52 protein-coding genes (1 of these 52 running past the window's edge) are annotated in these 57,671 nt (G+C 41.7%); 19 read left to right on the forward strand and 33 right to left on the reverse strand.

What is annotated here, in order from left to right:
• Positions 1 to 174 precede the first annotated feature (174 nt).
• The 4 genes from WA1_RS30540 to WA1_RS30555 form a co-directional block, all read right to left on the reverse strand.
• The gene (locus WA1_RS30540; protein ID WP_017740511.1) at positions 175 to 2,415 is read right to left on the reverse strand and encodes a PhoX family protein; all 2,241 of its coding nucleotides are present in this window, start codon (positions 2,413 to 2,415) and stop codon (positions 175 to 177) included.
• 336 nt (positions 2,416 to 2,751) lie between these two features.
• Positions 2,752 to 3,420 (reverse strand): phosphate signaling complex protein PhoU, encoded by a 669-nt coding sequence (gene phoU / locus WA1_RS30545; protein WP_017740510.1) that lies wholly within the window; start codon positions 3,418 to 3,420, stop codon positions 2,752 to 2,754.
• A gap of 353 nt (positions 3,421 to 3,773) precedes the next feature.
• Positions 3,774 to 5,090 (reverse strand): sensor histidine kinase, encoded by a 1,317-nt coding sequence (locus tag WA1_RS30550; RefSeq protein WP_017740509.1) that lies wholly within the window; start codon positions 5,088 to 5,090, stop codon positions 3,774 to 3,776.
• Positions 5,091 to 5,350: 260 nt separating this feature from the next.
• Positions 5,351 to 6,103 (reverse strand): response regulator transcription factor, encoded by a 753-nt coding sequence (locus tag WA1_RS30555; RefSeq protein ID WP_017740508.1) that lies wholly within the window; start codon positions 6,101 to 6,103, stop codon positions 5,351 to 5,353.
• Between the two features lie 604 nt (positions 6,104 to 6,707).
• Here WA1_RS30555 and WA1_RS30560 point away from each other — a divergent pair.
• Both WA1_RS30560 and WA1_RS30565 read left to right on the forward strand, forming a co-directional pair.
• Positions 6,708 to 7,682 (forward strand): coiled-coil domain-containing protein, encoded by a 975-nt coding sequence (locus tag WA1_RS30560; protein WP_017740507.1) that lies wholly within the window; start codon positions 6,708 to 6,710, stop codon positions 7,680 to 7,682.
• Positions 7,683 to 7,774: 92 nt separating this feature from the next.
• A complete protein-coding gene (locus WA1_RS30565; protein ID WP_017740506.1) occupies positions 7,775 to 8,869 on the forward strand; it encodes a coiled-coil domain-containing protein in 1,095 nt (364 codons plus the stop codon).
• A gap of 785 nt (positions 8,870 to 9,654) precedes the next feature.
• Here the strand turns inward: WA1_RS30565 and hisA are convergent.
• From hisA to WA1_RS30585, 3 genes are all read right to left on the reverse strand, one after another.
• On the reverse strand, positions 9,655 to 10,428 hold the full coding sequence (hisA, locus tag WA1_RS30575) for a 1-(5-phosphoribosyl)-5-[(5-phosphoribosylamino)methylideneamino]imidazole-4-carboxamide isomerase (protein ID WP_017740504.1): 774 nt from the start codon (positions 10,426 to 10,428) through the stop codon (positions 9,655 to 9,657).
• Positions 10,429 to 10,505: 77 nt separating this feature from the next.
• On the reverse strand, positions 10,506 to 10,796 hold the full coding sequence (locus tag WA1_RS30580) for a DUF3593 domain-containing protein (RefSeq protein ID WP_017740503.1): 291 nt from the start codon (positions 10,794 to 10,796) through the stop codon (positions 10,506 to 10,508).
• Positions 10,793 to 11,143 (reverse strand): DUF2499 domain-containing protein, encoded by a 351-nt coding sequence (locus WA1_RS30585; RefSeq protein ID WP_033334577.1) that lies wholly within the window; start codon positions 11,141 to 11,143, stop codon positions 10,793 to 10,795. Before WA1_RS30585 ends, WA1_RS30580 begins: the two co-directional genes overlap by 4 nt.
• Before the next feature lie 71 nt (positions 11,144 to 11,214).
• Between WA1_RS30585 and csaB the strand changes: the two genes are divergently transcribed.
• From csaB to WA1_RS30600, 3 genes are all read left to right on the forward strand, one after another.
• A complete protein-coding gene (csaB, locus tag WA1_RS30590; protein WP_026134367.1) occupies positions 11,215 to 12,261 on the forward strand; it encodes a polysaccharide pyruvyl transferase CsaB in 1,047 nt (348 codons plus the stop codon).
• Positions 12,262 to 12,403: 142 nt separating this feature from the next.
• Positions 12,404 to 13,012: a Uma2 family endonuclease gene (locus WA1_RS30595; RefSeq protein WP_017740500.1), complete on the forward strand. Its 609-nt coding sequence runs from the start codon at positions 12,404 to 12,406 to the stop codon at positions 13,010 to 13,012.
• A gap of 11 nt (positions 13,013 to 13,023) precedes the next feature.
• A complete protein-coding gene (locus WA1_RS30600) occupies positions 13,024 to 13,698 on the forward strand; it encodes a DUF4241 domain-containing protein (RefSeq protein ID WP_017740499.1) in 675 nt (224 codons plus the stop codon).
• A gap of 15 nt (positions 13,699 to 13,713) precedes the next feature.
• On the opposite strand, the gene WA1_RS30605 is transcribed toward WA1_RS30600, so the two are convergent.
• The 9 genes from WA1_RS30605 to nrdJ form a co-directional block, all read right to left on the reverse strand.
• Positions 13,714 to 14,133: a hypothetical protein gene (locus tag WA1_RS30605; protein ID WP_017740498.1), complete on the reverse strand. Its 420-nt coding sequence runs from the start codon at positions 14,131 to 14,133 to the stop codon at positions 13,714 to 13,716.
• 12 nt (positions 14,134 to 14,145) lie between these two features.
• Entirely contained in the window at positions 14,146 to 15,627 is a 1,482-nt protein-coding gene (locus WA1_RS30610; protein WP_017740497.1) for a cobyrinic acid a,c-diamide synthase CobB, read from the reverse strand.
• A gap of 68 nt (positions 15,628 to 15,695) precedes the next feature.
• Positions 15,696 to 17,069 (reverse strand): glucose-6-phosphate dehydrogenase assembly protein OpcA, encoded by a 1,374-nt coding sequence (gene opcA, locus WA1_RS30615; protein ID WP_017740496.1) that lies wholly within the window; start codon positions 17,067 to 17,069, stop codon positions 15,696 to 15,698.
• Positions 17,070 to 17,219: 150 nt separating this feature from the next.
• Entirely contained in the window at positions 17,220 to 18,749 is a 1,530-nt protein-coding gene (gene zwf, locus WA1_RS30620; protein ID WP_017740495.1) for a glucose-6-phosphate dehydrogenase, read from the reverse strand.
• Positions 18,750 to 18,868: 119 nt separating this feature from the next.
• Entirely contained in the window at positions 18,869 to 20,014 is a 1,146-nt protein-coding gene (tal, locus tag WA1_RS30625) for a transaldolase (RefSeq protein WP_017740494.1), read from the reverse strand.
• 110 nt (positions 20,015 to 20,124) lie between these two features.
• A complete protein-coding gene (gene fbp, locus WA1_RS30630; protein WP_017740493.1) occupies positions 20,125 to 21,174 on the reverse strand; it encodes a class 1 fructose-bisphosphatase in 1,050 nt (349 codons plus the stop codon).
• Positions 21,175 to 21,824: 650 nt separating this feature from the next.
• A complete protein-coding gene (locus WA1_RS30635; protein ID WP_026134365.1) occupies positions 21,825 to 22,124 on the reverse strand; it encodes an RNA recognition motif domain-containing protein in 300 nt (99 codons plus the stop codon).
• A 431-nt stretch (positions 22,125 to 22,555) separates the two neighbouring features.
• Positions 22,556 to 22,774, reverse strand: coding sequence for a ssl0294 family protein (locus WA1_RS30640; protein WP_017740491.1), 219 nt, complete (start codon positions 22,772 to 22,774; stop codon positions 22,556 to 22,558).
• Positions 22,775 to 22,885: 111 nt separating this feature from the next.
• Positions 22,886 to 26,158, reverse strand: a complete 3,273-nt coding sequence (nrdJ, locus tag WA1_RS30645) for a ribonucleoside-triphosphate reductase, adenosylcobalamin-dependent (RefSeq protein WP_017740490.1) — start codon at positions 26,156 to 26,158, stop codon at positions 22,886 to 22,888.
• Between the two features lie 275 nt (positions 26,159 to 26,433).
• Here nrdJ and WA1_RS30650 point away from each other — a divergent pair, with 275 nt between their 5' ends.
• Positions 26,434 to 27,018, forward strand: coding sequence for an Npun_F5749 family FMN-dependent PPOX-type flavoprotein (locus WA1_RS30650; protein WP_017740489.1), 585 nt, complete (start codon positions 26,434 to 26,436; stop codon positions 27,016 to 27,018).
• Between the two features lie 228 nt (positions 27,019 to 27,246).
• On the opposite strand, the gene cysE is transcribed toward WA1_RS30650, so the two are convergent.
• The 3 genes from cysE to WA1_RS30665 all read right to left on the reverse strand — a co-directional run bounded on the left by cysE (position 27,247) and on the right by WA1_RS30665 (position 28,815).
• Positions 27,247 to 28,041, reverse strand: coding sequence for a serine O-acetyltransferase (gene cysE / locus WA1_RS30655; protein ID WP_017740488.1), 795 nt, complete (start codon positions 28,039 to 28,041; stop codon positions 27,247 to 27,249).
• Positions 28,042 to 28,246: 205 nt separating this feature from the next.
• Positions 28,247 to 28,549, reverse strand: coding sequence for a type II toxin-antitoxin system RelE/ParE family toxin (locus WA1_RS30660; protein ID WP_017740487.1), 303 nt, complete (start codon positions 28,547 to 28,549; stop codon positions 28,247 to 28,249).
• Positions 28,549 to 28,815 (reverse strand): ribbon-helix-helix domain-containing protein, encoded by a 267-nt coding sequence (locus tag WA1_RS30665; protein WP_017740486.1) that lies wholly within the window; start codon positions 28,813 to 28,815, stop codon positions 28,549 to 28,551. Before WA1_RS30665 ends, WA1_RS30660 begins: the two co-directional genes overlap by 1 nt.
• Here WA1_RS30665 and WA1_RS55615 point away from each other — a divergent pair.
• Positions 28,808 to 29,059, forward strand: a complete 252-nt coding sequence (locus WA1_RS55615; protein WP_148662797.1) for a hypothetical protein — start codon at positions 28,808 to 28,810, stop codon at positions 29,057 to 29,059. The two genes, WA1_RS30665 and WA1_RS55615, sit on opposite strands and share 8 nt — an antisense overlap.
• On the opposite strand, the gene WA1_RS30670 is transcribed toward WA1_RS55615, so the two are convergent.
• Both WA1_RS30670 and WA1_RS30675 read right to left on the reverse strand, forming a co-directional pair.
• Positions 29,037 to 29,534 (reverse strand): hypothetical protein, encoded by a 498-nt coding sequence (locus WA1_RS30670; RefSeq protein WP_017740485.1) that lies wholly within the window; start codon positions 29,532 to 29,534, stop codon positions 29,037 to 29,039. The genes WA1_RS55615 and WA1_RS30670 overlap by 23 nt on opposite strands.
• A 234-nt stretch (positions 29,535 to 29,768) precedes the next feature.
• The gene (locus tag WA1_RS30675; RefSeq protein ID WP_017740484.1) at positions 29,769 to 31,499 is read right to left on the reverse strand and encodes a DUF3352 domain-containing protein; all 1,731 of its coding nucleotides are present in this window, start codon (positions 31,497 to 31,499) and stop codon (positions 29,769 to 29,771) included.
• Between the two features lie 261 nt (positions 31,500 to 31,760).
• Between WA1_RS30675 and WA1_RS30680 the strand changes: the two genes are divergently transcribed.
• The 6 genes from WA1_RS30680 (at position 31,761) to WA1_RS30705 (ending at position 38,436) form a co-directional block, all read left to right on the forward strand.
• Positions 31,761 to 34,079: a hypothetical protein gene (locus tag WA1_RS30680; RefSeq protein WP_017740483.1), complete on the forward strand. Its 2,319-nt coding sequence runs from the start codon at positions 31,761 to 31,763 to the stop codon at positions 34,077 to 34,079.
• An 8-nt stretch (positions 34,080 to 34,087) separates the two neighbouring features.
• Positions 34,088 to 34,804, forward strand: coding sequence for a coiled-coil domain-containing protein (locus WA1_RS30685; protein WP_017740482.1), 717 nt, complete (start codon positions 34,088 to 34,090; stop codon positions 34,802 to 34,804).
• A gap of 201 nt (positions 34,805 to 35,005) precedes the next feature.
• Positions 35,006 to 35,353, forward strand: coding sequence for a rhodanese-like domain-containing protein (locus WA1_RS30690; protein WP_017740481.1), 348 nt, complete (start codon positions 35,006 to 35,008; stop codon positions 35,351 to 35,353).
• A 426-nt stretch (positions 35,354 to 35,779) separates the two neighbouring features.
• Entirely contained in the window at positions 35,780 to 36,868 is a 1,089-nt protein-coding gene (hrcA, locus tag WA1_RS30695) for a heat-inducible transcriptional repressor HrcA (RefSeq protein WP_017740480.1), read from the forward strand.
• 147 nt (positions 36,869 to 37,015) lie between these two features.
• Positions 37,016 to 37,693 carry a hypothetical protein gene (locus WA1_RS30700; RefSeq protein ID WP_017740479.1) on the forward strand — a complete coding sequence of 226 codons (678 nt, stop codon included), beginning with the start codon at positions 37,016 to 37,018 and terminating at the stop codon, positions 37,691 to 37,693.
• 62 nt (positions 37,694 to 37,755) lie between these two features.
• Positions 37,756 to 38,436, forward strand: coding sequence for a hypothetical protein (locus WA1_RS30705; protein ID WP_017740478.1), 681 nt, complete (start codon positions 37,756 to 37,758; stop codon positions 38,434 to 38,436).
• Between the two features lie 32 nt (positions 38,437 to 38,468).
• On the opposite strand, the gene crtW is transcribed toward WA1_RS30705, so the two are convergent.
• Together crtW and WA1_RS30715 are read right to left on the reverse strand one after the other, a co-directional pair.
• The gene (gene crtW, locus WA1_RS30710) at positions 38,469 to 39,224 is read right to left on the reverse strand and encodes a beta-carotene ketolase CrtW (RefSeq protein WP_026134363.1); all 756 of its coding nucleotides are present in this window, start codon (positions 39,222 to 39,224) and stop codon (positions 38,469 to 38,471) included.
• Between the two features lie 501 nt (positions 39,225 to 39,725).
• Positions 39,726 to 39,920: a chlorophyll a/b-binding protein gene (locus WA1_RS30715; RefSeq protein ID WP_017740476.1), complete on the reverse strand. Its 195-nt coding sequence runs from the start codon at positions 39,918 to 39,920 to the stop codon at positions 39,726 to 39,728.
• A gap of 125 nt (positions 39,921 to 40,045) precedes the next feature.
• On the opposite strand from WA1_RS30715, the gene WA1_RS60430 reads away from it, so the two are divergent.
• Positions 40,046 to 40,174 carry a hypothetical protein gene (locus WA1_RS60430; RefSeq protein WP_272819260.1) on the forward strand — a complete coding sequence of 43 codons (129 nt, stop codon included), beginning with the start codon at positions 40,046 to 40,048 and terminating at the stop codon, positions 40,172 to 40,174.
• Between the two features lie 27 nt (positions 40,175 to 40,201).
• Here the strand turns inward: WA1_RS60430 and WA1_RS30720 are convergent, their stop codons facing one another.
• A complete protein-coding gene (locus WA1_RS30720) occupies positions 40,202 to 41,605 on the reverse strand; it encodes a GAF domain-containing SpoIIE family protein phosphatase (RefSeq protein ID WP_017740475.1) in 1,404 nt (467 codons plus the stop codon).
• A 267-nt stretch (positions 41,606 to 41,872) separates the two neighbouring features.
• Here WA1_RS30720 and WA1_RS57405 point away from each other — a divergent pair, with 267 nt between their 5' ends.
• Positions 41,873 to 42,049, forward strand: a complete 177-nt coding sequence (locus tag WA1_RS57405) for a hypothetical protein (RefSeq protein ID WP_158516719.1) — start codon at positions 41,873 to 41,875, stop codon at positions 42,047 to 42,049.
• Positions 42,050 to 42,111: 62 nt separating this feature from the next.
• On the opposite strand, the gene ftsY is transcribed toward WA1_RS57405, so the two are convergent.
• From ftsY to WA1_RS30760, 8 genes are all read right to left on the reverse strand, one after another.
• Positions 42,112 to 43,806, reverse strand: a complete 1,695-nt coding sequence (gene ftsY, locus WA1_RS30725; RefSeq protein WP_017740474.1) for a signal recognition particle-docking protein FtsY — start codon at positions 43,804 to 43,806, stop codon at positions 42,112 to 42,114.
• Between the two features lie 139 nt (positions 43,807 to 43,945).
• Entirely contained in the window at positions 43,946 to 44,602 is a 657-nt protein-coding gene (nusB, locus tag WA1_RS30730; protein ID WP_017740473.1) for a transcription antitermination factor NusB, read from the reverse strand.
• Between the two features lie 134 nt (positions 44,603 to 44,736).
• The gene (locus tag WA1_RS30735; RefSeq protein WP_026134362.1) at positions 44,737 to 45,510 is read right to left on the reverse strand and encodes a DUF502 domain-containing protein; all 774 of its coding nucleotides are present in this window, start codon (positions 45,508 to 45,510) and stop codon (positions 44,737 to 44,739) included.
• 673 nt (positions 45,511 to 46,183) lie between these two features.
• A complete protein-coding gene (locus WA1_RS30740) occupies positions 46,184 to 46,366 on the reverse strand; it encodes a DUF6887 family protein (RefSeq protein WP_017740471.1) in 183 nt (60 codons plus the stop codon).
• Positions 46,347 to 46,538, reverse strand: a complete 192-nt coding sequence (locus WA1_RS30745; RefSeq protein WP_336389816.1) for a DUF6888 family protein — start codon at positions 46,536 to 46,538, stop codon at positions 46,347 to 46,349. Before WA1_RS30745 ends, WA1_RS30740 begins: the two co-directional genes overlap by 20 nt.
• Before the next feature lie 159 nt (positions 46,539 to 46,697).
• The gene (locus tag WA1_RS30750; RefSeq protein WP_017740469.1) at positions 46,698 to 47,579 is read right to left on the reverse strand and encodes a glycosyltransferase family 2 protein; all 882 of its coding nucleotides are present in this window, start codon (positions 47,577 to 47,579) and stop codon (positions 46,698 to 46,700) included.
• A gap of 170 nt (positions 47,580 to 47,749) precedes the next feature.
• Positions 47,750 to 48,586, reverse strand: coding sequence for a hormogonium polysaccharide biosynthesis protein HpsJ (hpsJ-B, locus tag WA1_RS30755; protein WP_017740468.1), 837 nt, complete (start codon positions 48,584 to 48,586; stop codon positions 47,750 to 47,752).
• Positions 48,587 to 48,965: 379 nt separating this feature from the next.
• Entirely contained in the window at positions 48,966 to 49,586 is a 621-nt protein-coding gene (locus WA1_RS30760) for a TIGR04282 family arsenosugar biosynthesis glycosyltransferase (RefSeq protein WP_017740467.1), read from the reverse strand.
• 388 nt (positions 49,587 to 49,974) lie between these two features.
• On the opposite strand from WA1_RS30760, the gene WA1_RS30765 reads away from it, so the two are divergent.
• The 3 genes from WA1_RS30765 to WA1_RS30775 all read left to right on the forward strand — a co-directional run bounded on the left by WA1_RS30765 (position 49,975) and on the right by WA1_RS30775 (position 52,961).
• Positions 49,975 to 50,259 carry an HU family DNA-binding protein gene (locus WA1_RS30765; protein ID WP_009457351.1) on the forward strand — a complete coding sequence of 95 codons (285 nt, stop codon included), beginning with the start codon at positions 49,975 to 49,977 and terminating at the stop codon, positions 50,257 to 50,259.
• 26 nt (positions 50,260 to 50,285) lie between these two features.
• On the forward strand, positions 50,286 to 51,398 hold the full coding sequence (gene cobD / locus WA1_RS30770) for a threonine-phosphate decarboxylase CobD (protein WP_017740466.1): 1,113 nt from the start codon (positions 50,286 to 50,288) through the stop codon (positions 51,396 to 51,398).
• Between the two features lie 81 nt (positions 51,399 to 51,479).
• Positions 51,480 to 52,961, forward strand: a complete 1,482-nt coding sequence (locus WA1_RS30775; RefSeq protein WP_026134361.1) for a dihydrolipoyl dehydrogenase family protein — start codon at positions 51,480 to 51,482, stop codon at positions 52,959 to 52,961.
• 73 nt (positions 52,962 to 53,034) lie between these two features.
• Here the strand turns inward: WA1_RS30775 and WA1_RS30780 are convergent, their stop codons facing one another.
• Positions 53,035 to 54,885, reverse strand: a complete 1,851-nt coding sequence (locus tag WA1_RS30780; RefSeq protein WP_017740464.1) for a DUF3685 domain-containing protein — start codon at positions 54,883 to 54,885, stop codon at positions 53,035 to 53,037.
• A gap of 138 nt (positions 54,886 to 55,023) precedes the next feature.
• Between WA1_RS30780 and WA1_RS30785 the strand changes: the two genes are divergently transcribed.
• Positions 55,024 to 57,671 carry the 5' portion of a pentapeptide repeat-containing protein gene (locus WA1_RS30785; RefSeq protein ID WP_017740463.1) on the forward strand. It continues 436 nt past the right edge of the window, so 2,648 of the gene's 3,084 nt are visible here — the first part of the coding sequence; it begins with the start codon at positions 55,024 to 55,026; its stop codon lies off the right edge, out of view.

Genomic DNA, 57,671 nt, shown 5'->3' on the forward strand with positions numbered 1-57,671 from the left:
TGGGTTTTTCTGGTGAAGGGCTTGCAAGCTTTATGCTTTATGGTATTTTCTTTGCAAATATTTGTTAAGATAAGTAGATGGGGGTAGCAAGCCGTGTATGCAGTCAATATTTTTCTTTTTTAAAGAAAAATAGAACCAGCAGTAGATAAAGTTAGTCTACTGCCGATCGCACAATTAAACAACTCGTGACCTTGAAATAGCCACTACTGCCGGTTTAGGAGGAGCGTCAGGAGTTTTACTGGGCCAATTTGACCCAATGGGAACTTGGCGAGATTGTATAAATTCTTCACCTGTGGTTGTAGTTAGAAGAAACTTTCTCGTCTCTGATTGTTGGTTTTTCCGAACTCCATTAGCTTCTCCTGGATGCTGCACGGCAAGAAACATCGTTTCCCTGTCCCTAGAAAAACAGGGTCCTGTTGTTTCACACTCCATCGGTCCGATCGCAAATAAGAAAGCCCTACCTGCATTTTCTCCACTTGTAGGAATATGCCACAAGGCATTGTTCCCAAACAAACCAGAAACGTTGGCTGGTTTTCCATCTTTAGTGCGTGTTTCTACTGTTTTATTCATCTTGCTAGTAGACATATCTGTTACCATCCAGACACTACCATCGTCATCTAATAACAAATTGTCTGGATTGGCAAAACCCATACCGCCTGCGGATGGTTCACCACCTGTTGCTAGCGTTGTCCAACGAAAGTTCATGGCTGCGGGATCGCCACCATTTTCTTGCAGGCGCATAACCCAGCCGTACTCATAGGGAGTTTCACCTTTGGGACCTTTAAAGACGTTGGTATCCGGACCCCCTTCATCATCGGGTGAGCCAGAAGTAAAACTAATATAAAGGTCACCATTGAGCGCTATTTCCGTATCTTCAGGACGCGCCGTGCATGTTGCACCAGCAGCATTAGCTGCATAGTGAGCATCAATTAAGATAGCGCCTTGTTTCTCCTCTGGAGTCCCTACATAGAGATCTCCCAGTTGTTTGAACCGTTTTTTGTATTGAGCAATTTGCTCGTCTTGACTGGCTGCAAAATCTCCACCTTCAACACGCGGTGGAAGTCTCTGGAAGCCTCGCACGGCTTCTGCTTCCTTTGCAGGACCTTTTGGTAAGCGAATGAGGTTTCCTGCGATCGTACTGGGAAGATCGGGATCGATGAGTGTATCAGCTTTGAGAGGAATCCAGCGACCCGTACCATCAGCATTAAATTTTGCAGCGTAAAGCATTCCCTGTGCAAGCAATCGGGAATTAGCTTTATCTTTGGGATCGCTAACGTTGTCGCGGCTGACAAATTTGTAAATATGTCCTCCCCTGCGATCGCAACCGGAGTAAAATGCGAGTGGTTTTCCTGCTTCTACTCGTACACCCACAGCTTCGTGGTGATAGCGCCCCAACCAAGTGTGTTTTGTCCCGTAGTCATTGGGGTTAGCTGGATCGACTTCCACAATCCAACCATATTTATTTCCAGATAGACCGAAAACATTTCCCTGTCCGAACAGCTCCTCATCTCCTAAAGCAAACGGTCGCTTCTCTGGCTCAAAGGATGTACCATCAGCATAGACTGGTTCTGGAACTTGAGCTTGGAAATTCTCCTCAGCACTGAGGGCTGTACCCCAAGGTGTTGTTCCACCAGCACAGTTGGCGAAAGAACCGATAATGCGATCGCCTAACTTATCTACATATCCCAATCCCTGTTTTTTGACAAATACTGCGACTGCGGGTCCGGTTGCTTTTAAATACCGCCCATCTTCTAATCCTGACACACCACTAATTCGTCTATCGGCCTTTGAGTTCGTGCGTTCCCACTTCCCCTCTGCTGTTTTGCGAATTGAGATAATACCCAATCCTTGATCCAGAAGTGCTTCTTTACTGATTTCTCTTATTTGAGCCTTGATTGGGTCGTTTTCTGGTAAACCAAAGGCATTCACCTCGTTTTTCCCAGATTTACTCGCTTTCAATGCTGTTTTCACTTCATCAAACGGCAATGATTTCCCAATCACTTGCTGATATGTTTGCATCCAAGGTATGGCGCTGATATATTCAAAATTAATTGATAGATACCCTTCGTTGTCCCCTGTTTGCACAAACGATAAGTAGTCGTTATTGTAGCCGAAACGAGAATCACCTACCTTATCACCCCATGCAGCAATGATTTGGTACTCATATCCTTTTGGCAATATTAAATCATCTTGTACTTCATAGGTGCTATACCACTGCTTTTGTTTTTCTGGTCGGATACCAGCTGTTTCTAGGGGAATCGGACCTTTAATTGGGTTAAATGTGAATATTGCTTTTGTATTTTGCGTGGTAGGTTGCACTGCAACTTTTGTGTCGCATCCTCCCAGGGAACTAAGTACAACTGTACCTGCACTTCCTCCCAACAACAGCAAGAAATCCCGACGTGTGATACTCATCTGCTTAATAAATTACACCATTGCCATCTGTAAGATAGCAGACAACTTTTATGCTGTTTCTGCTTAATGTAAAGGTGTAAGTTTAAGAACAGGTAAGCTTTTGATAAAATGTATGCTGTTTAACAAATGTTTAAAAAATATTTAATTCTGTTTTTTTTTCAACTTACCTATAAGTAATTATAATCATAAAAATAATTCTGCCATATCAATGTATAATTTGTAATCAAATTAGGGATACCTATCAAGAGAAGGGAATTAAAAGTATAAATACTTGTATAAAAAAAAGAAACAGCAGGCAGCCCCCACTCCCCACTCCCTACTCCCCACTCCCTATTTTTAATGTCGCTGACCGGTCACAATGTAAGCTACGCGTTGACCAATGTTAGTTGCATGGTCAGCCATTCGTTCCAAACAGCGGATTGCTAGGACGAGCAGTAGGATTGGCTCAAGAACTCCTTGAACGTCCTTCTGATGTGCTAGGGTCTGATAGAGTCGCTCATAAGCATTATCCACAGCATCATCCAGTCGCTTTATATACCGTCCACCCACATCGTCCAAATCAGCCAATGCTACCAAACTCGTTGCCAACATAGCTTGAGCGTGGTGAGACATATCGGCAATTTCTGGTAAAGAAGGATGCGTTGGGTAAGGAAAAATTTTAATGGCAATTTCCGCCAAATCTTTAGCGTAATCTCCTATGCGCTCTAAATCACGCACAAGCTGCATAAAAGCACTCAAACAACGCAAGTCTCGAGATGCGGGCGATAATTGGGTCATTATTGCCGCACAATCTGATTCAATTTGCCGATAAAAAGCATCAATTTGTTCATCTAATGTCGGAAGTTCCTCAGCTACGGTTAGATTACGAGTGAATAGCGCTTGGTGACTCAGGCGAAATGATTGTTCCACCAAAGCCCCCATACGCAATACATCTCGCTCCAATCGCCGAATTTCACGGCTCAGCTCAGGTCTTTCAGGGTTGGGACTGTGGAGGGGGACTTTCACACTTGTAGTCTTGTAATTAAGTAGCCAAAAATCAGAATTATTTGGAGTAATCTGGGGTGAATCGGACTTAACCGACCCCAGACTACGTTGCTCATTTGAGCACTCCCTTATGGGGTTTAGTTTGCCTCGACACTGCTTAAGGACTTGTCAATGGATTCCGGTGTTGCACTGTGTGACGCAGCCATGTTCCTTGTCCGACGCTTGAGACTGGCTAATCTCCCGCGCGTCATGACCCTTAAGCGGACGACTTGAAACAAGTTCAAGTTGAGTCATGGTGGAGCCAGTAACCGAATTACTCCGAATTACTCTGGATTACTCCAGTTCACGTGCTCCTCTCAATCATGAATATTTTATTAACTATAGTCTTGACTTTGGGAATTTGCCACAACTTCAGGTAGGTGAACTTGCAGCCATGCTCCTCCTGTTTTTGGATGGTTCATAGCTTTTATCAAGCCACCATGAGCAAGAACTATTTGTCGAACAATTGCCAAACCTAGGCCACTACCAATAATTACTGATGCCGAAAGATTATCTGTTATTGTGACACGAGAACGGGAGCGATCGCCCCTGTAGAATCTTTCAAAAACGCGTGGTAAATCCTCTTCAGAAAACCCCGTTCCCGAGTCAATAATATTAATCTCTAATACTGACTCATCCAGATTCTCATTCCCAGGAACTATTGTAACCTCAACTTCAATAGTTGTGCTAGGGGGGCTGTATTTAATACTGTTATCTAGCAAATTCAAAAATACCTGATAAAGTCGGGTTCGATCGGCGTTAATCCAAACATTTTCTAGACCGGAGTATGCTATGTGAATTTGCTGACGCTGCGCTAAAGGTTCTAGGGTTTCCCAAGCAGAAGCAATGAGCGATCGCACTTCCATTGGGTGACGCTGGAGTTGGATACTTGGGTTAGTTTCCAACTGGGTGAGTTCTAGCCAACACTGCACCAAGTTAATTAATCTGTCAACCTCTTGTAAAAGCCGACTGACCCAACGGTCTAGAGGTGGTTTTACGCGCTCTTGTAAAGTTTCGACAATCAAACGAATTGAGGTTAGAGGTGTTCTCAATTCGTGAGCGAGGTCAGAAAAAGCCCGTTCCCGTGCTTGAGTTAAGTCTAGCAAAGGTTGTTGATTTTCTATAAATACACCCACTTGCCCTCTAGGTAAAGGCAAGCTTGTCCCTCGCAACATCAAAGACTTTACTTCGGAAATTGCGGCTGCATCCTCACAAGAAGGGTGAAACTCCCATTCTTTTACTTGCGGCTGTTGGCGATTCCTTGTTTGCTCAATTAACTGGTCAAGTTCGTAAGACCTGACTAACTCTAGCAGCAAGCGTACTTGTCCCGGTTGCCATCTTTGTAGGTACAGCATTTTTTGTGCTTGGTCGTTACACCAAAGTAGCTGATTTTCCTCATCTACCTGCAAATACCCCACTGGTGCAAACTCAAGTAAATCTTTTTGGGTTTGCAGTACCTGATGCAATTGTTGCCTTTGTTGCTTAACCAGTTTAATTTTGTGCCGCAAGCTAGGAATAAGCAGCACCACCCTATATGAGGGTACGGTTAGGGGTTGTAAAATCTGTGCTAAGTAGTGATTCAGTTGAAACTGTTGCCACAACCAAAACCCAATGCCAACAGCCAAACCCACTAAAAATCCCAATATAAGCATTGCTAGCCGTTAGTTGCCTGATGTTAACTAACAAACTAACTCTATATATCAACCACAAACTAGTATATGGTCAATTTTGTTTCAAGAAGTTATACCATTTTGGATTTTGGATTTTAGATTTTGGATTGAGAAAGCCTTACTTAGACTTAACTCTCAATCGACTATCTGTCGCATTCTTTTTTCAAATTGGTATTAGGTTGGGTAGATCCCCAATTTCTTGAAGAAGTTGGGGATCTGGCAAGATCTTGCAGCCCCATAAATCAACCAAATCTATATCCGAAACCTCTAACCGTCACAATATATTCCGGTCGGCTGGGATCTATCTCTAACTTTTCGCGCAACCAACGAATGTGAACGTCTACAGTTTTACTATCCCCAACAAAGTCAGGTCCCCAAACTTGATCCAGTAGCTGTTCCCGCGACCAGACACGGCGAGCATAGCTCATAAACAGTTCTAACAAGCGGAACTCCTTAGGAGACAAATTAACTTCGTGACCGCGTACAAGCACGCGACATTCTTGGGGATACAAAGTCACATCCTTATATTGTAGGACAGGCAATTGAGGCAAAGTACTCAAACGTTGACGACGTAGCAATGCCCGACACCGAGCAACTAACTCCCGCATACTAAAAGGTTTGGTGAGGTAATCATCTGCACCTACTTCCAACCCAAGAACGCGGTCTGTTTCACTACCTTTTGCGCTTAACATCAAAATAGGTACTGGATTTCCCTGATAACGAAGTAAGCGACAAATATCCAATCCATTGATCTGAGGTAACATCAAATCCAGAATAACCAGATCGAAGGGTAACTCGCCCGAGTTCGGCTCGCAATTTTTCAAATATTCTACAGCCAACCGTCCATCAGAGGCAGTGAACACCCCATAACCTTGTTCTTCCAACGCAAGAACAAGCATTTCCCGGATCAGTTCCTCATCCTCCACTACTAAAATCCGGCTTCTTTGTCCGATTTCTGCTGTATGAGGATACTTAGTCGATTCGCTGGTAAACATTGATATCACAGAATTGGGTGGTTGCGCCTGTATCAATCCAATTATGCATTTCCAGTAAAATTACGCTCTATTGCTGGCGTTTTACTTTGCAAATTGTAATATATATAACTTAATTACAATTATAAACCAATGTAACACTAACGCAAAAATTGTTTTTCACTCTTTTGCTGGCCTTTTGCTTTTATTTAGAAAGTCTAAAAGCAGCAAATAACCTTTCTCCGCAAATTCCTTATTAAAAATAATTTATCAGCTTCACAATTGCTTAAGACAGTTAATAGATTGATATATTCCGATAACTTTCCCACTCATCCTAACACGTAGAACATCATCAATTAAACCTTACCAACTTTAAGACGACCTCCACACTGGTCACCGGTCACTGGTCACTGTTAAAGGCTTGACAAGAATATATCACTTTGAGTATATTTTTAGTACAATAGTACTAAATACGGCTGGGAATTTCTCATCTCAGACAGGGTTTTATCATTTCAGTATTTTCACTGCACTTGCAAAGCATACTCCAAGGCTACCCTGAACTCAATACTGGGTATGTCTTCGTATGACTTGCTACTTAAGTAACAAACGTAAATTCAGGAGATGAAATATGACAATAGCTGCATCAAAAGATAGCAAACAACAACTCGTGCAAACATTTCAGCAAATTCTTACAGACAGGAAAAAGTTAGAGTCAAAAATAGCCACTAAGCAAGAAGAAGCTGAAAAAGTAAAAAATACGCAAATTTTAGAAGCTGTTTCTACATATACAGTTGACAATATTGTTAAAGGACTGGCAGATTTACAATTAGAGTTTGGTAGCATTGTCAATTCTTTATCTGAAAAGTTAGCAAAAGAGACTTCTAAATTAGATGAATTAAATCAGGCAATAGAGATTGAAAGCAAAAGCCTGCAAGAACTTCAGCATATTAGAGTTGTAGCAGATACTCTTGATATTCTTACCAAAGAACATCAAGAAAAATTAAAAATTCTAGAACAAGACGTTGCAAATAAGAGAGAATCACTAGAAAAAGAAGTAGCCAATGGACGTAAAGATTGGCAAAAAGAGCAAGCGGAGTATGAAGAAGCTCTAAAAGCATACAATGACTTACTAACGAAGGAACGCACATTAGAAGAAGAGGAATATCAGTATAAGTTAGAAAACTCTCGTAAAATTAATGACAATTCCTATGAAGCGAAAAAACGTACCCTAGAAAGAGACATCCAAGAAACAACAGAAGAGAAAGAGAAAAATTGGGCAGAACGAGAGAAAATAATTACTAAAAATAAACCTTTGTTTGACGAATATCAAAAGAAAGTTGCTACTTTTCCTAATGAATTAGAAGAAGCTATTAAAAAAGCTAGAGAAGAAGCTATTAAAGACACCAGTCAGAAAGCAAAAATTGAAGCCGATTTGCTGGAAAAAGAATGGGGATCTTCAAAACAAAACTATGAATTAAAAATTCAGTCTTTAGAGGAAGCTATTAAGAAGCAATTGGAGCAAATAGAAACTATTTCTACTCAACTACAAACAGCCTTGAAACAAGCTCAAGATTTAGCAATGCGAGCTTTTGGAAATAAATAGTAGGGGCGCAAGGCCCCGCGCCCCTACCAATCATGTACAGGCGCAAGGCATTGCGCCCCTACTTAAGCACTAACCAATAGAGGAGATATATTGTGCCAGCCAAAAAACCAAACGATAAGAATACAAAAGCTGAAATTCTTCAAGCTTATGAAGAATTAGCAAAAGAAAAGGTAGAACTCAAATCTCAACTTGACCAATTACAAAAAGTCACCAGTTCCGCGAATAGTTCTGTTGCTAAAGATAATCCAAAAGTAGAAACAAAATCAATAGTTATGAATCAAGCATCTAATGTTCAGCAAAAAATGAATTCTACAATTGAAAGCTTAGCAAAAATCCAGTTGGGTTTTGGCAGTGCAGCTAGTGAATTGTCAGAACAACTGACAACAAGAGCATCTAAGCTAGAAGCAATCAGCCAATCATTGGAAACTGAAAGTCAAGAGTTAAAACAATTACACAGTTTAGAAGTATCAGAAGATACTCTAGATAAGCTCATTACAACCTATGAAGAGAATTATAAAGCTTATCAAGAGGAGTACAATCAGCAATACGAAACATTATCGCAAGCAATCCAAGGGCAAAGAAAAGCTTGGGAAAAAGAGCAAGAAGAACACAAACGCTTGATAAAAGAAAGAAATGAAAATCTTAATAAAAATCGTCAAAGAGATGGCTCGGAGTACAAGTACGATCTAGATCTTCGACGTAAATTAGAAACAGAAGAATACGAACAGCAACAAAAAGCGTTATATAAAGAATTGGATGAATCTCGACAAGAAGTAGAAAAACAATGGGCTGAGCAAGAAAAGGTAATTTCAGAGCAAGAAAAACAGTTTGAAGAATCTAAGGCTAAAGTAGAAGCGTTTCCTAAAGAAAAAGAAGCAGCGATTAAAAAAGCCACAGAAGAAGGCAAAGGTATTGCCCATTATCAAGCTAAGATAAAATCAGATATGTTTGCCAAAGAAGTGGAAGGTCAAAAGCGCTTTTACGAACAGAGATTGCAATCTTTGGAGCAAACTATTGGCAATCAGGAATCTCGTATTCAAAATCTTTCCAAGCAACTTGACTCTGCTTTGAAACAAGTTCAGGATTTGGCTGTTAAAGCTATTGAAGGAACTGCAAATGTCAATTCTTACCAGGCTATTAAAGAAATTGCTTTAGAACAAGCTAAAAGTCAAGTGAAGAATAAATAACTTGGTTAGTGGTTAGTGGTTAGTAGATAGTGGTTAGTGGTTAAAACTATCAACAACTAACAACTAACTACTAACAACCAACAATTAACAAATTCTTTACTTACTAGCACCAGACTCAGTTTTCTTCGGTTTTTTGGGTCTTGGGGCTTGTTTAATTTGCTTAGATTGTGAACCCTGTTTTGGCGTAGTCATATTTTTAACTGTTGAGTTACTGACATATTTATCTACATTTGACTGACTACTAATTCCGGATTAGACTTACAAGTTTATCTGTAGCATCAATAAAAAGAAAAATAGAGACGCTTTCTTCGTGCGTCTCTATTGGAGAGGAAACCCATTAAGTGAAAAATTGGAAATCTTAAATTAAAATTTCTATAATTTGAAAACTATTTAGAATTTTTAAAACGTAATTTATTTAACAATTTTTTGATAATCTTTAGCAATTTTTGAATATTAAAGCTTTGAAAACTGAATACACTAGATTCGGTTCTAATTGGTCTGCCATTATTAGGAATTTTCCGACGTTTCATAGTAGGTTGTTTGTTATTCCTGACATACTGAGATACAGGATAGCCGATCCGCATTCCGGAAAATAAAAAAATAACCATCTGCTATCTGGTAGAAAAATCTGAAAAAACGTTCTACCTTTACATAGGTATTGGGAACTGCCAAACTAAAAAACATCCAACTTGTTCTTGTGGGTTGGGCGTCTCGCCTGCCTCATTGATAGGATGGGCTAGGAGCAACATCCCACAAGATTGGATAATTTGTTTCTTGGAACTCTCTTACGCAAAGGTAGAAAAATCTATATTTGGCGGAATATCTTGAATACGTCCTTGTCCTACTGCACGTAATGCTTCTCTTAAAGAAATATCACCAGTATACAAAGCACGCCCAACAATAACGCCTGTAACTCCTTGTGGTTCTAACGCCAAAAGACTTAACAAGTCAGTTACGGAACTAACACCACCAGAAGCAATGATGGGTATGGTAACAGTAGCTGCGATCGCACGCAATGCGTCTAGATTGGGTCCAGAAAGAGTCCCATCCCGATGAATATCGGTGTAAATAATAGCGGCGGCTCCCAATTCTTGCATCTGTACAGCCAATTGTGAGGCAGAAACTTCAGAAGTTTCCAGCCAACCACGAGTTGCAACTAGCCCGTTACGAGCATCGATACCAACAACAATTTGTCCGGGAAACTCTTGACAAAGTTGTTGTACGAGTTGGGGCTGTTCTACAGCTACGGTTCCTAAGATGACTCGTTGTATCCCTAAATTGAGTAACTGTTCGGCGGTAGATTGTTCCCGAATTCCTCCGCCAACTTGAATTGGTACGGAAACTTCTTGGGCGATCGCCTCAATCGCTGCTAAGTTGATCAACTGACCTGTTTTTGCGCCATCTAAATCAACAACGTGCAACCTGGTAGCACCTTGCTCAACCCACTGTTTGGCAACTTCAACAGGGTTTTCGTTAAACACTTGCGAAAGTGAATAGTCACCTTGGTATAGTCGCACACACCGACCTTCTAATAAATCTATTGCTGGGATAATTTCCATAATGGTTAGTGGTTAGTGGTTAGTGGTTAGTTGTTGGTTGTTAGTGGTCACTTGGTCACTGGTCACTTGGTCACTGGTCACTGGTCACTGTTTTTCATAACAGCCTCGCGAAAACCCAGCACAATCAAGATATTAGAAAGCGTCAAAAAAAGTTCTGCGCTGCCATGCAGCCAATCGACGTTCGCGAGAGAATTACCATAATGTACTTGAGCATAAATCCCCGCCGGGATGGTAACGGCAACAAAAACAAGAGTGCCATAAAATCCATACAGTGCCAAACGCGGTACTGGTTGAACGCGGCTGAGATACCATAAGAAACCCAAGTATGGAAATAGGGAAAGGGCAAAAAGGGTTTCTTTTGAAATCATTGCTTTTCTGAGGAGTAGGGATTAGGGAGTGGAGAGTAGGGAGTTGTTTTGGTAGCCTGATAGGAACGCCAAATCCAAAAAGCTGCCGCCCAAAGCGTAAAATTACCTACTAAGGTCATGGTAGCTTGTAGAGTGACCAGCCATTCTAGAGATTTTGCGTTGTCAAAATAATGCCAGGTACAGGCACACATAGCGCTTACCAGTGCGGGTAACATTGCAAAGGATAATGCTCCCCAAACACGGTTACCTGTTACTTCCCCATACTTCCAGATTAACCAAATAGCGGCAATCCACTCAATAACGCTAGATATATGAATAATCCAAGTCGGAATCGAAAGAGCATGCATAGGAGTCATTAGTCAATAGTCATTGGTCTTTTCAATCTAAAATCCAAAATCCAAAATCCAAAATGAAAACAATGCGGGTTCTGTTATCTGGGTATTACGGTAAGGGGAACGGTGGGGACGAAGCTTTATTAGCAACACTTCTACAAATGCTACCACCATCAGTCACACCTGTGGTTCTCTCTGGTAACCCCAAAGAAACAAGCGATCGCTATGATGTGGAAGCACGCGATCGCATGAAAATCTCACCTGTTGTAGAAGCTTTGCGCTCTTGCGATGCTTTTATTTGGGGCGGTGGGAGTTTAATTCAAGATACCACTAGTCTTGTCAGCCCTTTTTATTATGCGGGAATAATGGCGGTAGCCCAAAAAATGGGTTTGAAAACTGTTGCTTGGGGACAGGGAATCGGCCCGTTGAAGCGTCCTATCACTCGTTGGTTAGCACGGCAAACTTTTGGTGGTTGTACAAAAGTGAGTGTCCGCGATCGCACTTCTGCTGCTATACTAGCTGACTGGCAAGTTCCTTGTATTTTGGCTCCCGATCCAGTGTGGGCGTTGGAAGGTAAACCAGTTCCTGGTCTTTGGGATTTACCTGCTCCCAGAGTCGCGGTGACACTGAGAACTCACCCCGATTTAACAGAAACGCGTCTTGCTAACTTAACTCGCGCATTGGTTGATTTTCAAAAAGCGACACAAACTTATATATTATTGCTACCGTTTCAAGAAAGCGAAGATTTAGAAATAGCTCAAGCCATTCAACCAAAACTTCAAGGTGTCAGCCAGATAATGTCCTTAAAAGAACCACAACTTTTAAAAGGGGTTTTTCGCGGTGTAGAAATGGCAATTGGGATGCGCTTGCATAGCTTGATTATGGCTGCATCAGAAGGTTGTCGTTGTTTTGCTCTCAGTTACGATCCCAAAGTTAACCGATTGATGGAAGATTTAGATATGCCGGGATGGGATTTAGCAAATTTGCCTGACGATCCTAATGTTATTGGTAAAACATGGATCGAGCATTACGCTAATGGCGATCCATTATCTACAGATAAAATACAGTCGTTAGTGGATAGAGCGCTCATGCACCGCGAGGTTTTGAAAGAAGTTTTAGGGACTTCCAAATAAAAAAATATCTAACTTTCTCTTGTGGTGCGGTGCTCACAGCCCGCCACTAGCATGGGACAGGCGAGGACGCCCATCCCACAAGATGGGTGATTTATTTTTTGGACATCCCTTAGAATAATAACAATCAACTAACGTTTTTCCTATGACTACTGTTACCCCTAAACGCTTTACTTTAACTGATTTTCATCGACTCATGGAATTGGGATTTCTGACAGAGGATGATCGAGTGGAGTTGATTAGAGGAGAATTGATACAAATGGCAGCAAAAGGCACGCGGCATTCTGTTTGTAACACAAAGTTATCGAAAGAATTGGAGAGATTGCTGGGGGATCGAGCTGTTGTCCGCGTGCAAGAGCCTATTATATTACTTCCAAATAGCGAACCCGAACCTGATGTTGCGATCGCACGGGGACAAGCTGATGATTATTTATCGAATCATCCTCAACCTGAAGATATTTTCCTAGTTATTGAAGTTGCTGATTCTTCTATTGACTACGACCAAAGTAGAAAATTGGAACTATATGCTGAAAATGGGATTAAAGATTATTGGATTGTTAATTTGGTAGCCAATCAATTAGAGTGCTACAGTCAGCCTTATTTGAATGAGCAAGGAAAGTATGGTTATCGCTTAAAACAGATTGCGCTGAGACATGAATCGGTTGCAGTCACCGTTTTTTCTGATTTATCTTTGGATTTGGATAGAGTTTTTCCTGGGTTGAAGAACCAGCGTGTTGGGAGTAATTTATATTAAATGAAAAATGAATGAATATTTCTGTTTTTGCCAAAGCTTTTGAAGCAGAGTATAGATTGTTAAGTAACTCTTGGGGTGAAATTACATTAACGGCACATAACATTGGAGATTTGGTTTTAACTTCAGAAAAATTGGTGGCTTGCGATCCACTAACCTTCTTTGGTGCAGAATCTTTTGCTATCGAATTAAAAGCAGGTAGATATCCAACGATTTTAAGTATAGCCTATTTTCATAAAGACAAACAATTTGCAGTTGCTTATGCAATGCTTCTTTTAAAGAAGGAACCTGTTGTTAGGTTTGAAATGGCTACCATACTAGGCGAAGATATTAGTTCGCTTGAAGAAGGGAAAATATTTGGCTATGGAGTTGATTCTGGTATGGGGTGCTTTATGGATTCAAATGTCGCTCAACTGATTCTTGAGAAGAATTGGAATGCAGAAACAGATGAAGATTTTTTTTCTAGCCAACTTTTAGAAGCACTGCAAAAAAGCTCTAATTCCCCTTGGTGTTGGACAAATTTTTGTGTGGATGAGTCAACGCAAGCAAATATTATTGCGTTTGACTCTGGTTGGGGGGATGGGATATATCCTTCCTACTTTGGATATGATGTACAAGAAAACATTATCAGTGTTGTTACTGAATTTATAAATCTTTTTGATTGGTGTGAAGATGCTGGTGTGAGTTAATTGTTCAAGATCTACTTAACCTTCCTTCTTGGCATCACTATTCTTGTTTTGTTCCATAAGATAATCGCAGATGCGGTGGATTTGTTGGCTATTCTCAGCAACAAGCTGTATGGCTTGAGTGGTAACCATCATTAATTCAGTTAAGCGATCGACACGTTGCTCTAACTTACCAAGAGTTGCTGCATTTTCCAAGGTTTGTCTTTCAAGACGCGTGAGCATTTCATCATGCTTAGCAACTGTTTCAACAGTGCTAGTCGCTATTTGTGCAACCTGCGTCATAAGTGGAGCTAACTGATTGAGCATTTCAGCATGGGTTGCTAGCATTCGTTCCAATCGCTCAAGCCTGCTTTGTGGTCCGTTTTGTGTCATTGGTGTTTCTACATCATCTCTTTCATCCCAACCATATTTAAACACTAATTTGGGTGCGGGTTCCATATCATTCTTCGTTTATAACTGCTTATATTGTTCCGAACTCATCTGTTGATGAAAAAATTCTTGACAAGACTTTAAAAACCGTTGCGGAATTTCTAAATGCTCTCCCCAGTGCAAGTGAATATAAGAAGCGTGTAGGGAAGAAGGTAAACTCCATCCTTCGTATCCCGTAGATTCTTGAGAATCGTAGCGGTAAGTTTGAAATAGTGGTTGATGGGAAGTTAAAGTTAAACGGGAACGATGAAACTCATGCCCGCAAACAGTTGTACCTGCACGTATTAACAGACTATCTTGTTGGGCAATTGCTCGACGATATCCTAAAGTAAGATGCTTACCCATAACGGCTGTTGTTGGCAAAACACCTACCATTGACCAAGATTTACCTTCAAAATCAACAATTTCCTTGCATAAGTACATTAATCCCCCACACTCAGCTATTGTCGGCATTCCAGAAACAATAGCTGAGTTGATTGCTGTCAGGACGTTGGCATTTTCTGCTAATTGCCGTGCAAAAACTTCTGGAAAACCACCTCCAAAATACATTCCCTTAACGCCTTTTGGCAGTTCAGCATCTTCTAACGGACTCCAAAAAACGAGTTCTGCACCCAACTCTTGCAGTAAATCAAGATTGTCTTGGTAGTAAAAATTGAAAGCGCGATCGCGAGCAATTGCTACCGGAATTTTGTCTTTAGAAACGCAGCCTGTAGCAGACGAACGCGGATCATTTTCTCCTTTATCCGCGTTCGTCTGCGTGCATCTGCGGTGACAATTTTGTATTTCCACTTTTAATAGTGGCAGTAAGCGTTCCCAATCAAAGCAAGAATCTCCTAAATCGGCCAGTCGATTAATCAAAGCATCCATTTGAGGAAGTTCTGCTGTCGGGACTAAACCTAAATGGCGATCGGGAATTGTAATGTTGTCTTCGCGTCGTAACACTCCAAGAATTGGTAACTGTAACGGTTCGAGAGCATTTTTGAGAAGATCGAGGTGGCGATCGCTTCCTACACGATTCAGGACTACACCAACAATCTTAATTGTAGGATTATAAGAACGATAACCGTGAGCTATTGCTGCTACAGAACCAGATAATCGACTGCTATCGATAACCAGTACTACAGGTAAATCCAGCAGCTTTGCGATATGGGCTGTACTAGCATAGTTAGTCATTTGTCCTTTGTCATTTGCAGAGGACGAATGACCAATGACCAATGACGAAATTCCATCAAACAATCCCATCACGCCTTCGACTATGGCATATTCACAGAGTTGAGAGTGATATGTAAAACATTCCTGCACGTAAGTTTCAGAAGTTAGTACGGGGTCTAAATTACGACAAGCACGACCAGTGACGTACTGGTGAAACATCGGATCGATATAATCCGGACCAACTTTGAAAGACTGTACTTGAAAACCATGGCGACACAAAGACGCCAAAAAGGTGAGCACGACTGTCGTCTTGCCCACCCCACTTCGTTCTCCTGCAATAATTAAAGACATACGATTTTAGATTTTGGATTTTGGATTGAATTTGAAATCTAAAATCCAAAATCCAAAATCCAAAATTATTATTTAGCTAACTTCAGTACCTGAGATGTGATTGCAAGAATTTCTTCTAAGAGTGCTTCGCGACCCCAGCGTTGAACTTGCTGACTTAACAAAACTTCTGCTTTTTGCTCGGAAAGGGAAGTTACGTGTTGGAACAAACCTTGAGCTTGAGCACCGCCTTGTGTTTCTAACCGCATACAACCACCTGTCTCAGAACAGATGAGTGTGCCACAATTGGCTTGAGGATTGGTGGAACTGAGACGCAGAGCAATTAAGTCACCAGGAATATCGCCTACATCAGCAACTGGTACGCCTGCTAACTCTGCTTCTACTTGTCTTTGTTCTGATGTCAGGAAGCTAACTCGCGTGATGTCGTAATCCCCGCTTTCTTTTTGATAAGAAACGGGACGCCATTGCAATCTGCTTGCTAACCACCCCAAATACAATAATGCTTGTACGGAACTGCCTTTTTCGTAATCGATATTGACTTTATCGACTTCTGGTAAAGCAGCACGACGTTGTGGGGGATCGTAAGCTTCGGCTGTTAACTCTTGCCATCCTGAAAGACGACGCCAGTTGAGATCGGCTATAGGTACACCCTTTTCTACTAACTCTTGCAAGTTAAGCAAATCATTTTCTGGCTCGTTAAAGTAACAGGAATCTACAATGACGTTGTTACAAACTACTGACAGTCGCTTAAATAAGGGGTTGTTGATATCTGGTGTTCCCTTCCACCACAGGAACTTGGGCAACCCACCAATCATCAATGCTGGAATCATCCCGCCAATTCTTTCCAAAGCTGTAGCGGTTCCTGTGAGAGTGATGTACTCACAGCAGACGAGAGTATTTGAAGACTGTTTTTGGATGGGGCAGTAGGCAGAAACTTGAGCCTTGACACCTGTGTCTTCACCTGCTATTGGCGACAGGTTAATAATTCGGCATGGGTTGCGGATAGCTATTTCGTCTGCAATTGTGGGGCTTGCAGAACTTGAGCCATAGGGAGCACTTGTACCATTGCCATCACCTGTTGCACCATTGGTATGGCGTTTGGCAAATTCCTCTCGCAATAGGGCGATGGTTTCTTCTGTCGCTGTTCCAGTTTCTGCTAGTCCGTGCTTTTTCTGCATCTCCTTCAATGCTGCTTGCATCTGAGGTCCGAAGATACCATCAATGGGACCTTGGTAATATCCCAATGTCGCTAACAGAAGTTGAGTTTCTTCTGGTTCGTATACCACTAAAGTAAATGTGGTTGCCCTTGTAGCAGCAGGAAGTGTACCATCCTCGCCAGCAATGCCATAACTTTGCCAAATTTGATTGAGTTCCGCATCAATTTCTGTGAGCGAAACATCCTTGGGTGCCTGAAGTGAAAAAATTGTAGGAGCTTGGGAAGTCATAGTGATTTTGGATTTTGGATTTTGGATTTTGGATTTGTGATTTTAGATTTTGGATTGTTAGTTGTTAGTTATTAGTTGTTAGTTGTTATTTACTACTAACTCATAACCTTTACTTTTAATCGAAAATCTAAAATCTAAAATCTAAAATTCTTAAAGTCTTCGCCAACGGCGAGCATCTTGGTTAATCAAGAGTTCTGCTTCGGCTGGTTCCCAAGTACCGGCTTCATATTTGGGAACTGTTGCCGGATCTGCAGGTGCATCCCATACTGAAAGCACTGGTGTTACTACCTGCCAAGCCGCTTCCACTTCATCTGCTCTTGTAAATAGTGATTGGTCGCCCATCATACAATCTAGCAGCAAGCGATCGTATGCATCGGAGGTCGCTGCAATTCCGAAGGAACCGTATGTAAAATCCATGTCAACGGAACGAGTCCGGAATTCTGCCCCAGGCATTTTCACCTCAAAACGCAAAGAAATTCCTTCGTTTGGTTGAATTCGCATTGCTAAGATGTTACTACCCATCTGTTGGGAAGCAGATGGAAACATCCGAGAGGGAACTTCACGGAAGTGAATGGAAATCTCACTCACTTTTTTTGGCATCCGTTTACCAGTACGCAGGTAGAATGGTACTCCTTGCCAGCGCCAGTTATCAACCATGAACTTCACCGCTACATAAGTAGGTGTTGTAGATTCAGGATTAACCCCCGGTTCCTCATGATACCCAGACACGGGTTTCCCTTTCATCCAACCAGCACTGTACTGACCCCGTACTGCTGAACGGTGCAGATTTTGAACATCAGCTAAACGAGTCGCTTGGAGAACTTTAACTTTCTCTGTCCGTAGACTGTCGGCATCTAAAGCGTTAGGTGGTTCGATCGCTGTTAAGCAGAAAAGTTGCATGAGGTGGTTTTGCAACATATCCCGCAATGCACCAGAACTTTCGTAATACCCGGCTCGGTCTTCCACGCCTACTGTTTCTGCTACAGTAATCTGAACGTGATCGACAAAGCGACGGTTCCACAGTGGTTCAAAGATGGCGTTAGCAAAGCGGAACACCAACAAATTCTGAACTGTTTCTTTACCTAAGTAGTGGTCAATCCGGTAAACTTGGCTTTCGTGGCAATATTTCTGTACGACCCGGTTCAAGCTTTGAGCAGAGGCTAAATCCCGACCAAAGGGTTTTTCAATGACCAAACGATGCTTGTACTGGTCTTCTAACATACCCGCATTGCCAAGTTGCTTAATACCCTCAGCAAAGAATTTTGGCGCAACGGAAAGGTAGAAAATTCTATTTCCTCTAGTTCCGCGTTTTTCGTCTAATTCAGTTAATAAATTATTCAGCTTTTGGTAGCTTTCTGGGTTGTCCATATCCCCAGAACAATAATACAAACATTGGGAGAAATCTTGCCACAGCCCTTCTGGACCAAGCCCATCAGAAAACTCCTCAATACCCTGGCGCATCTGTTCGCGGAAGTAATCGTGAGTCCAGTCTCTCCGCGCTACGCCAACTATAGTGGTTTCGGGAGGAATGCGCCGTTCTTTGCGTAATTTGTAAAGTGCCGGCACTAGTTTGCGCTGAGTTAAATCGCCGGAAGCACCATAGATAACTATGATTTGAGGTTCGGGCATTCGTTGCTGTTGCAAACCAACCCGCAACGGGTTTTCTAGGAATGTGACCATAACAAGTTTGGATGTGAGTTTTGCGATAACGGGGATTGTTGGTGGTTAGTAGTTAGTTGTTGGTTGTTAGTTGTTAACCACTAACCACTAACTACTAACCACTAACCACTAACCACTAACTAAACAGGTGACAATTGTCTCACCTTAGTTTCTAAGGATTTCATCAACGATTCAAAGGGCTTGACAAACTTATCAATACCTTCCGTGAGGAGTTCATCCATGACAGTATTGATATCGATGTTGATGTCTGGATCTTTGAGGCTTTCGATGAGTTGGTAAGCTTCTTCTACTCCTGTTTCAAGGCGATTGGCTACGTTGCAGTGGTCGGCACAAGCGTCTATAGTCGCAGGTGGTAGGGTGTTTACAGTATCGGAACCGATTAACTCATCAACATACATCACGTCGCTGTAATTTGGGTCTTTGGTGCTGGTGCTTGCCCATAGCAAGCGTTGTACTTGAGCACCTTTGGCTGCCAATGCTTTCCAACGCTCGTCGTTGATAATCTTTTTGTACTCTTGATAAGCAATCTTGGCGTTAGCGATCGCAACTTTTCCTTTGACTGCTTTTAGCTTAGCTTCTACAGTGAGATCGTCAACGCCTTTTTGCAATTTAGCATCTATCTTACCATCAATGTTGGTATCGATCCGGCTGAGGAAGAAACTAGCAACAGAGGCAATTTTACTAATCTCCTTACCTTCTGCAACTCGTCTTTCCAAACCGCGAATGTATGCCCAAGCAGTATTGATATAGCTTTGAACGGAGAACAGCAGGGTCACGTTGACGCTGATTCCTTCGTAAATTGCTTGCTCAAAGGCTGGTAAACCCGCCTCTGTACCGGGAATTTTAATCATGAGATTTTCCCGAGCAACTTCTTTGTAGTAGCGACGGGCTTCTTTGATTGTTGCCTCAGTATCGTGAGCAATGGTTGGTGGTACTTCTATACTGACATAACCATCCAATCCCTGAGTTGCATCATAAACAGGGCGTAAAATATCACACGCATTGCGGATATCTGCAAAAGCTAGCGATTCATAAATTTTGTATGTCGGTAATCCAGCGCTGATTCCTGATTCAATATCAGCGTCATAAATGGCATTTCCTGCGATCGCTTTTTCAAAAATAGCTGGGTTAGAAGTAATCCCACAGATTCCTTTGTTTTCAACTAAGTCTTTGAGTTCACCCGATTGAACGATATCACGGCTCAAATTATCCATCCAGATACTTTGACCGAATTCTTTAATCTCTAGTAATTGATTAGTCGTCATAACTGTACCTGTTTTGTGTGTTTGTTAGTTGTTAGTTGTTGGTTGTTAGTTGTTGGTTGTTAGTTGTTGGTTGCTCTACTAACCACTAACCACTAACCACTAACCACTAACTAATGCCCATTCTGAATAAAAGACTCTACCTTCGCTACATCCTTTGGGCTACCAATAATCAAAGGTGTGCGTTGATGTAGCTTCTTTGGCACCACGTCTAAAATTTCCGTATGTCCTGTGGTTGCACGACCACCTGCTTGCTCGATAACATACGCTAAAGGAGCAGATTCATAAAGTAAACGCAATTTCCCTTCTGGTTTTGGAAGTGTTCCTGGGTAAAGAAACACACCACCTTGCAGCAATATTCTGTGGATATCGCTTACCATCGCCCCACTATAGCGAGCGGTATAACCTTCTGTTCTGTGGACATAGCGGATGTACTCTCGAATTGGTTCATCCCATTGCCAAAAGTTGCCCTCGTTAACACTGTATACGGAACCGCGATCGGGAATGCGAATGTTTTCGTCCGTAAGGATAAACTCCCCTAAACTGGGGTCGAGGGTAAATGAGTGAACGCCCTTACCTATAGTATAGATCAGCATTGTGCTGGGGCCGTAGAGTATGTATCCGGCAGCAATTTGCTTGCGTCCTGGAGCCAGTAAATCTCGTGCTTCTCCGTCGAGATCCGTTCCTTCCTGTTGCCGAATCGAGAAGATAGAACCCAAACTGAGGTTTGTATCAGTATTCGATGAGCCATCAATGGGGTCGTATAGCAGAGTGTAGCGACCTATGGGGCAGTTTTCGGGAATGTAATAGGGTTTTTCCATTTCTTCAGAGGCTAAGCGGCATACTAACCCGCTTTGCTTAAACACTGAGATAAAAACGTCATTGGCATAAACATCCATTTTTTTAACGGATTCTCCTTGTACGTTCACTTCCCCAGTAAATCCAAGAACCCCTTCCATTAAGCCAGCACGGCTGAGGCGACGTGCAACTAGCTTACCAGCCAGAGCAATTCGATTCATCAACGTACTCAAATCCTGTGCTTCAGGCGAAAAGCTCTGAAGTTGCTGTAGGACATGACGGGATAATGTAGTACAATCACGGTCTAACGCCCGGTCTGCTGCTTCGTTATTGAGCGACTCCAAAGATTCTGGCGCTTTAGTCATTGTTCTGTCCTCCCGTGCATAGTAGGTATTTACTTGATTCATCCCGTGCGTCACAACTGTTGGTTGCTGCCTCTATCTTAGAAAGGTAAATTGACCACTGAAATGTGTTTTTAGATAAACTAAAGAATCAATTCCAAATTGCGGCTATACCAAGCCAAAATCCCATCTGGAATGTGGAGCGTAGGGAGTAGGGAGTAGGGAGTGGGGGTATCCCTTTTTCAGAATTGGTTGCGGGATTTTCCCATGATTAGCTGATATGGAATGGTATACCCAGTAAATATACTTGTTAATTTTGAACGGATCGATCGCTGGTGCCATTTACCTATATTTCATCCTGTAGATAGACAGGCTGGCTCTGGCGAGCGCTACAATTGCTAGTTAATCACAAATTTGTTAATCCTACTGTTATTCAAGCACGCACTCGCTGGGAAACTTGATTGATGAGGATGTGTAAGCCAACCTCATAGTTAGTTTGTTGCTGCCAAACCTACTCTGGGAAAGCAAAATGTGGCAAGCTGTGACCTGTCTCACTTTGTCACAACTTGCCGAGGGCACTCCTATGAAAGTGCAAAAAACAACTGTTTCTAGAAAACTTAGCAGTTAATAGCTTGCGTAACTAGAAGACAATTTGTTATCATCGTATTCTGCTTTTAATAAGACTCTTGTTTTTTCACCCAACTACCTCGTCGGTTGCCATTATTGTTTTCTTCTCGTGGTTTGGCTTTATTAACCCTGAGTTGACGACCCATCCATTCTGCGCCATCCAATTCTGATATGGCTGCGTCCTCTTGGGTGTCTTCATTCATATCAACAAAAGCAAAACCCCGAAGTCGTCCGGTTTCGCGATCGGTAGGTAAAACAACTCTTTTGACCTCGCCGTATTCTGCAAATACAACTTTTAAGTCTTCTTCAGTGGCGCGGTAGGAGAGATTTCCAACGTAAATAGTCATGTGAATCACGTAAGTCGCAACGAAGAGAGAAAAGCTCAGCATAAAGGAACAGATAAAACAAAGAGCAAATGCTGCTTTAGTTGATCTGACTTGCAGGCAGAAAAATGTGTAATGAAGATGTAACTTTCGGCAGTTACGTCATTACAAAATTGCCATCTGTTAAGCTAAGTTTTCGCATACGCTCATATCATAACCGATCGTGTTGTTTTTCAAAGTATGAGATTTTACAAACATATATAAGATATAATCAGTCTCGCTTATATACCCAATTTTTTCTATAGTCAGTAGAATTTTATTGATTTTTTTAAGCGTTGAGAGAAAATTATACCTATTTCTATAGATGCGAAATTGACTTTTTAATACTCATTAACCTAAGTTAAGGGTAAGTAAACTGACCCTTAACTTGATATCCCAACAACTACATCCAAACGTTACTCAATAGAGATTGTTTGTGGACCATTAGCTTTGCCATTATGTGCCTGACTGGTCGCAGAACTGTAAGTATTTGTACTTAATTTTTCAGAAAGCCAACTTTTAACGGGGTCATCTGCAAGGTTTAGTTTTAGCATCCCAGAAACAAATCCACCCATGAAGGACATTGGGTGTTGGGCTAGTTGTTTAAATATTGGTGTTAATTCTTCAAGGAACATAACGAGTCTCCTAAGGAGTAGGGAGTAGGGAGTAGGGAGTAGGGAGTAGGGAGTAGGGAGTAGGGAGTAGGGAGTGGGAAGACTCCTCACCCCTACCCTAAATCCTAACCTCTAACCCCTTTCATTATTTTGTTCGGGCATCATGCATTTGTCTGAGTCACACCCTGCTGGTCCGGATTCCATTAACTCACCAAAATCATAGTTACTTAAAACGCCATGAAAATCATCTGTTTTACGGCGCATTTCTACTTGCTTCATAAACTGTTCGTATTGCTCTTTTGAAATTGGCTCAAAAGGCAAACGGGGGAAAGTTTGGAGATCGTCAAATCTTGCGAGCAGTGCAGCACTCATGTAACCTTCATCATCTCTGATGGCTTCATATATCCGAGTTCCCAAAGCTTCTACTTCATTTTCTCGGAGTTCAATGGTTGCTGAAGTGTTGTGTGTCACGTAAAACTTTTGAACTTGCATATAAAAATCCGTTTGGGCGAGGGCGCTAAATTGACTGATGTCGATTTCATCAGCACCTGGTAAATCAGCCCACAGTACAGAGACTGGGATCTCCACAAGCCATTCGCTGACTCGCGGATCGAAGGGATCGTTTAACAAATTACCCTGTTCGTCTTTATCAGATTGGGAGGGGATGACATTGTAGCCGTAGTCAATACAAGCTAAGGCAACTGGGTCATTTTTACCGAAGGTGATCCGCCGCAGAAATCTTTGTGCTTTGGGAGGATGCCATCCTGGGCTAGCACCTGTTAGTAAGGACTTGGTACCGCTAGGCTGAACTGTGGTGCAACGGTTGGGACGCTTGAGACCATGGCGATCGCAATAATCCCAAACAACACCATGAACGGTATCTTTCCAGAAACTTAAGTATTTTTGTTCTTGACCCTTAAACGCCAATCCTTGAGTTGTTTCTGGTCTTCCTTCTGCCCACCAACGCAACCAATCAACGCCAAAAGCATGGACAAAGAAATCAAATAACCCCGTGAAAGAAACACCCACAATTGGATCTAATTCCCGGCTGTACTGATAGCGGGGTTCAAGAAATTTGTGATGCAAAAGTGATGCTACAGAAAGCGCTCCTGCAGTGAAAGCTTCTTCTTGTTCTTTGTAGTTCAGTGGAGCGATTTGATTGAGGTGAACCTCAGCCAAGTTACAGTTTCCAGTTAGGGTATTGCCAAAAACTCCTTTATGACATTCTGGTTCATTAAAGCAGTAAGTATTGTGTAGTCCAGGCAATTCTTCAACACTTTTTACAACTTGCCATTTTCCTTTGTATTTTGCCTTTGTTCCTTTACTAACATTCAAGCGATGACAAGGAATTATACCACAGTCCGTTATTTGTAAGTAGTACAAATCCTGACTTCTAATACCATAGTTTGTTATTGCGCCTTTATAAGCACAAAGATTGAGCGATGAACGGATACCGCATTTAGTCAGTAATAATTGAACTCGATAAGCACGTTCGTAGTCAGAAATATAAATTCTGATACCGTTGCTTTTTGTGTTTGAGCCATCCGTATCGGCTAGACCTGCGATAAAGTTTAAGATAGCTGGACGGCTCCAGCTAGCAATTACATTTAGGGATTCTGGATTTGTCTTTAAGCTTTTCAAAAACTCTCCAGAAAAACCAAGATCTGTTACATCTATAAAAGTAGGTAAGTAGCTATAAATTCTTTCGCTAGACTTACTTCCTGCTACAGGTAAAGCCGATTTCTTTTCGTAAAGCCTAACTTTAGGATTGTTATTTCTATCTGTAGTTCCATCTCCTACAGCTATCCCTAAAGTATAGGCATACTCTGGGTCAATGTTTAATCCATCCTCATACTGAATAGTGAAAGGTTCTGTGTGAATTGTATATGGGCTAGTATCCATCAAATCCTTTGTTTGGACTTCCTGATACACTTTGTCAAAGCGATCCTTCACAAAAAAACGATGATACTCAGTTACATCTATGTAAGAACCATCGCCAAAACGAACTCGATACAGCTTGCGATCGCTACCTGTCTTCAAAGGTATTACTTGGCTCCATTTTTGTCCATTCCAGATTTCAACCTCCGAGCCTACAATTTCCTTAATTTTGTGCATTCCATCTCTAGTAATGAGTAAAGTTTCACCACTCACACAATGGAAGTTACTACCAATGATCTCGCCACATGGGTTCAGACCAAACCGAGCTAAACGATGCTCTAACTCGTTAACATCAATAGGATAACGTTGTTGCAACCAAGCTTCTGCTTTACCTTGAGCATAAGCCTTGAGAAAATCTACTTTTTGTTCGTGGCTTTTTAATAGGTCACAATTAGCTCTGGCTACAGCTTCACCAGCCCATTGAATTGCACCTTCGCCACTGTAGTATTGTTTGCGGACAGCATCAATACATTCTTCTAATGTTGGTTTGTAGTGGAATACTCTGCTGTGGTTTGCCATCCTGAGAGCATCGCGTTCTGGATCGATTCGCCAGTTACCATTTTCGTCTTGCTGCCAAAGATTAGATTTCGCGTCTGCAAATAAGCGATCGTCGCCAGAACCTTGACGAATACCTGCAGATCTTCGAATATTGCCAGCGACAATTGTGACAGCAGCTTCATCAATCAACAAACAGCATTCAACAGAATTTAACTGTCTTCCTACAGCTTTATTTAAAATCAATGCACAACGCTCGTAAAGCCCAGGCAATTTGACAGGATTGGCAACTCCTCCAAAGCCGTTAAGTGGCTCTCCTGCTTTACGTACATCACTAATATCGACAATCACTTGAACTTCTTGTGTAAACCGTTCATTGGTTGAGAGTTCCAACAATCTTTGATAAGACTGTACCCAACCTTGGCGACTATCTCCAACATAAATTGTTACGAGATTGCCCTCTATTTTAACTTCTGTTTCCTCACGACGCTGTTCGGTTCGGGTACTACCGATTTCTCCTTGAACTTTGACTATGAGGCGATTGCGGATGGGAGGGAGTTGATTGATATATTTGGGTTCTAGAACTGCTCCAGTACCGCAGCCCATCATCGCTAAGTCCATCATTAGACCAAAAGCACTCCAGTCTACAGCATTAGTAGACGTGCAATTGTATGCTCCAGAAAAATTCTTTTGCTGCAATAACCAGTCTGTACCTCCAACCCACAACCATCTTCCACTAGGTAATGCTTTCAAATTTCGCTGCATCCGACTTAGGATCTCAGCCTCTTCTGGCAGAAGCTGACCCAATTCAATTAAGCCCGATAACGTGCGATCGCAAACTTGTTCCCAAGTTTCTCTCACTCCAGCCTCTTTACGGCGGCTGTAAGTTCTAAAAAACACTGGGTTGGCTGCTGGGGCTGTTTCGGGAAATGTGGTACTCTTTAGACGTTCTCTTTCTAGCTCGCGAACCATAATCAAGTCTTGTTGCTTTTTGACATAGATTACGACTATACGCCAAGTAGATGAGAGGGTAAAGATTGCAAAATTCGGAGATTTACGCTAAGTCTAAGGATATACTCAATGCAGCTAGCACCTAATACTAAATCCGCTTTTATCACTCCCTTTAAGCCTAAACGACTGAAGTCGTGGCTACACAAACGAAGTCACGGGCGGACTAGATGATAAAAGGGATTTGCTATAAGCTGTTATCACTTGGTCACTGGTTACTGCTCACTGTTGGAGGATAGTTGGAAACTCTTGCGCCATGGCGATCGCCTCTTGCTCGTGCTCTTCATCGCAATCGTAGCGATTCCCATTCCCGATATTTTCAACTAGCAACCGTTCAAGCTGATGGGCGTCCTGCCAACCGTACTGTTGTATTTCGAGGCTTTCTTGAAGATACCAACTATCTAAAAATTATTACTGATACTCGAAGTCAAAAATTTAATCAAATAAAGGATCGAGCTTGGGGAGAAGCTTGCTGGTATTTTACGAACACTCGCGAGCAATTTCGTTTTGCAGGCGAACTGGTACTTGTAGATGCTAATCATCCCGATCCAAAAATGCAAAAAGCCCGTCAGATTGCGTGGCAAGAGATTTCAGACAACGCCCGCTTGCAATTCGCTTGGCCAGCTCCCGGTGAATCGAGAAGCTCGCAAGAGGCTTTCTCTCCATCACCTCCTGATTCAACTTTGCCTCTCTCGAATTTTTGTTTGTTATTGCTCGATCCCGTTCAAGTGGATCATCTTGAATTACGAGGCGATCCCCAAAATCGATGGTGTTATTTGCAGGATGAATCACAGACTTGGTCTGTTGTAGCAGTGAATCCTTAATAGACTTCCAAATAAAAAAATCTCCTAAAATTTCTTGTGGTATGGTGCTCACAGCCCGCTACTCATATAGGACGGGCAGGGACGCCCCGTTCCACAAGATTGAGTAATTTATTTCTTGGAAATCCTTAATTCAAACTTGTAGAGGCGCAATGCCTTGCGCCCCTACGTGCAGATGATAGTTCTCATTCGTTGAAATGACTCTTTTCCAGTCCCTAGTCCCCAGTTCTATTAAATCCCTGCACCATCCAAAAACTCTTCTATTACCCTATCGTCAATCCGACAGCGAGTGCGAGTTTCTGTAAAAACTGGCTCCTCTGTTAGGAGGTGGGTATGAGAAGAATACTGTTCTTTCAAAGCAGCGGTTAGGTTAGGAACTGACAAGTTTTGTTGCACATCTTGCAACTGTTGAATTTGTTGTTCGAGTTGCTCAAGCCTGTCTACTAAAGCACGTATCACTTGCGCTTCAGCATCTGGTAAACTTCCATGCTCTAGCGGATCGACGCGAACTCCAGCGCGATAAATAATCCGACCGGGTATGCCAACTACGGTACAGTCAGATGGAACATCACGCAAAACAACCGATCCAGCACCGATGCGGACATTGTTGCCAATATGAATATTGCCCAGCACTTTTGCGCCTGCTCCAACCACAACATTTTCACCTACAGTCGGATGGCGCTTACCACATTCTTTTCCCGTACCACCAAGGGTAACACCTTGGTAAATCAGGGTATAGTCTCCAATAATTGCTGTTTCTCCAATAACCACGCCCATTCCATGATCAATAAAAACTCCTTGTCCGATTGTTGCACCAGGGTGAATTTCGATTCCAGTTAAAAACCGGGCTAGGTGGGAAATGAGACGGGGAATAAAGGGAATACCAATGCTATACAACCAATGAGCAAACCGATGAAATAACAGGGCTTGCAATCCGGGGTAGCAAAACAATACTTCCAACCAGTTGCGGGCTGCTGGATCTCGGTCAAATATAATGCGGAAGTCAGTCAAAAGAGTAGATAACACGCTTATAAAACTCTCGTTTTGCCAAACAAGTTACACTTTATCTTAACGTTAATTGCCAATTGCTAAATGAGTCAGCACAATTAGAGTTAACTAGTGATGATGGTCATTTGTCATTTGTCATCTGTCATTGGTGAGAATTTTAAGTATAATTACATTTTGTAATGTAGTTGGGTTTATTTCCGCCCTAGCCACTTAATTCAGAAATCTACTCATCGTCCACATCTGCGAATATAGATTTTAAATCCCGATAACCGCTAACTACTCGGACAATAACAATACTATCTTCAAAAACTTTATAAAAAATAATGTAACTATTCAATGGTATTCCTCTCAGCCTTGGAGCAAGATTTGCGTAACTTCGACCTATGTTTGGAAATTTAGCTACATTTTGACACTTCTTATTAAATTCTCGAATCAATCTTTCTCCGGCGTCGATGTTGTGAACTAGAAAATAATCCAAAATATCATCTAAATCTTGGCTTGCTTCTTTTGCAATAAAATATTCCATTATTTTTGAGTTTGACGCGCTTTCCGCAATTTCTCTTCTAGTCGCTCCATTACCACTTCACCATCTAGTACTTCTCCACGTTCGATTTGAGCAAGCCCAATAGCTATTTTTTTTCGTGTTTCCTCTTCCCACTCTTGATAACCCTTCTCCCATTCTTCAAGTAACTTCAATGCTTTAGCAATAACATCTTCAGCATTCTCATATCTACCTGTAGCAATTCGGGTTTGAATAAATTGCTCGTATTCGGTTTTAAGTTGGATGTTCATAATTTCTACCTCTAGTTATCCTGCATTTCCCTTGCCATGTTTGAACACTGCTACCAAGACTATTATTGCTACTGCCACTGCCTATAAAATAGCACGGATTTTTTATCGACTTTGGACACACAGAGGAGATTATACTGACCCAAGCATGAGATCGCTCGCTACTTCTTTCAAACGTTCCCAGTATCGGCTAAGCGATCGCAATTTTCAGAGAATTTTGGTCATTAGCTCTGCTCCTGTATCTTGAGTCTATAGTTTCGCCTTTCTCCTGGTTTAAATGTGCCTACCCATATGCGGTATGTACCTGCTTTCCAAGTGGTATCTGTAATGCTAGCGTCTTTATTTCTACCAGTATCATCGCCACACCGAACTATGCTATTATCTGGTCCTTGAATTACCAAAGTTGTATCAGCGCCACCTGTATCAACTTGTATTTTGAGGCGAGAAAAGTCTTTTTCCAAAATTAGGATATGATCTGGCTTGGGGTCGGCATAGCCGATACACACATTTCTGTTGCGATCGCGATTGCTAATAGCAGACAAGGAGTACGATCCACCTGTATAACCTGCTATTGTTCCTTTCGTTGATTCAAACCCAGGTGACAGAGCTAGCTTACCAAAGTTTGCTGTTGTATCTGCTAACACAGGGGTAGAAGCAAGTGCGGCAAGTGCAGCTAGGAACCATATGCTTTTGATCGTAGATTGGGGGCCACTACGTTTCATAATACCCCTTCCTTCAGTCTGAGTAGAGTTGTTTTCTATACTCAGACTATCAGGAAAAACATTGAAGCTTTCCTTTCTTGTGGCACCTTTGATTGTGGCACAGGAAACTCGGGAGTCAGGAGTCGGGAGTCGGGAGTCGGGAGTCGGGAGTAGGAATTAATTTCCTAACCCCTAACCCCTAACCCCTAACCCCTAACAACTAACAACTAACAACTAACAACTAACAACTAACAACTAACCATTAAACTGAAAAAACACACCACCTTTAAGCAAGTCTGTATCGCTACCGTAACTGCTAACTGTTAGCGATCGCAAATTTTGGAAAAATGGTTTGCCGATGACTTCTACAAGCTTAATAAAGGGGAGTTGACGTTCAATAATTGGCTGACTCTTTGTCCAATCGAGATAGACATAACCCTGGTTGGGTTGGGGTATGACAGCAATACTATTTTGGAAATCACTCTTGTTAACTAGAGAATCTTCCTTGGCTGTAAGCGCTGCATCCATTGCCTCAATTGAGGAAGTGATAATCTCGTAATTACCAGCATCTGCATATGCACCCAGAACCTTTGCTTGAATTGTATATACCTGTCGTTCTTTTGCAAGCGCAGATTGACTGGAAGTTGCGGCTAACTCCGTCCAAGCAAATATTTTTTGTTCGCCTATCTTCAAGGAATTCAACGAAAGCCCACCTGATGAGACAATTTCATTTAAATGAGAAATAGCGGCTGGTGTCGCCTCTGATTTTTCTGCTACAAAAATCCAATCGGGATTGATTTGGTCTTCACGGGGTAACAACCCTATAGCATACTCTCCTTGTACCCAGCTAAAAATATCGTCTTTCCAGTTGATGTTCCAGCGCTTTTGAACTTCAGCCAGAGGTTGCAGCAATCCAGAGAACACATCTTCCTTGGAACCAGATATAACTGCGATCGCTTGTTGCCAAAGTAGTGCTAAATTGCTGCGATCCAAACTGCTTAAATTTGAAGAAGCAACTGACAAACCTGCTGAGGCTGGAATATACTGCAATGCACCAACTGGCTTAGCGATTTCTGTAGTTGCAAGCAAATTTTTTTCTTTCGCCAGTAAAGCTGTTTCAGCTATCAATCCTTTGCGATTCGCAACTAAGGAAACAATTTGACTGTTGTAGGTTCCGTTTTCACTTTCCAATCCTTGCCATTTTGCTACAGTGGGGAGATTTAGGAAAGCAACTGCGAGTGCATCCTTGGGGGAAGCTTTTATAGTTTGCTGGTATTTGCTGGAACTAATTAAATTCAAGTCTGGGGCTTGAACGTTATTAATTGCATCGCGCAGAACTTTTGGATCGTTAGCAAATAACACAAAGTTATTACCCACCACTGCACCAGCAAGAGCGTTTTGAATTTTAGATTTTGGATTTTGGGTTTTGGATTGGCGATTTGGAACCGAAAAATATCCGCTTGGTTTTTCTTCTACAGGTGTTTCCTGTGGAATCTCATAAATCAACTTAACACCTTTATACTGTTCAACAGTTAAGTTTGCTCCAGCAAGCGATCGCTTGGAAAACAATAACTCCACAAATTCACGGCTTTTTTCTGGTTCTTTGGTGGCTAGTGCCATAAGATACCCAGGATTCCTGCCATTTTCAGGTTCGCGATCCAAGTCTAAAGCAGTTACAGCCAATGTGATTTCCTGACCCAACCACGGCTGAATATCTTTTTGGTAATCAATATCCGTATTTGCTAATAAACTTGTTTTTAGCTTAGACAGTTCGCCATCCCGTTCCGAACTTTGCAAGCGTTCCGGATTTGTCAGCAACGACACCATCACTGGCGCTTGCTTGGAAACAAATATAGCAGCATCTGGCTGCCCAGAAGGAGTGACGAGGTTGGGCGGATTTTTAGCACTGTTACAACCACTGGTACCAATGAGAAGCAGCACGAGGAGACAAGCAGCTATGGTTTTGAAAAATAAGCGTTGTGTCATAATTTGTTACATAGACTGTTGAAGGCGCACAAACAAATATATAGCTGCTGGATGATAGGCAGCTTCACTACTAAAATTCAGTGTAAGTCGTTAGCGCTCATTGCCCATGCTCTATAAGCATAAGTACTACGGTAAAGTGTAACGGAATATTGAAGATTTAAATAATATTCCATAGATAGCTTCTCAGTCTTGCTCATAGCAAATTTGCAGCTTTAACGGGAATAATAAAATTATGCGAATATTAACGGCAGTCAGTAGTTTATGCTACAGGTCAAAATTATTCGGGCAGCCTTCCGTGAAATACAGAAACTGCCACTTCCCGATGTCAATAAAGTTTATGAAATTCTACGATGTATAAGCCAGGAAGAACAAACAGACACTAAATTTCTGAGTGGATACGACAACCTAAAGCGTACCAGATCGGGGAACTTGCGCGTTATTTGGCAACGAGAGCCAGGTGGCGATATTGTAGTTATCAAAGCAGGTTTACGTGGTGATGTTTATGACGATGCATTTGACAGTCGCGATCGCGATTGTCCCATAATAGTCACCGAACTTATCAACCCTCAAGGAACTGAATTGGCTGAACACCCAACTTACTACTGGAATCAGCAACAAGATTCCGATTGGTACAAATTCGTGTATAGTACGTATCGCTACTCACCTATACTGACTCAGTACCAAAGAAAAGTACTTGAAGAACCATTAAGAACTTTGTTTGCTTATAACCAATGGTTAAATACTGACACATTTAGAAACAGGGTTTGTATAGTCCAAAGTGCTCCAGGAACTGGCAAAACAATATGTGCTACTCTATTTGCCTGTGAAATTCACAAACAACATGGGTGTAATACAATGCTTATTGTGCCAGAAGCATTGCGTGGAGATATAGCCGAATATTCAGAAGTCAAGCAAGCACGCACACAGGAAAACTTTTGGCTAGTTACGTTTCGAGAGTGGATTGGCAGAATCAAGCCCGAATTCCAAAATCGCCTCGCTTCTTCGGACGAAGAATTATACGCATTGCAGGAGGCTACTAAATTTACTTATCAACCAAGGCGTCTTAATCTCGATAAAATGACTTATAGAGATGTGTTGCTCTATCAATCTTTCGTACTAGATACAGCAGTTTTTCACCAAACCAGAAATGCAATTTATCAAGTGAATAGAGAGCAGATTGAGAGATTAACTCAGATTGATAAACAACGTTGGTTAAGTGCATTATCTGGTAGAAAATCTCGTGTAAATGCTGCTTCTGAGTTGACAGAAAATCCACCATTACCACCTTTCAATAATGGTTGTACGCTGATCGTTATTGATGAAGCTCAAGATTTTATGCTGTGTGAACTTCAAGCTCTAATTGCAGTATGTCAAGCATGGTTAGAACAAGGGCATCAAACATATTTATTATTATTGGGAGACTTAAATCAGCGAATTCAGCCAACAGATTTTGACTGGGGACAATTACGCCTGAGAGAGCCAATCAAATTAGAAAGAAATTATAGAAATTCGCTTCATATATTAGAATTTGCTAACCAATTCTGGAATATAGCACAATACATTAGTAGAAATTTTCACGGGAAACACCTACCACCACCTGCAAATTTAGAAGATGCTTTTGAAGTTGGAGAACCAGTGCGTTTATTGGAATGCACCTCCAATGATGAAGCTCTCAAATTTTTGCAGCAACTTGCTCAAGAATCTGAACGAGAAGAAGATAGACGTTATTTACTTCGCGACTTGACTAACGCTGTTAAAGTCGTTTCTCCTAACTTAAACATATCTTACAATAACTTAGTGATTTTAAATGCAGAACAAGCAAAAGGGCGAGAATTTGAAGCTTGTATTGCTTTTCGGTTATTTGATGGAACTGGTGAACCATCATTAGAAGAGTGCTTTCAGTGGTATACGTTATTGACTCGCGCCCGTTCTCGGCTGCTAGTAGTAGTTACTTCAGAAGAATTAAATCGTCTCGATAGCCATGAGTGTAATTACTTTGAAAAGTGCGATCGCATCGACTCTCACACAGCTATCAGTTGGATTACCGAATTAGCTTGTGATGTCGATCTGAATCAAATGACAGATGATATTCAACAACGTTTGTGGAAACGCTGTGAAACTGGATATTTGTACTGGGATACTTACTTAGCCTTAGAATTAGCGGCAGTTAAAGACGAGAATCTTTATAAGTGGGAACACGAAGCGATTGCTTTACTTAGCAAGCATTCTCAACAACATTTACAGAATGAATTAAAAAATACTCACAGTATTTCTCTACGCTGTTTGCTATTGCGAGCAATGCAGTGTTCTTGGCAAGCGGTTACAGAAGCTACTCAGTTAAAAAATAGAGATTTTCCAGAATATCAACGTTTAATCAACAGTATTGCTCGAGATTTAGTAGCTAAGGGATTGCCTTATGAAGCAGCACGAGTTAAAGTACAACTCAGCGATGGCAATAACCATCATAATCTTCCTTTTTGGGGAGAAATTAGCAATCATTCTAATCAATTTAAACCTTTAGTCACATTACTATGTGAAGCTTTTATAGATCGAATTACTAATTTAAATGACAACAGGTAGATAACTCAATGACACAGTATACAGATGAACAAATAGCTCAGCAACTCGAACAACTTGCGATCGTAATTCAAGCAGCTAAAGAGTCGGCAAACACAGTTTTAGAGCAAATCCAAGCAACTCAAGATGAAATTTCACAATTTGTTGAAATAAAAAAAACTGATATTCTTAATTCACAAAATCAAATGATTGAACAAGTTCAAAGACAGGTACAATTGCAGGAGGAAGAAATTGTGAACCAATTTCGCACTTTGGTTGCAAACACTTTAACAGATTTGGGGGGACAAGCAGGTTTAGAAAAGCTGCGACAAGAACTTCAGGAGGGACATCATGTATTAAGCGAAATCCAGATTATTAATCATCAGTTGCACTCAGGTATTGAAACATCACTGAATAAACTGCAAGATATGTTGCAAATACATTCAGCAGTAAAGCAAACAGTATCTGAATTAGAAGCAACGCGTTCGGAAATATCCGATTTAGCTCTACAAATTCAATCAGATAAGAAATCTATTCAAACAATGAGAGTAGAAGTAGAAAATTTTAGCAATGATATTGAAAATACTAAAAATACTTTAGTCATTGAACTACATGGAGAAATCAAGCAACTACAACGAGAGTTACAAAAACAACAAATCCAAGCAAAAAGCCAGCAGTCTCTACGTAATTGGTTGTTTGGAATTGCATTTAGCACTGCTTTTATAGCCCTCGTTTTGGCGATTCGATAAATCAAGGTTTCACCTTGGGTAAGGGACTTCCAAATAAAAAAATCTCCCAACGTTTCTTGTAGTGCGGTGCTCGCAGCCCACCACTCATACAGGAAGATCTGTGAGCACCGCACGGCTGATCGCTAACTAACCACAAAGCTGCCAATTTTCTGCGAACATGAATATACAGGCAATTATCGTAAAACTTCATGACAGGCAGACATGAGCGAGCAATCTTTCACCCAAATTAGCGTTGAGGAACTAGGTCAACGTTTATCTTCACAAGAGCCAGACCTTCAGCTTGTGGATGTACGCGAACCGCAAGAAGTCGCGATCGCTAGCATAAATGGCTTTGTCAATTTACCTTTGAGTCAATTTGCTCATTGGGGGGAACAAATTCAAACTCGCTTGAATCCCCACGCTGAAACTCTCGTACTCTGTCACCACGGCGTCCGTTCCGCTCAGATGTGTCAGTGGTTAGTTGCTCAAGGGTTTACAAATGTTAAGAACATTGCAGGGGGAATTGATGCTTACTCTAATTTGGTTGACCCGTCTGTTCCTCAGTACTAATTCTGCTTTAAAAAGTATCTTTTTCAACTAATCTGACTGGCAATTATAACTAACTTTTGCTATCTTTAACACAGTAGATTTAGTGCTTAAGCTTTATGGAACAAGTCTCTCAGTGGCTCAACTCCTATCTAATTGTTCGAGTTCAAGTGAAAATTAGTAACTGAAAATACAGCGCTCTTTAGAAGCTTATGAGATCGTGCATGGTATATGCAAGTTTTCTATCTCGAAAGACCTGAGGTTGTTAACCTAACTCACTTTGTTTTAATGAACACTTTATTAGGGGCTATACTGGAACTTTACTCTACTTATTTCAAATAAAGTACATATTTTGATATTTTTCTTTACAAATATTCATTCTTGTTGGAGTTGCGTCCATTAATTTTTTCAAACTTTACTTAAAATTCTGCTTCAATAAACCACCCCCTTATGCAAGTTCAGTTAACCAATCGGCAACAACACATACTTTGGGCAACCATACGCCATTACATTGCCACGGCGGAACCTGTCGGTTCCAAAGCTCTTGTTGAGGAATATAACCTTGGTGTGAGTTCGGCAACCATTCGCAATGTGATGGGCGCGTTGGAAAAATCAGGGTTCTTATACCAACCCCATACCTCCGCCGGACGAGTCCCTTCCGATTCAGGCTATCGCATTTATGTCGATCGCCTGATTACACCTTCTGAAACTTTAGGTAAGGAAGTAGAGGTCGTACTCCAACAAAACCTCAAATGGGAAGAGTGGAGCTGGGAAGCAATTCTACAAGGAGCTGCACAAATCCTCTCAACCTTAAGTGGTTGCATTACCTTAATCACCATGCCACAAACTGGTGCGGCTGTTGTCAGGCATCTACAACTGGTGCAAATTGAAGCAGGACGAGTCATGCTGATTGTTGTAACAGACGGATATGAAACACATTCAGCAGTGCTGGACTTACCGCCCGAACAAGACAATACACAACTCGACGCAGAAGCCATCGACCATAAGTTGCAAATAGTATCTAACTTTTTAAACAGCCATTTGCGGGGGCGCAGTTTGGTGGAACTCGCCAATCTTGATTGGAGCGAACTTGACCGAGAATTCCAAAGCTATAGCAACTTTTTGAAAAAATCATTGGCAGAGTTAAGCCGTCGCACTCTTAAACCATCTGCAACACAAATCATGGTTCGCGGAATCGCTGAGGTTTTACGTCAACCAGAATTCTCGGAATTACAGCAAGTGAAAACGCTTATCCACCTGCTGGAAGAAGAACAAGACCAACTTTGGCAGTTAATATTTGAACAACCAGAAACTGAGGAAGTGGGGAAGCCACGAGTTACTGTTCGTATTGGTTCTGAAAATCCTTTAGAACCCATCCGTACTTGCTCCTTAATATCCTCCACTTACCGTCGCGGCTTAGTACCCGTGGGTAGTGTAGGCGTTTTGGGACCAACGCGCTTGGATTATGAAAGTGCGATCGTAGTTGTGTCAGCCGCAGCTGATTACCTGTCAGAAGCTTTCAGTTCGTTCAATTCTTAACAGTGACCAGTGACCAGTGACCAGTGACCAGTGACCAGTGACCAGTTAATCCCCATACTTAAAAGTAGGGGATTTGAATCATAAATCAATTCCTTTGTTCCTTAAATAAATAATGGTGCAAGTACCGTATACGTAACTGGTCAAATTATGGTGAGAAAAATTGCTTTTGGGGTCTTGTGGTTGACCGTTATTATCTACGCCTCTTTCTTCGCCCCTCCGAATCAACCCAATACATTCGATCTGATTAAAAATCTTTGTATTGGTCAGTGGCAAGGAATTAATCCCTTGGTGATATCACTTTTTTACATTATGGGTGTTTGGCCGTTGATTTATAGCGCAGTCATTTTTGCTGATGGTAGAGGGCAAAAAGTCCCTGCTGGGCTGTTTGCCACAGGTTCCTTTGGTGTTGGAGCATTTGCTCTGCTACCTTATTTATCGCTACGAGAACCCAATCCAAAGTTTCTTGGCAAAAAGAATCTTTTTTTGGCAATATTGGATTCTCGCTTGACTGGTATTGCTCTAACTGCTTCCACTATTGTTCTAGTCGCTTACGGTCTTGGGGTTGGTGACTGGCGGGATTTTGTAGGTCAGTGGCAATCCAGCCGCTTTATTCATGTTATGAGCCTTGATTTTTGTTTGCTTTGTCTGTTGTTTCCAGCGTTACTTAAAGATGATATGTCTCGACGGGGGCTGGATAATCCTCAGATTTTCTGGTTGATTGTGTTGATCCCTCTGTTTGCTCCTTTGATGTACTTATGTATACGTCCACCTTTACCAAAACTGGATACAGAGGTTAGGGGTCAAGGATTAGGGATTGGGGGTTAGAGAAAAGCATGAACATCAATTTTCCCCAGCCCAACCCTATAGTAAAGATAGAACATTGATTCATGATTAAAAAAGTAACTCTTTGGTCATTGTGGGTTGGATTTATAGCCTACATTTTATTTTTGGCACCTCCTTTGCATTTAGAGGAAACACTCACTCTCTTGAAAAACATCTTGACGCTGAATTGGTTAGCAATTAATCCAATTGTCATCTCAATTTTTGCTCTGGTAGGTATTTTGCTGCTGATTTACAGTGGTGTTTTGTTCTTTGATGGCAGAATGCAATGGATTCCTTTCTGGCCTTTTGCTTTGGCTGGTGTTGGTGCGGGTATTCTTGGTCTTTTGCCTTATTTAGCTTTTCGGGAATCGAATCAAGAATTCGCTGGACGAAAGGATTCTTGCCTAAATCTTTTGGATTCTCGCTTGTTCGGTATTGTTCTCAGTTTAAGTACTCTGCCCATACTGGGCTATGCTTTTGTTCTGGGTGATTGGGCAGATTTTTGGCAGCAGTTTCAAAGCGATCGTTTTATCAACGGTATGAGTTTGGCAGTGTGCCTGTTTTGTCTGTTATTTCCCACCGTGCTTGATGATGAGATGGCAAGGCGAAGATTAGATAACCCTCAGTTGTTTTGGGCTGTAGCGCTTGTTCCCCTACTCGGTCCGCTTGCGTATCTTTGCCTGCGCCCGCCAATACTGGAAAATAACATTGCTCGACACAGGCAAACCACATTAGCTCGTAATTAGTAATTCGTAATTCCTAATTTTTTTAAGAATAATTACGAATGACTCTTTAATTTATAAACTTCAGGCAATTGCCACCATGCAACATGAGGATATTCATGGTGTTCCTTATGATAGCCAAAATGATAGCAAGTGATAAATGACAACCAAACTGGACGCGAAATCGTTTGGGCGCGATGGGGGTCTGAATAACCTTCTTCTGGTTCTTGATGGGGTAAGAAAGTACCAAAATAAAATAACTGCACGGAACTTAAGACTGCGGGTACTGCCCAAAAATAACTCAAATTCCATCTGGGTATATGGAGTAGGAAATGAGAAAGATTATAGATACCTGTTAAAACAATAATTTGCTGCCAACTCCAGTAATTTTTCATGAAATACAAATACCATGAAAAAAAGTTTTTATGCTGACCGTTATGGAAGTCTGGATCTAATTCACTTGCCGGATGATGGTGGTGTAGCCAGTGCTTTTTGATTAATTTGTTGTAGGATAACCAACCGTAAAGTAACAAACTTAACGACCCAACAAAGTGATTGATTTTGCTATTTTTAGGAAATACCACTCCATGCATAGCATCGTGAGCAGTAATAAATAATCCCGTATAGAGAAATGTTTGCCAGATTACACCTAGTAATACAGTTAAAAAATTAAATTTGGAAATGTCTACTGAAAGTAAATAAATTAAGCTGGCTGCCCATATACCTATTATGGTAATAGCACTAAAAAGCCCAGTAGTAGATTCACCATTTAATTTTATTTGAGGACTGGGTGGTTTTTCTAATTGTTGGATCACGCTATTGACTCCGTCTTGGGTGAAAATGCAAAAAATTACGTTAGGGCAAACCTATCGTCTATCAGATAACCTCTGAATCGCGATCGGCGCTGTGCTTCAAGCAACACCAGCATTTATATTGTATAGAAATATTAAGTTACTTTAATAATTACATACCCAACAACTATCTTTGGTTCAAAGTTTATTTAGTATTGGGTGTTACAACCCACCTTCCGCACCCTAAAGTGTCACACTACGAATTTTGGACGTTTGAGGATTTGGGGTTGGCGATCGCCATCGATAATTTACTCATTTTTGTATAAAATACAGCTTTTCTCGTTAGTATAAATCCGAGAAAACCGATTGTGACAGTAGGGGGTGCGGAATGTAGGTTACAAGTGCAAGTTTGTAAGGGTCTGCAAGATCCCCGACTTCTTTAAGAAGTCGGGGATCTGAGCAAACTTACCCATCAAAATTAATGTGGTGGATCACTAGTTTCAGAAGCAAATTACTGTATGGTTACCGAGCAAGGAGATTCAATACGTCACGCACTACACTGTAACCATTGAGATCCCATAAAAGATATGCCAGAAAGCCAATCATTGCCAAACGTCCTTGCCATAGTTCGGATTGAGGAGTAAACCCGAATTTCACAGCATTGCGGTCACTACCGTTGTACGCCTTTTCAGTAGCATCTGTGGGATAAAGTTCCATTGTTAAGTTTCCTGAAGTTCATAGTTACATTTTTCATAGTATTGGCTAGCGCAATTGGCGCTATCTGTCTGGAGTACAAAACAATGAGCTAATCCCAAGAATGAATTTCTTGAGGATATATGTGAATGATTTATAACAAAAGAACTGTAGAGTTCCATCCACACTACCGAGAAGAAGATTTTGTGTATCGATACGTAGTGTTGCTCTACACATTACATGAAACTTCAACTATCCGAAATATAGGGATTAACTAGTCACTGGTCACTGGTCACTGGTCACTGTTAAGGTTCAACCTGCAAAACAACTAATGTCATATCATCGGTATTTTGCCTGTCCTCACCGATGAATTGTTCCACTCGGTCAAATAGATAATCTAATATCTCTGCTGGACTATTACAAATCCGACAAGCATAGTTAAAGGCAACAAGAAGATTTTCTTCATCAAAGCGATCGCCACTTGCACATGCGGCATCAGTTAAGCCATCTGTATAGTAAAGGATAGTATCGCCCGATTCTAACTGAGCGCGGGCGTCTTCGTACTGGCTGCTAGCATCCAAGCCAATCAGCATACCACAGCTATCCAAGCGCGTCACTGTTTTTGTAGTGGCATGCCACCACATGGGAGGATTATGGGCAGCATTGGTGTATGACAAAATCCTGGTTATTGGGTCATACTCGGAGTAAAACATAGTGACAAAGCGGTGAGAATTTTCCAAATCCGCATACATGACTCGATTCAGGTTTTCCAGAATTTGACCTGGGGTATGACTGTGTAAAACTTCTCCCCGCAACATTCCCCGCATCATAGTCATAATTAATCCGGCGGGAACACCTTTGCCCATCACATCCCCAATCACTAAACCCCAACGACCATCCATTTCAGCAGAACGACCATTGTTGTTGTACTGAATTTGATGGTGATTGGTAGGAATAAAGTCATAGTAATCCCCACCAACGCGATTGGCAGGTTTACAGCGGGCTGCAAGCGCTACGCCTGGGATGGTTGGGTACTGGCGTGGTAGAAGCCGTCTTTGAATTTCTGCACCAATTTCTAATTCTTGGTCGAGACGTTCTTTTTTCCTCAGTTCTACAGCTAATTCATCGTTTTCGATCGCCACCGCAGTTTGATCTGCAATCAACCGAACTAACTTTTGTCTGGTTTCCGTCCAACTGTACTCTGGATCGCGACTTAAAACATAAAGCCATCCTCGTTCTGTATGCTTTACCAGAATAGCTGTGCCAAAGACGTGTATGTCTGGTCCCAAGTGGCGATGCATATGGTCATCCAACACTCCTGTATTTGTTGCCAAAGGTTGGGAGTTTGGCACATACGTAATTTGGCTGCTAGCTGTTTCTAAGGCTTTGCGGATATTTTTACGCTGACGGCTATCTTGCCAGTGAAGTTGTTCTAATCTGACTTGACCGTTAGGTTTATACAAAAACAAAGCACTTCCATCCGCATCTGTTACCCTTGTCGCCATCAGTGGAATCAGTTCCAGAAACTGATTGAGATTGTTGAAACTTCTTAAGGCAAATCCCAATGAACTCAGTAAGTCTTGAATTTTATTTTGTTCTCGATGTAACCGTGCCACAAGCTCTTTCAGCGCTATTACAGGAGTCACATCCGTACCAGCACTAGTCGCGTTACTGTCAGTAGGTTGAGAGGGTGGTTGAGACACAGGCACAGCTATAATTGCACTTTACTTAAGCAGATCTTTAGATTAGTTATAAATACTTCTGTTCTGGTATTGCTAAATCATATTGTGACAAGATTGTCAATTTAGCAAGAGTAGAAAGACGTATGACTTGGATTTTTATATATATTTTCTTGTATCAGTCAATAGGTATATATAAGAGCTAAGTGTTTTAGAAAACAGATTTTTTTGATGAGCGCGTAAGAGGCTTATTATTTTATCATATTTTTTTTGATTTGTCACCTTCCACTGGAAATATTGAAAGTACAAAGTGTCGCTGAATTTACCACGACACTGCCAACATTTAAACTATCACTAGAGAATATTGTGCGATCGGCTTTGTCAGGAATTGCAGACATTTTTGTTGTCTCACGCAAAGTCGAGCCAGTGCGCGAACAAGACGTAATACCACTAGGCTCACCAGTAATTATCTAGAGCGCAGAGCCTTGCTCCCACCAAGGACTAACCATGTACGGGGCAAGGCCGCCGCGCCCCTACTAACCACTCAAAAGTGCTTCCACAAACTCGTAGCTAGAAAAAGGTCGTAAGTCTTCAACACCTTCGCCTGCACCAATAAAGCGAATGGGTAAGCCAAGTTGCTGCACAACAGCAAGGGCGACTCCACCTTTGGCAGTGCCATCAAGCTTTGTTAAAACGACACCACTCAGTTGTGCTGCTTGAGAAAAGACTTCTGCTTGTCGCAGCCCATTTTGACCTAAAGTCGCGTCTAAAACCAGCAAAGACTCTACTTTGGCATTGGGAGCTTTTTTATCAATAATACGACGAACTTTACTGAGTTCGTCCATTAAATTCTTTTTATTTTGCAGTCGCCCTGCAGTGTCTACCAAAAGTAATTCTGTTTCTCGTGCTAATGCGGCAGAAATTGCATCGAATACAACAGCTGCTGGATCTGCATTCTTTGCAGGATTAGCAATAACTTCGACACCACTTCTTTGACCCCAAATTTTTACCTGTTCCACAGCCGCAGCGCGGAAGGTGTCAGCAGCACCAATCAAGCATTTATATCCAGATTTATTGGCTAGGTGGGCAATCTTACCAATGGTGGTGGTTTTACCAACCCCATTCACTCCAGTCATTAACCAAATGTTTAGGGTTTCCTTTTCTGGTGCAAAGGAGGAAAGTTTGCCGGATTTCTGTATTGGCGTGTCCAGCATATCCCGAAGGATTGATTTGAGATATGCAATACCTTCTTCTGGTGGTAACGCTTCTTGGCGAAGCCTTTTTTGTAAGGTGCTGATGATATAGTCGGTTGCTTCCACACCTACATCAGCTTGCAAAAGCAAAGATTCTATTTCTGTGACAGCTGCTAGGTTGAGCGGTCCTTGACCAACTATAGCTTTCAGTTGGTTGAGTATGTTACGGCGAGTTTTATCTAAACCTTGGCGCAGTTTCTTCAGCCAAGTAATTTCTTCAAGAGAAATGTCTTCGGGACGCCTACCTTGTGCAGCTAAGACTTCTGTAGACCACAAAAATCCTTCATCGAAAGCAAATCCAGGAATTTCCTCTTGTTCTTGTCGAGAAGTCGTTGTTGCTGCTGGTTGTACTACCTCTGGTTCTGGTTCTGCGATCGCACTGGCAATGAGACGTTCTTGCTTAGCTTGCCTTTCTGCTGCTGCCTTTTCTAGAAAGGAGAGTGTTGTTGGTACTGCTCTTTGAGTTTCCTCGTTTGTGATGACTGTTGGTTCAGTCGCTACACCTTCCTCTGTCCCTAACTCCCCATCACCTCTAATCTCTAAAGGTGATGGGGAGTTTTCCACTTCCTGTGCTTCAGCTGTAGCTTGCTCTAGTGGTGCTACACTCAATTCTGCTTGGGTTTGGTCATCAGTAGTTGGTTGACTCAGAAAAACTTCCTTATCTTCCTTGTCCTCTAAGCTTTTTTCTTCTTGAGGTTGTGGCGTTTCTGTAACTTCTTTCAGCTGGGAAGTTTCTGTAGTTGCTTCGTCAGATAAAGTTTCAGATTGCTCGTCAGCTTGCTGTCTTTGCTGAATATTTTTGTAAGCTGCTTTTGCATAAGCTAGCAAATCTACAGCTACGTCGGTTGCATTCTCTGCCGTTGACGTTGCGGCTGGTTCTGGTTGGGTTTGTTGTACAGCAGGTGTTTCTGGCTGCTTATCTTCAGAAGGAGTACCAGAAGGCTCATTATGTTGACGGCGGAACCAATTAAAAACCATTGCAGCTAGGGTTGTTTTGACGTTTCCCCAGTCCGGGGGTAAGTTTTAATGTCTTCTACTGACAATCCTAATGGTACTATTTTTTTTACTCAGGGCGTCAACCAATCAACAACCAGTGACCGACGTCACTGGTCACTGGTCACTGGTCACTGGTCACGGTTAATTTTTTCTGCTCAATGACTCGGCGCAAAACACCATTGATGAACCTATGGCTATCTTCTTCGCTGTACCGCTTAGCTAGCTCGACAGCTTCATTAATCGCTACGCTTTGAGGCACTTCAAGATACTTCATTTCTGCTACAGCAATTCGCAAAATATCACGATCTATGTGAGCAAGGCGAGTCACTTGCCAATCGACTAGGGCGCTGGAAATTTTTTCATCTATAGCGTCGCGGTTTTCATTGACTACAAGAATGATGTTAAGAGCATACTCTCGAACTTCTCTATCTTGATTTGCCAGTTGAATCAGTTCCGGAAACTCCACAGCCGCACCTAACTTGTTAATTGCTGTTTGCGTGTACTCGATCGCTTCTTTAACCATTGTTCTGGCAGTATCGAGATCGTTCGTGCGAGTTTGGCTGCTCAACAAGCGATCGTTACTGCGTTGTAATTCTGCCGCTGCGTTATCTAGAGTATCCTGCACTTCAGATCTTAAGGTGCGTACAGCAGCAAGTACTAACTTGGTGACGAGCCGATCTTGCTCCATCTTCTCCAATTTTTTCGGATTAACTGGCAACTGGCTGAGGCTTAAAAGTGCCAATTCACGGGCAATTTGACGGGGTTTTCGCTCTTGCATAAAAGTTAATGAAGGGATTAGGGGTTAGGGGTTAATAATTAGTGGTTAGTAGGGGCGTAAGGTTCTACGCCCGTATATGGTTGGTGGTGGTAACTAAGGCTAGATTGGCAATTAGCAATTAACGATTAGCAACTTTAACCCTCTTCAAGAGGTATAACTTGGCATTTTGTCTCTAAAGGAGGAACTTCCAGTTTGCGCTCTTTTGGAATTACTAATGGGGCTAACGATGTATTTGGAGAAACAATCCCACCAGAGACTATAATTTTAAACGCATCTTCAATAGACATTGACAAGTTAAGGACTTCCTCTTCTGGAACAACTGCATACCATCCCGTTGTGGGATTGGGGGTTGTCGGAATAAAAAGGCTTAACATTGAATTTGGCATTTGAGATTGAATCTCATTGCTTATATTGCCAGTCACAAAAGCGATCGCCCATATTCCCCTTCGTGGATACTCTACTAAAACAACACGGCGAAATTTGCCATTTGTATCTTTTAATAGTGTTTCTAAAAGCTGCTTAAGAGTTTTATATACCTGTCCAGCTAAGGGAATTGCCTGTAGGAGACGCTCACCCACATTTAGTAACCACTGTCCTGCAATGTTCCTAGCCATTAAGCCAATCAAAAGAATACTCAGTAACGGCACCATTAGCCCTACCAAGAGATTCAGTATGTTGACTACAATAGGATGCATCCCCTGAAACGGATTCAGTTGTTTGGGAATTTGGGTTAGAAAGTTGACAACCCAACTTGCAACAGTGATTGTTAGCCAGATTGTGGTAGCTAGGGGAATAACGACTAACAAACCTGCAATCAGGTCATTTTTGAGGTCCTGTTTCCAGCGATTGATTGCCAAACCCCCATTCTCCTTTTTTAGGCTCGTGGAATTTTTTTTATTGGTACTCATATTATTAGCCATTTAGCTACTATCGTTTAGGTGTCAAACTCTAGCTTTCAGCTTTTTGCTGACTGCTAACGGCTGACTGAGCGCTTCACTTTAAGACTTGTAAATGATTGTTCAAGTCTTTTAACGTATTACTAATACTACCTTGTGAGATCAAAAGCTGCTAATTGTTCTAAAACTACGGCTTAACTCTAGTTACATTTGCCCTTTTTGAGGATTCATTTTAAATACGGTCAAATTGGGTAGTTTAGAAAATAATGTGAATTTTATTAAGATATATAAATCTAGTATAACATTTTTTTGAAAGGTGCTCATCAATTTCCCAGTAGAGAAACTCTTACTATTCCCTGAGTTCCAACCACAAGCAACACTTCGAGAAATCTTAAAAACTCATATGCTAGAGACTCAACATGGCTCGAAATAACTGAGAACCGCGTAGGAGGACTGAAAGCGTCCATTTCTACGTCTATCAGCACGAGATGAGGATGCTTGACCGATTAGCTGCTTATCATGGGAAGAATCCCTAAAACATAAGTAGCATTCATCGCTCAACTTTGTACCCTGTATCACAGCCTACACCTGATGTGGTACTGGTAAAATGAAAAATGCCTCCATATAGAGAGGGCATTCCAAGTGTAGAGTTAGAAACTGGCGGTTCTTAAGAAAGCACCAGTTTTTAATTTTCTCTCAGTATTTTTGGTAATACTGCATCAATTTGTTCTGGTGGTATTTTTACGCGACCAGGTGCGGTTGCTAACATATCCATGTATTTATGGAAAGCTTCTGTGTCTTGAGGGTTTTGACGTACATATGCCAGTAATTCAGCCCGTGTCATACCTTCAAAATTTGATTCCGTCATAAATCATTCCTCCATCAATGTCAATCTCAATTTCTATTGTCTCTCCAACCAGAATGAATATGCGCTTTGTTCGTTCATCTAACCGAGTCACGTTCATTGGTTTTAGCAAATTACTTGCCATAATGCACACTCGATACAGCGTTTTTAGTTGTTCTATTGTTGGTTGCATCATTTAATTGCTAGTATCGCGTACTCTGGCAGAATACCCCATTGCTCACCACGAGAGTTAGCGCCTAGACTCTGTTTTAGTCTCGTATTAAGGAGTTGGTAAGCCTCCCGCTTATAAGCCCCCGAATTCTATTCGGGGGTCAGTGACAGGGACTCAGATATTCTAATCAGCAGAATTTGAGACCAACTCAGTGACTTGAGTTTCAGGGGTTTTTGCATATTCGGTAGGTATGGGCATATTCCTGATTTCCCAAACCTTCAGTAAAATTAAATACTCATAGAAAGTTTGTAAGAGACACCAGGTAAAACCCGCCTGCCCATCCCAGCAACCACCTAAGACAAAATACATATAGAAGAAACGAATTAAAGGTCTAGCTGGTACACGTAAAGATAAATCTTTGAGAGCACGGCGTCGTTCAACTTCTGTCTTGCCAAATAATAGATTTTGCCAATGAACTCTCCCACCCTCTAATTGCTGGACAGTTTCTTTGGCTTCATCAGTAGAATAGCGATTGTGTTTTTCTATCCAACGGCTGAAACCCTTACTACAGGTATAATGAGGGTAGGTTTCTTTTAAAAAGCTTGTAGAACCGTCACACACTTCGCGCTCAGTGTGACCGTAGTCTATAAACCAGACTTTGCCGTGGCGGAAAAGGCGCATTTGATAGCGGGGGTATTGCGTGCTGCGCCGAATCCAACGGTTCATAAACATGACTCGCTCGGCAACATAGTAGCCGATGTGTTCCTGGCTTTGAATTGCCGTATTGCATTCTGCAAACAGTTCTGGTGTCATGCGCTCGTCTGCTTCGAGAATATAAACCCATTCATGCTTGGGAGGTATATTTTCTAGCATCCAAGTTCGTTGATGACCGTGGCTTTCAAAAGCATGTTCTACAACACGTACTGGATAGCGACTGGCAATTTCTATAGTGCGATCGCGACTGCATGAATCCACAACAATAATATCATCTGATAGCATTGCCGACTCTATACAAGCAGCGATGTCCAACTCCTCATTATAAGTCAATATGTAAATCGAAAACATCTCAAATTGTTAGTCATAATAACTCATCTGTGACAAAGTATACTTTTTGTCAATTTTAATGGCAATATGTGATATCGGTCACTGGTCACTGGTCACTGAAATTCCGAATGCAATGGCAGTATGAACCACCTATAAAGGGGTGATTTATTCTACTGCCTGCGGAGAGTGGATTACCGTGCAGGAACTTTGCGTCCACCACCTTGTGTAGCACCCGTACTTCTTATTCCAGTCCAACCAATGATGATGTAACCAATAGACAACAGCAAACTGCTCATTCCAATTCGCAATCCTGATTTCCATGCCCTTTCTCTGGCTTGTTTCTCAGCTTCTTCCTTCCGCTCCCGAATTGTGCTCAGTTGTTGATTTGCTAAAGCTTGAGGATCGCTTTGCTGGGCAATAAATTTGTCAAGTTCTTGGGGATTTGCCTTAAACTTCTTGAGCAAATCTTTTTGAGCTTGGGGGATATTTGGGTTTTCAAGTGCTTGCTTGTAGCGTTGATCGTCTTTTAACAGTTCGGTAAACTGATTTCTGATTTGAGATTTTTGTTGTTCTACGGCTGCTCTGACTTTATCGTTACTCAATTGAGCTTGCACTTGATTGAGCTGGGTTTTTAATTGATTTTCTGCAGCTTCGGCATCCTTACTGATTTGCTCTACCCTAGTAGCACTTGCTTGGCGAACATTATTGAGGTGTAAGGGAAAAATCAGCAAAAACATCAAGCCCAAAATGCTTGACAGTATAAACGCTGGAAATCTCAGGTCGATACCGGGACGATTTCCATCATCTATACTGTCAATCCAGTATCCAGCAAAAAGGAAACCCAAACCCACGAGTGGCACAATTCCTCGGTCAACCAACGCCGTTGCCAAATCAATTTGCCATGCCTTGTTAGTTGGTTGGAAGGGAAACAAAAGAATCAGAAAGTCCACAAAGAAAGACACTATTAGAATGAGTCCCACGACTTTAGCAGTGCGGGCAGCAGTTACAGCAGCTAAATGAGTATTCATAGTTTTTTACCTCACATACAAAGCGTGAAAGTTTCGTTGCATCTGAACTCCGTATTCCTTCTTACCTGCTAACGTTGTAGGGTAGTGAGGAATACGGTCAAATCTGACCCCTCAAAGTCCTACTCCGGACAATCCCACCCTCTAAGAGCAGTGAGGTAGTTGAATCCAAGGTACTGGAATATTGTTCCCATGATGCTATCCGTTATTTATGATTGGGAGATTATTTTTTTGAATTGAGGATTAGGGATTAGGGATTGGGGATAAGTTATTCTCTTTTGTCCCCCTTGTCCCCAGTCCCCAGTCCGAGGTTCCCAAAATACCTGTGTTGAAGAATACCAGATAAACATATACACTGTCTGTGGCAACAGTAAATACTCCTTTAGGGGGAAGAAACAAATTTTTCCCACAACGGTAAATCTTCTGGGCGATCGAGATCGCATAGAACAGGTAGGTAACCGACTGATAGATTCAGCAGATGGGCAATCTCTATAGTTTGTTGTAGGACTTGAGAAGTTCCCCAAGTGATGTTAGCAAATAAGTCTGGGATGGGGCGTTGTAAACCAATCAAGTAATAACCACCGTCTTCTGCTGGCCCTAACACGAGATCTTTATGGTGAAGTTGCTCAAAGGCCTTGACAAGAATTCCAGCATTGATGTCAGGACAATCTGTCCCAATGATAATAACTCTTTCTGCTCCTGATTCAAAAGCATACAAAAGCGATCGCACCAAGCGCTCACCCAAGTCTCCTTCTCCTTGAGGCTGGCAAATTAAGTCAGAACCCAGCCAATCATGCACAATTGGCAAATTCCCACCTGCAAACCGCACTTCAAAAGATAAACTAAAGCCTATGAGCAGCTGTTTTACCTGAGATATTGTGTGTTCGGTCATTTGGCGCTGAAGCTCAGCCGCGCCTTCTGGACTTAAAGCGCCGATCAATCGGGTTTTTGTCTTGCCAGGTTCAGGATAGCGCGTAAATATAACTAGATGCTGTTTTAGCATTGGGGATTTTGGATTTTAGATTTTGGATTTTGGATTGGTCACTGGTCAGGTGGAGATTGCGAATTGTGAATTATTTCCCTCCGTTATGAGAGGAAGAAGGGTATTTTCTAAGTACTTATTCCTACTTTAGGGGTAGTTTTTGGTGCAACAATTACCCAATTTAGACAAAAAATCCTGAAATCTATATAAATTAATGGTTTCATCTATCCACTTCTGGCTGGGACACTTTAGAATGATTCATTGAAAAGTCGAGCCGATGGGAGTTACAGCCTTTTTAGGCATAAATACTCAAAAAGACCGACTTCTGTAAATCTCCGAATAAAGAATTAAGTAGAGATGCATCAGGGAGCATCTGTACACAATCTCAAGTAAACCTTAGGAGTTTGACATGAACAAAGGCGAATTAGTTGATGCAGTAGCAGAAAAAGCTAGTGTGACCAAGAAACAAGCTGATGCAGTTCTGACAGCTGCACTGGAAACCATCATTGAAGCTGTATCCTCTGGAGATAAAGTGACTCTGGTGGGATTTGGTTCCTTTGAATCACGGGAACGCAAAGCTCGTGAGGGTCGCAACCCCAAAACCAACGAAAAGATGGAAATTCCTGCAACTAAAGTTCCTGCTTTTTCAGCTGGAAAACTGTTTAGGGAAAAAGTTGCGCCCCCAAAATCATAAGTTCTCCCAATCGCGAGCTTTTTTTGATGCGGCGACCTAAACACGGGGGAAATTTAGCTTGGGCTTCCGCACTGGCTGATTGTCCCTCAAATGCAATTCTGGATTTTTCTGCCAGCATTAGCCCTTTGGGACCGCCAAAAAGCGCTCTCGCTGCTATTACGTCCCAATTGGATAATCTCAGGCATTATCCAGACCCAAATTACTGTGAACTGAGACTTGCTCTCAGTCACTTTCATAAACTCTCTCCAGAGTGGATTTTGCCGGGTAACGGCTCGGCAGAGTTGCTCTCTCTTGCAGGCAGAGAATTAGCACAATTAGCCGCAACAGTTTTAATCGCTCCAGCCTTTGGCGACTACTATCGGGCGCTGGCGGCATACGATGCCAAAGTTCTGGAGTTTCCCGTGCCATTAACAGCCACTGAGGAGCAGGAATCACCCCCGTTGAATTCAGTGGCTTTCTTAAGTCCTTTGTCAGAAATTCTTGACAAAAACCTCAGGACTTTTGACAAAGGACTATTGCTTAATAATCCTCACAATCCAACAGGAAAGTTATTTTCGCGGGAAGCAATTCTGCCATATCTTGAGACATTTGCTTTAGTGGTAGTAGATGAAGCTTTTATGGATTTTTTGCCTCCAGATCGGGAACAAAGCTCGATCGATATGGTGCAAGATTATCCAAACTTAGTGATTTTGCGATCGCTGACCAAATTCTACAGTTTGCCAGGATTGCGCCTGGGATATGCAATCGCGCATCCCGACAGATTGCAGCGCTGGCAGTTATGGCGTGACCCTTGGCCTGTAAACACCTTAGCAGCCGCAGCAGCCGTCGCTGCTCTCCAAGATGAGGTGTTTCAGGCAGAAACCTGGGCATGGTTACCACCAACACGAAACCAGCTTTTCCTTGGTTTAGCCTCTTTGCCAGAATTACAACCCTTGGATGGTGCTGCTAATTTTTTACTCGTTGAGTCACAACAATCAGTATTGCAGTTGCAGCAAAAATTACTCAAAGACCACCGAATCTTAATTCGGGATTGCCTAAGTTTTCCTGAATTAGGCGATCGCTATTTCCGTGTTGCCGTGCTTTCTTCTTCAGATAACCATCGCTTGCTAAAAGCTTTATCATTAGTCATTAGTCATTAGTCATTGGTCATTGGTCATTAGTCATTGGTCAAATCATGACTAATGACAAAGGACAAAGGACAAAGGACAAAGGACAAAAAAGTGACTAATGACTACGATGTTGTGATTATTGGTGGCAGTTTAGCTGGACGCTTTGCTGCCCTAAGTGCAACCCAATTTAAGGCTAAAGTTGCTTTGGTAGAACCAACAGTAAATGGTGAATTATATTTGGCTAATGCCCTTTACGGGTTTGTCTATCACCAAGCATTTAGTCAAATCAGCAACTTCGCTAAGCAACTTGATGGGGCATTTCTCAAAGGGCTTCACATTTCATGTGCTGACAATGAACAGCAGTGCCAAAGTTCTGTAGATGCTTCCCAAGCATTACTTTACTCTCAAGGCATTATCTCCAAGATTCAAGAACAATATTCACCTGCGATCCTAGCGGCGCAAGGAGTGGATGTTATTGTTGGTGATGGTCAATTTCAACCATCACCAACTCTTGCATTTGTGGTCAACAATCGCCAGCTTCGCGCTCGAACGTATTTACTAGCTACGGGTTCGCGTCCGGAAATACCAGAAATTGAAGGATTGCAAAAAATAGGTTTTCTTACCATACCTGATGTTTGGCAGTCTCTTAGCAGCCCTACGCCACCCAAGCAGTGGGTGATTATTGGTGGTGTTCCCCAAAGTATCGAAATGGCTCAAACTTTAGCGCGTTTGGATTATGATGTGACGCTGATTGTAGCTAGAAAAAACATTCTTCCGCAAGTTGACTTTGAGATATCCCAACTCCTTTGCAGCCAGTTAGAAGCAGAAGGTGTGCGTATTATGACACAATCACCTGTCACTCAAGTCAGACGAATTGAGAATCAAAAATGGCTGCAAGTAGGAGATAAAGCTATTGAAACAGATGAAATTATAGTCGCAACTGCACAACACCCAAATATTGAATCTTTAAATTTAGCTGCAGTCGATGTTAAGTGGAATAGTCATCGCTTATTAGTCAACGATCGCCTGCAAACCACCAATCGTCGTATTTGGGCTTGTGGTGATGTTATTGGTGGCTATGCAATTGCTAATCTTGCTAACTATGAGGCAAGAATTGCTGTACAAAATGCGCTCTTTTTCTCAAGACAGAAAGTTAATTATCAACAGATTCCTTGGGGTATATTTACTTATCCATCAGTAGCACAAGTTGGTTTAACTGAAGCACAAGCTAAACGTCAATACAGCCTAGATAAAATTATAGTTGTAAGACAATATTTTAAATCTATAGCATCAGCCCAAATCCAAGATGAAACAACAGGTATATGTAAATTGATTACCCTGAATCATGGAGAAATATTAGGAGCTTCTATCTTTGGTGCGAAAGCAATAGAATTTATTCATGTGATTGCTTTAGCGATCGCGCAAAAAATTAAGGTAACTCGCTTAGCTCACATAGCACCTCTGTATCCCAGTTTCTCAGAGATTTTAGAGCAAACAGCCCTTTCTTGGAGTCAGCATAAGCTCAATAGCGATCTTGCTTGGCAAGATTTTCTTGAAAGCTTTTTTCACCTACGGCGAAATTGGAATTTGTAATTGGTTAGTGGTTAGTTGTTAGTGGTTAGTAGGAAAACAAGACACTTAACAACTAGCAACCAACAACTAACCACTAACGTCTTAAAGAAACATTACCAATTCCTTGGATGATACCGCGAGCAATCAAACCAATACCACGACCAATTATTCGTGTTAAAACAAATACGACACCGTTTCCTAAAAAAGAGAGTAATGATTGCAACCGAGGTGTTAATGAATCTCGAAATTCTATCGCTAAGGTGACAACTAGCGGAATGCCAGAAAGCTGAGCAAGTTCTTGACTACGAGGCGCATAAAGTGAAATTTTCGCAATACCACGAGGTGCAAAAATAAAAAGCTCGTAGCGGCTTTCAAAAATTGCTTTAGGCTCAGATACGTAAGTGCTTAAACGATACTTCCATGATAAATTATTTCTAAATTTTTCTATCTCTCGCGTGGAAATAAAGTGTCGGGTGTAGAAATTTTGTTTGATGGCTTCTACATCTGATAAAGAGTTTAGGAGTGGCTGAAATACACCATTTGCAATTTGAATCAAAAGATTTTCTAGAATATTTTCTGCCTGCTCTTTGGCTTCAGAACTATTAGGTGGATACGAAGTATTATCTACTTGTAAATCTGTTTGAAATAATAAGTAGGTAAATAATTCGACAAAGAAGGGTATTTTATTGAGAATTTCTCTTTGAACAACAACAGCATCCTGGAGCAGTAAATTGACGATTTCTAAATTGCGATCGCCAACTCTAATCTTAGAAAATTTTCCAAAAAAATCTATAGTTGATTCTCGCCATATATCAAGTAACACAGTCTCTTTTAAGTTATCTATGTCGGAAATTTCAACATGAGATGTACGCATTTTATCCAACGTATCTGCAACTTTTTGCAGAATCATATAGAGAAGTTCGCGTTTTTTATCTTCACGCAAAATATCAATTTCTAAAACCACATTAGTTAAATTTTGCGAAGAAAACTGAATTTTTGTAACACAAAGAGCAAATAATTCTGCTTGTAGTGCTCTGGGACTAGGTAAAACTGAGGGTTTTGGAGGTTTTAAAAAATCTGAATTGTGACGGGAAGGGCGTGAAGGTAAGTCTATGGGAAACTGCGATCGCACGTCCGCAAAATAATTGCCTTGAGGAACATCACGGGTGAGGGAATCGCGATCGTAGGAGACTCTCGCCTCTACTTGTTGCCTTTCCAAAGGTGAAGTTAATAACTGATCGAGTAACCAACGGGCGGCTAACAGTTCTCGCCGTCGCCCAGCTAGAGATGCTTGTTCTAAAAGTGGAAGCCCAGGAACTTGTAGTTTTGCGGTAACCTCTGCCAAAGTAGCGTTGATGTAACTAGCACCCGACAGGCGCAGTTTATTCCGCAGACGAAGTAAGGGGATTAACCGATTTTGGATTTTGGATTTTGGATTTTGGATTTTGGATTGGTTATTTGTACTTCTCCCTTGTCCCCTCTGCTCCTCTGCTCCCCAGCCCTTCTGTCCTCCTACTACCCCGTACCAAGATGAACGCCCTGCGGCTACTTCTTCCATGGCAGTCACTAATTCAGCAACAGGTACACCTTTAGGACAATAACCATTGACTCCCGCCGCCTTTGTTGCTAAGAGTATTCCTTGTTCTTGAGTAGAACTTAGAAGCAACACTGGCAAGTTGGGGTATTGAATTTTCAAATGCCGACAGAGTTGTAAACCCAGTTGTTGGCTTGAGATGGAGTGACCGTTGCCCAGTTCTAAAACCACCAAGTTCACACGATTAGGATCATTTTGTGCAAGTTCTGCTAGGATCTGCAATGCAGTGGTATCTGTTTCGGCTTCGGATATCACCTCAATGTCAGGGATGACTTCCAACGCTACCCTCAGCCCTAACCGAAAAATAGGGTCTTGGTCAATTAACAGTAGTTTCAACGGGCGATCGCTCATAGTTGGCTAAAAACAAGTGTTGTTTTTATTAGGTAACAACCAGCTTTACAAATTAGCTTAATTTCCCTATTGTCACCTGTTTTAGCAACTCAATAAATGATTAATAATTCTCATAGGCTGGCATTCTACATCTAAATAATGAGTTTGAGTTTTAGGCATTGGTTAGCAGAACACGATATTGAAATTCCCCATATAAGCCAATTTTCATCGGGGCAGATAGTGGGCTTGGCGTTTCGTATTGTTCAGGATATGGAACTCAAAAGCCTGAGTATATTTGATATTTGTCCGTTAGTCGAAGTTTTAGAAATGCCTTTAGGGGCTGTTTTACTGGAAATTTCTGTTTTTGCACAACTCACTCAAAACCTAGTCACCGTCTTTAGCCAAAAAAAATCTTTAAAACGCACTGAGGGAACGTGGTTAGCGTTCCAAATTGCTTATCTCCGTGCTTTACACCAAGTTCTTAGTCAGGAAAAAAACCTACACCGACCTTGGATCGATAGGGTGATGATATGGAATAGGCAGACAAGAGGACAAAGGGAACAAGGAGAATTCCCCCCCTCCCCCCCTCCCCCTATCTCCCCCTCCTCTTATCGTCCTCTTCTGGATGCTCAACTCCAAGGGTTGCTGAAAACTCTCCGTCCTGGAAAACTCACGGACACTCAAGCTGAGCAAGCATTGTCTGTAGTTGCAGATTCATTACTTGTCCAACAGATGAATAATGCTTCTGTGGCTTGGTTATTGGCTAATAGTGCAGAAGAAGCAGAAGCTAAATTGATCGTACAACGGTTGGTGAATGGACTTGCTGGACATTTGCTTGCTGCAATTGCAGAAAATGCTCCCCCATTTGCTCAACTCCAAAAATTCTTTCGGCTAGGTAGTTCGTTACTCCCAAATTCTACGCCTAGTGCTTCAGCCGCAGGTGACAAAATAGACTTGTACCGAGAACTCTACCGAGCCAGTTTGATTCAAAGTTACTCAGAACCGCTATTTGTAGAATCTTTTGCTCTCAAAGATATTTATGTCTCTCCCAAGGGTCTGCCAGTAGAGAAGAATGATTCCCAACAAGTGCCAAAAGCTTCTCAGTTAGTCGATTTAATGATGTGGGCGCAGCAACAACTCTCCGATCTAGAAACTGTCGCTTTGATTGAATCGGAAGCGGGTTATGGAAAAAGTAGCTTTTGCCGAATTTGGGCAGGAATACTGGCTCAGGAAGTTTATCCTCACTGGATGCCTGTCCTTATTAACCTTTCCGAGGTAACACCTTGCGAAACTTTGGAAGAAACATTGAATTCTGGCTTTAGAGGAAACTTTCACGTCAATCTTTCAGAATGGTTGGAATTATCTCATCCCAGATGCCTTTTAATTTTAGATGGTTTGGATGAGCTACCACCTTCTTATCTGGGTAAAAGGGCAAAATCAATTTTTATTCAGCAATTGCTTGACTTTCAATCCAAGCGCCAACACAAAGTTTTCTTGACCAGTCGGTCAGAGATATTGCAAGAAATCGCTCAAGAACTGCCATCACAATTGAGACGAATTACTATAGCGTGTTGGGAACAGGACGAACTCAGACAGTGGTTCCAGCAATGGACAAAAGTACAATCTTTGCCGATTGCTCAAAATTTCTTTACGTTTTTAAAACAGGCGGGTATCTTTTCTACCAGATCGGAACTACAAAAACTCTCTGCCTTTGTTCGGCAACCTTTGATGCTTTATTTGCTGGGCATTTTACATCGTGAAGAATTGCTTGATGATGAAATGTTGCAGCTAGCAGCTAAAGCTCAGTACAGGGGAAATGCTTCTTTGCTATGGGAAATTTATTACCGTCTGAGTAAATGGCTGTTAGGTTACCCTCAGGCTGAAGGTATTAAAACAGTGCAAATGCGCTGGGGGTCAAGCCATATTCACCGTACTCAGGAAGCGATCGCAAATCTATTACAAGGTTACCACCCGCAAGAGTTACTTGAGATTATGCAAGATAAAGCGCTACGTATTTTACATTCAGGGCGGTCTCAGATAAGTTTGACTGATGAATTAGATATATTACCAGCGTTTTATTTTAAGCGAGGGGAAGGACGTAAAGACTTCTCATGCTTAATCTCTACACTTCAAAATCCAAAATCCAAAATCCAAAATCCAAAATCCAAAATCCAAAATTCTTTAGAGTTTACTCACTCTAAATTAGGTGATTATTTTTGTGCTAAAGCGATAATTGCAGGGTTAAAACGGTTAGTTGAACGTACTCCAAGTGCGTATGGTGAACCTACCTTTGTATTAGATTCAAGAAGTGAAATTGCCCTCCATCTTTACAAGTTACTTGGTTATGGTGCTCTCAGTCAGGAAATAGAAACACTTGTGATTGAGGGGTTGCGGCGCTTGAACAAGCGGGAGTGTTCTTTTGAGTTACTGTGTGAGCGTCTGTTACCTTTCTGGTATGCCTATTGCCAAGGTCATTGGTTAAATGAGGACATAGGACATAAGGCTTTGAGTTACTTTCAGGTGTTGCAAAACCCTGTTAATCTTGAACAGGTGAATGCAGCAGTAGGATTAAATATTTTTTTATTGCTTTTTAGCAGCCATCAGGAAGCAAAAATTCCTTTTTTGCCTTGTGGAAATCCTGCTTCTTTAACTGAATTTAATTCAGAAGCACTCACGTGGCTGATAGGTAGGACATCGATTTTAGGCAAAAACACTCTTATATTTCGCCTTCGCTCAAAATCTTTTAGCTTTATCAATTTGTCAGGAGTTCATTTGGAAGAAGTAATGCTAGCAGGGTTTAATTTTGA

The organism is Scytonema hofmannii PCC 7110 (assembly GCF_000346485.2).
Taxonomy (GTDB): domain Bacteria; phylum Cyanobacteriota; class Cyanobacteriia; order Cyanobacteriales; family Nostocaceae; genus Scytonema; species Scytonema hofmannii.

Coding starts and splice junctions, on each gene's coding strand:
- WA1_RS30635 (WP_026134365.1), bottom strand. CDS start 22,124: ATGACTATTTACGTTGGAAATCTCTCCTACCGCGCCACTGAAGAAGAC.
- WA1_RS30685 (WP_017740482.1), top strand. CDS start 34,088: ATGACACAGTATACAGATGAACAAATAGCTCAGCAACTCGAACAACTT.
- WA1_RS30605 (WP_017740498.1), bottom strand. CDS start 14,133: ATGGAACCCGCACCCAAATTAGTGTTTAAATATGGTTGGGATGAAAGA.
- WA1_RS30700 (WP_017740479.1), top strand. CDS start 37,016: ATGGTGAGAAAAATTGCTTTTGGGGTCTTGTGGTTGACCGTTATTATC.
- zwf (WP_017740495.1), bottom strand. CDS start 18,749: ATGGTCACATTCCTAGAAAACCCGTTGCGGGTTGGTTTGCAACAGCAA.
- WA1_RS30735 (WP_026134362.1), bottom strand. CDS start 45,510: ATGAGTACCAATAAAAAAAATTCCACGAGCCTAAAAAAGGAGAATGGG.
- nusB (WP_017740473.1), bottom strand. CDS start 44,602: ATGCAAGAGCGAAAACCCCGTCAAATTGCCCGTGAATTGGCACTTTTA.
- WA1_RS30550 (WP_017740509.1), bottom strand. CDS start 5,090: ATGCTTATATTGGGATTTTTAGTGGGTTTGGCTGTTGGCATTGGGTTT.
- WA1_RS30680 (WP_017740483.1), top strand. CDS start 31,761: ATGCTACAGGTCAAAATTATTCGGGCAGCCTTCCGTGAAATACAGAAA.
- WA1_RS30750 (WP_017740469.1), bottom strand. CDS start 47,579: ATGTTTTCGATTTACATATTGACTTATAATGAGGAGTTGGACATCGCT.
- WA1_RS30560 (WP_017740507.1), top strand. CDS start 6,708: ATGACAATAGCTGCATCAAAAGATAGCAAACAACAACTCGTGCAAACA.
- opcA (WP_017740496.1), bottom strand. CDS start 17,069: ATGACTTCCCAAGCTCCTACAATTTTTTCACTTCAGGCACCCAAGGAT.
- hisA (WP_017740504.1), bottom strand. CDS start 10,428: ATGGAAATTATCCCAGCAATAGATTTATTAGAAGGTCGGTGTGTGCGA.
- tal (WP_017740494.1), bottom strand. CDS start 20,014: ATGACGACTAATCAATTACTAGAGATTAAAGAATTCGGTCAAAGTATC.
- WA1_RS30760 (WP_017740467.1), bottom strand. CDS start 49,586: ATGCTAAAACAGCATCTAGTTATATTTACGCGCTATCCTGAACCTGGC.
- hpsJ-B (WP_017740468.1), bottom strand. CDS start 48,586: ATGAATACTCATTTAGCTGCTGTAACTGCTGCCCGCACTGCTAAAGTC.
- WA1_RS30540 (WP_017740511.1), bottom strand. CDS start 2,415: ATGAGTATCACACGTCGGGATTTCTTGCTGTTGTTGGGAGGAAGTGCA.
- fbp (WP_017740493.1), bottom strand. CDS start 21,174: ATGACTAAAGCGCCAGAATCTTTGGAGTCGCTCAATAACGAAGCAGCA.
- WA1_RS30665 (WP_017740486.1), bottom strand. CDS start 28,815: ATGAACATCCAACTTAAAACCGAATACGAGCAATTTATTCAAACCCGA.
- WA1_RS30675 (WP_017740484.1), bottom strand. CDS start 31,499: ATGACACAACGCTTATTTTTCAAAACCATAGCTGCTTGTCTCCTCGTG.
- WA1_RS30690 (WP_017740481.1), top strand. CDS start 35,006: ATGAGCGAGCAATCTTTCACCCAAATTAGCGTTGAGGAACTAGGTCAA.
- ftsY (WP_017740474.1), bottom strand. CDS start 43,806: ATGGTTTTTAATTGGTTCCGCCGTCAACATAATGAGCCTTCTGGTACT.
- WA1_RS30765 (WP_009457351.1), top strand. CDS start 49,975: ATGAACAAAGGCGAATTAGTTGATGCAGTAGCAGAAAAAGCTAGTGTG.
- csaB (WP_026134367.1), top strand. CDS start 11,215: ATGCGGGTTCTGTTATCTGGGTATTACGGTAAGGGGAACGGTGGGGAC.
- WA1_RS30585 (WP_033334577.1), bottom strand. CDS start 11,143: ATGCATGCTCTTTCGATTCCGACTTGGATTATTCATATATCTAGCGTT.
- WA1_RS30640 (WP_017740491.1), bottom strand. CDS start 22,774: ATGTTCCTTGAAGAATTAACACCAATATTTAAACAACTAGCCCAACAC.
- WA1_RS30745 (WP_336389816.1), bottom strand. CDS start 46,538: ATGATGCAACCAACAATAGAACAACTAAAAACGCTGTATCGAGTGTGC.
- cobD (WP_017740466.1), top strand. CDS start 50,286: ATGCGGCGACCTAAACACGGGGGAAATTTAGCTTGGGCTTCCGCACTG.
- WA1_RS30705 (WP_017740478.1), top strand. CDS start 37,756: ATGATTAAAAAAGTAACTCTTTGGTCATTGTGGGTTGGATTTATAGCC.
- WA1_RS30780 (WP_017740464.1), bottom strand. CDS start 54,885: ATGAGCGATCGCCCGTTGAAACTACTGTTAATTGACCAAGACCCTATT.
- WA1_RS30580 (WP_017740503.1), bottom strand. CDS start 10,796: ATGATTTCAAAAGAAACCCTTTTTGCCCTTTCCCTATTTCCATACTTG.
- WA1_RS30555 (WP_017740508.1), bottom strand. CDS start 6,103: ATGTTTACCAGCGAATCGACTAAGTATCCTCATACAGCAGAAATCGGA.
- nrdJ (WP_017740490.1), bottom strand. CDS start 26,158: ATGGTTCGCGAGCTAGAAAGAGAACGTCTAAAGAGTACCACATTTCCC.
- hrcA (WP_017740480.1), top strand. CDS start 35,780: ATGCAAGTTCAGTTAACCAATCGGCAACAACACATACTTTGGGCAACC.
- WA1_RS55615 (WP_148662797.1), top strand. CDS start 28,808: ATGTTCATAATTTCTACCTCTAGTTATCCTGCATTTCCCTTGCCATGT.
- WA1_RS30595 (WP_017740500.1), top strand. CDS start 12,404: ATGACTACTGTTACCCCTAAACGCTTTACTTTAACTGATTTTCATCGA.
- WA1_RS30610 (WP_017740497.1), bottom strand. CDS start 15,627: ATGTCTTTAATTATTGCAGGAGAACGAAGTGGGGTGGGCAAGACGACA.
- WA1_RS30670 (WP_017740485.1), bottom strand. CDS start 29,534: ATGAAACGTAGTGGCCCCCAATCTACGATCAAAAGCATATGGTTCCTA.
- WA1_RS30660 (WP_017740487.1), bottom strand. CDS start 28,549: ATGGAATATTTTATTGCAAAAGAAGCAAGCCAAGATTTAGATGATATT.
- WA1_RS30600 (WP_017740499.1), top strand. CDS start 13,024: ATGAATATTTCTGTTTTTGCCAAAGCTTTTGAAGCAGAGTATAGATTG.
- WA1_RS30715 (WP_017740476.1), bottom strand. CDS start 39,920: ATGGAACTTTATCCCACAGATGCTACTGAAAAGGCGTACAACGGTAGT.
- WA1_RS60430 (WP_272819260.1), top strand. CDS start 40,046: ATGATTTATAACAAAAGAACTGTAGAGTTCCATCCACACTACCGAGAA.
- WA1_RS30740 (WP_017740471.1), bottom strand. CDS start 46,366: ATGACGGAATCAAATTTTGAAGGTATGACACGGGCTGAATTACTGGCA.